The sequence below is a fragment of the Paraburkholderia sp. genome, from assembly GCF_049581445.1.
Lineage (GTDB): Bacteria > Pseudomonadota > Gammaproteobacteria > Burkholderiales > Burkholderiaceae > Paraburkholderia.
This window is the reverse complement of the sequence record NZ_JBAURZ010000225.1, coordinates 1-57,671: the sequence shown is the minus strand read 5'-3', so window position 1 is coordinate 57,671 and position 57,671 is coordinate 1. Positions and strand designations below refer to the sequence as shown.

Below are 57,671 nucleotides of genomic sequence, written 5' to 3'. Positions count from 1 at the left end.
CAGGCGGCCGGCTATGTCCGGCTCGCGTTCAAGCCACGGCACGCATCGAAACCGGCGCGCTCTGGTAATCCACCTGGTAGCGCCCAATCCGCAGATCACCCAGTTCCGCCTTCACGCGCAGATGTTCGGCGTGGACCGCATAAGCCAACAGCGACTCGTGCGAGTCGAATTCCGAATAAAGCACGACGTCGCACGCGTAATCGACATGGCTCGTGTCCACGCCGATTTCCATGTGCAGCAGTCCGGGAATCTTGCCGACCAGTCCTTCGAATGCCGCCTTGAGACGGCGAACAGACGTTGCTTTCTCGTCGGGTGTGTTGCCCTTCAGGTTCCACATCACGATGTGCTTGATCATGAGTTCACTCTGTCTCTATCGATGGGCGTGTTGCTAGGCCAGCGTCTGCCGACCCGGCTGAAGTGTGCTGCTCGCCACTGCGCAAGGGCGCGAGAACTCGCGGAAGCTACGCTCGACGGTTACCCGCGCCGTCCGCGCGGTTGAGAACAAAAGTAAAGTCGAGCGTGCTAAACGGTGTGTCGATCTGGGTGCCGTCCGGCGCGTTGCCCGTCTCATGGCGCTGCCAGTTCGCAATCAGCGATGAACGCACGCCGAAGACCGCGTCGGAGTCCAGGTATTCGTCGCCCGAACGGAACACGTGGGTGATCAGGCGTTCGTAGCCTGGTGCGTCGATCATGAAGTGCAGATGCGCCGGCCGCCACGGGTGGCGCCCGAGTGCCTTCAGCATTCGACCCACCGGGCCGTCGTGCGGAATTGGATAGGACTCCGCGGTGATCGAGCGGAAGTGGAACGTGCCGTCGGCGAGACTCTTCAGCGCGCCGCGCCCCTGGCTTTGCGTCGCGTCTTCGTACTGCACGTCGTAGAAGCCGTCCGAGTCCGCCTGCCAAACCTCGATATGTGCGTTCGGCACCGGTTCGCCAGCCAGCCCCGTGACGCGCCCTGTTACGAAACAGGGCTCGCCCTTGGCGCCGTTCGCCACGTCGTCGCCATTCTCGTACTCCGGCGCGTTCTCCACGAAGAACGGCCCGAATACCGTCGACTCGGTACAGCCGACAGGCTTACGGTTGTTGAGCGCGGTGACCAGCATCGACAGGCCAAGCGTGTCTGAAAGCAGAATGAACTCCTGCCGCTTGTCGTCGGTGATGTGCCCAACATCGGTCAGAAACTGGATGCCCGCAAACCATTCCTCCTCGGTCAGCTCGACGTCGCGGGCAAACGCGTGAAGATGCTGGACGACGCTGGTCATGATCTGCTTGAGACGCGGATTTCGGGCCTCTGCGTGGCGCGCCAGGACGATCTGGGTAATCGTGTCTTCATCAACGTTTCGCATGCTGTCTCCAATTCATGTGTGCTTTGGTACAAAATATAGTCTGCCGCCAGCCGGGGAAAAAGCTCTGCTGCGGGAAACACAATCCCGTGTTGCGGGAAACCGCAACCAGTTGCATGGGAACGGACAGGAGACGCCTTTGGACAAGTGGGTGGAGGTGCAGCTTTTCATCGAAACTGCGGAGCGCGGCAGCATTTCGAGAGCGGCTGAGGTGCTGGGTCTGTCGACGTCCGCCGCAGGCCGGCACCTGGCCAATCTCGAGCAACGGCTCGGCGCACGTCTGGTCGAGCGCAACACACGGCGTCTGTACCTGACCGAGGTTGGCGACGAGTTCTATCGACGCTGCCGCAATATCGCCTCCGAAATGCAGGAAGCTGAGGCTCAGGTGAATTCGGCCCTGCTAAGTCCGTCCGGGACACTGCGGATCACGGGATCGGTCTCGTTCTGCTCGCAGATCATCGCGCCGCTTCTGCCCGAGTTCACCGCACGGCACCCAAAGCTGGATGTCGCCATCACTGCCGCCAACCGCTACTTCGACCTGATCGAGAGTGGCATTGATCTCGCCATCCGCACCCGCGAACATGAAAGCGATTCGGGCCTGGTGATCCGTCGCCTCGCCGAAACACGGCGTATTCTGGCCGCGTCGCCCGAATATCTTGAGCGCCACGGCGTGCCGAGAACGCTAGAAGACCTGGCCGGCCACCAGTTTCTGATCTATACGCTCGCGAACAATCCGCATGAGCTGACGTTCTCGCAGGGCGCTGAAACGCATACCGTCAAGATCACCGGACTGCTCGAGTCGAACGAAGGACAGGTGATCTGTAATGCAGGTTTGAACGGCCTCGGAATCGTCATCCAGCCGGTGTACATCGTTCACGACGACGTAGTGGCTGGGCGCCTCGTACCGGTTATCGACGATTGGGATCTGCCAAGGTTGAAGGTGAACATTGCGTATCCGAACCGCAAATATGTGCCCTCCAAAGTGCGCGCGTTCATTGACTTTCTCGTCGAACACTTCGACGCCATGGAATATGAGCGCCGGTGGACGCAACGGTGGCCATAAGCGAACGCGTTGGCTCCTGTGTCGGCTTCGGAATTCCTCGCAACAGTGGCTCATGAACTGCGCAATCCCCTGGCGCCAATCCAGGTTGCCGTTCGCCTGTTTTTGATGAAGGAGTTTTCCGACCAGCAGGTCATCTGGTCACGCGGTGTGCTGGAACGCCAGGTCCCGCTGATGGCCCGGCTCGTCGATGACCTGATGGACGTCTCACGAATCGCAGAAGGCAAGCCCACGTGCAAAAAATTTATTTTGTATAGACAACTAAGACACGTGTAGGCACTTTCGGTTCTGTATATACAAGATCGTCCTGAGTCGCGTTTTTTGGACTCGTTTCGTTTCGTTGGCAATTTGAAATGCCCTCGTAATGCACTTGTCCATGCCAGCTTCGGCGGGAGAAAACCCTAGTTGTGTGGGGGATATCGATCGAATATCTTGTATGTACAAGTTGGCGGAAGCGGATCATTACCTACTTGCGACGCCTTATATGTCTATACAACTCTGAATATTGTCCAGCCACTGCGGAACGCCCGGTCTCCTGCAGTGCCTGGTATCACGACGCAAATTTCTGGAGATCTCATGAAGAAGCTCGCTCTGTGTATGGCACTCGCAATCATGGCCACCGGTGCCCACGCAAAAGACTGGTCGACGATCCGCTTCGGCGTCGATGCCAGCTATCCCCCGTTTGAATCGAAAGGCGCCGACGGCAAACTGGCCGGGTTCGATATCGACCTCGGCAATGAAATCTGCAAGCGCCTCGCTGCCAGGTGCGTGTGGGTCGAAAACGACTTCGACGGCATGATCCCTGCCCTGAAGGCCAAGAAGTTCGACGGCGTGCTGTCGTCTATGTCAATGACGCCGCAACGTGCTGAACAGATCGCCTTCTCGTCGAAACTGTTCAACACGCCGACGCGACTCGTCGCGAAGACCGGCTCGAACATCCAGCCGAGCGCGGATTCGCTCAAGGGCAAGGCGGTCGGCGTCGAACAGGGCACCATCCAGGAAACCTACGCGAAGACCTATTGGGAGCCGAAGGGCATCAAGGTTGTGCCGTATCAGAACCAGGACCAGGTCTACACCGACCTGCTGTCGGGTCGCCTGGACGCTTCGCTGCAAGACGCTGTCGAAGCTGACATCGGCTTCCTGAAGACGCCGCGTGGCACAGGCTTCGAGTTCGCCGGAAAGGACATCGACGATCCGAAGACACTCGGAAACGGCGCCGGCATTGGTCTGCGCAAAGATGATGCCGACCTGAAGGCGAAGCTCGACCACGCCATCGCCGACATCATCAAGGACGGCACCTACGAGAAGATCGAGAAAAAGTACTTCACCTTCGACGTGTACGGCGGCTAGGCACGCTTCGTCAAGTCCTCCGTAACGTGCCGGAGCGCGGAGTCATCCGTTGCGCCCGCACGGGTTCAACGGCACTGAACGCGTGGGCTGCACCATCAGGCGCTCTGCAATCAAGGATCCGAATATATGTTCCTTCACGGGTACGGCCCGCTCCTCCTCGCGGGCACCTGGGCAACGATCAAGCTGGCGGTGCTGTCGCTCGGCGCATCTTTCCTGCTGGGTCTTGGCGGTGCCGCGGCGAAACTGTCGCCGAACCGCGTACTCTCGCGCCTCGGCACGCTCTACACGACGCTGATTCGCGCGGTGCCTGATCTCGTGCTGATGCTGCTGCTGTTCTATGGCATCCAGATCCTGCTCAACAATCTGACCGACGCCATCGGTGTCGATCAGATCGACATCGACCCGTTCGTTGCGGGTGTGATCACGCTCGGCTTCATCTACGGCGCGTACTTTACCGAGACGTTCCGGGGCGCTTTTCTCGCTGTTCCCCGCGGGCAGTTGGAGGCCGGTTACGCATACGGCATGAGTTCGTGGCGTGTGTTCAGCCGGATCATGTTTCCGCAAATGATGCGCTTTGCGTTACCGGGTATCGGCAACAACTGGCAGGTGCTGGTCAAGGCGACGGCGCTTGTCTCGATCATCGGCCTCGCCGACGTCGTCAAGGCCACGCAGGATGCCGGCAAAAGTACGCTGCAATTTTTCTTTTTCACCATCACCGCCGCCGTGATCTATCTGGCCATTACGACCGTGTCGAACCTGGCATTGCTCTGGCTGGAAAAGCACTACTCGACCGGCGTTCGGAGGGTCGCATTGTGATCGACATCATCAGACAATACTGGCTGAACTTCCTGTTTACCGACGGATACCGGTACACCGGTCTCGTCATCACGTTGTGGCTGCTGGTCTTCTCGATCGGGATCGGCTTCTGCGTTGCCGTTCCGCTGGCAGTGGCCCGCTCGTCGAGCAATCGTTTCATCTCCGGACCGGTCTGGCTCTTTACGTACGTCTTCCGCGGCACGCCGCTTTATGTGCAGCTGCTGATTGTCTATACGGGAATTTACAGTCTTCAGATTGTGCACTCACACGCGCTGCTCGACTCGTTTTTCCGCAGCGCGATGAACTGCACGCTGCTCGCTTTCGCGTTGAACGAATGCGCCTATGTCACCGAGATATTTGCAGGCACGATCAAGGCGACACCCTATGGCGAAATCGAGGCCGCCCAAGCTTACGGGATGTCGAAGTTCAAGCTCTACACACGCATCATCCTGCCGTCCGCGTTGCGGCGCGCGCTGCCCAATTACAGCAACGAAGTCATCCTGATGCTGCATGCGACGACGCTCGCATTCACGGCCACCGTACCTGACATCCTGAAGATCACGCGCGACGTCAACTCCGCAACCTACGCATCTTTCCAGGCATACAGCATCGCCGCCGTGCTGTACGCCTGCATCGTCTTTACGCTGATTTGGGCATTTCGCCGGCTGGAAACACGCATGCTGGCCTTTTTGAAGCCGCAAGGGCATTGAACCTGGCTGCCCGCAGTCAAGATGGAGTGTATCGAGAATGTATAAGCTGATTGTCGACGACGTGCACAAGAAGTTCGGTGACAACGAGGTTCTGAAGGGCGTATCGCTCAAGGCGAAAGCGGGTGATGTCATCAGCATCATCGGTTCAAGCGGGTCAGGGAAAAGCACATTTTTGCGGTGCATAAATTTTCTGGAGCAGCCCTGCTCCGGCCGCATCACCCTTAACGCTGAAGAGATCAAGACTGCGCCCGACAGGAAAGGTGCGCTGCAGGTCAGCGATCCCAGGCAGTTGCAGAAAATGCGCACCAGGCTATCGATGGTGTTTCAGCACTTCAACCTCTGGGCTCACATGACCGTTCTGGAGAACGTCATCGAGGCGCCCCGCAGCGTGCTCAGTTTGAGTCGGGCTGAAGCGGAGCAGCGCGCTCGCAAGTACCTGGCCAAGGTGGGGCTCACGCCCAACATGGAGGGCAAATATCCGTCCCATCTGTCGGGCGGCCAGCAACAACGAGTGGCCATTGCACGGGCGCTAGCCATGGAGCCCGAAGTCATGCTGTTCGACGAACCCACCTCTGCGCTCGACCCGGAACTGGTCGGTGAGGTGTTGAAAGTGATGCAGTCGCTGGCTGAAGAGGGGCGCACGATGATCGTGGTCACGCACGAGATGGGATTTGCTCGCAACGTCTCGAACCATGTGGTCTTTCTGCACAAGGGAAGAATCGAAGAGGAAGGCCGTCCGCAAGACGTTCTGGTCAATCCGAAAAGCGAGCGGCTAGCGCAGTTTCTTACCGGAAACCTGAAGTGACGAACAATCTCGACCCAATGCAACAGACTGTTTGAGACTGGACCCTCGCGAGTCAACCAGCATCGCGCCCGAAGCGACACCGCCGAATTCCATGCAAATCAAAACACACTCACTGATTGCGCCGACACTGGGTACGCAACGTCACCTGACCAGTTTCCACTATGGACCGAGCGGTGGCCAGAAAATTTATATTCAGGCGTCGCTGCACGCCGACGAACTGCCTGGCATGCTCGTCGCCTGGCGCCTGCGCAGACATTTCGCCAGCCTCGAAGCCGCAGGCAAGCTGCGCGGCGAAGTGATCGTCGTGCCAGTCGCGAATCCGATCGGTCTCAACCAGCATCTGCTCGGGTCTCACCTCGGCCGGTTCGAAGGCAATACCGCGCAGAACTTCAACCGCCACTTCTACGACCTGACGGCGCTGGTGATGCATCGAGTCGAAGCACATCTGACGGGCGATATCGATGAGAACCGCGAGGCCGTCCGCACCGCGATGCGCGAAGCCCTTGACGAACAGACGCCACGAACCGAACTCGAGTCACAGCGGCTCGCGCTGCAAAAGCTCTCTTACGATGCCGATGTCGTGCTCGATCTTCATTGCGATTGGGACGCGGCGATGCACCTGTACGCCAATCCGGATATCTGGCCGGAAGTCGAGCCGCTCGCACGATACATCGGCGCCAAGGCGTCGCTGCTGACGCTGAATGCGGACGGAAATCCATTCGACGAAATTCACAGCTTCTGCTGGTCCAATCTGCGCGCGCGTTACGGTGAGCGGCATCCGCTTCCCAATGGAGCCGTTTCGGTGACCGTCGAACTGCGCGGCCAGCGGGATGTGTCGCATGAGTTCGCAGAACAGGACGCTCAGGCCATCCTCCACTACCTGGGTTATCGTGGCTTCGTCGATGCCGACGTCGCGCCTTTACCAGCGCTACCGTTTCCCCCCACACCGTTCGCGGGTGCGGCACCAGTCACAGCGCCCGTAAGTGGGGTGCTCGTATTCCGTGCTGACGTCGGCACGTGGATCGAATCTGGCCAGCCGGTCGCGGACCTCGTCGATCCGCTTACGGATCAAGTGACCACGTTGAATGCGACGACGACCGGGGTGCTGTACGCGCGTCACTCGCTGCGGTTTGCTTCGGCAGGGCTAACGGTTGCGCACATCGCAGGTGTGAAAGCGTTTAGAACGGGCTCTCTGTTACCGCTTTGAGCGTGCGTGCGAGCTTGGTCAAGTCGACGGCCGCCGGCTTAGGCGCGGGGTATCGGTCTGTCCTGCGGGATCGAGGGAGGCCTCGTGCAGGTCCGTTCCGCTGGTCTCGGGCAAGAACACGGCAGCACAGAATGCGACCGCATAGGCGCACAGAGCGCACGCGCCCATCGCCGTGGCGAGCGGCAAAGACGCGGCGAGGAGCCCCACCGTCGCCGGAACGATAGACCCGAAACCCCGGCCACCTCCGAGGCAAAAACCCTGGCCGCTGGCCCTGATGCTGGTCGGGAACAATTCGGCGAAGGTCGGAAGCATGCCGGATGCTAAAGCGGCCTGAAAAGCGCCCAGAAAAAAACTGAGCACGATGGTGACCACGGCCCCTATCGGAGTTAGCAAATAGGCGGCGACGTTGGCAGCTTGCAGGACCAGGAACGTCATGAAAGCCGGCCGTCGGCCCATGCGGTCGGACATCCACCCGTAGAAGAACGGCCCGACAAGGGAACCTGCGATGTTAAAGGCGAGATAGCCAGCGCTCGTCGCGACCGAGAGGTGCAACGCGGTGCGTAAATAGGTTGGCAGCCACGTGATCATGACATACGCGCCCCCATAGATGCCCGTCGCCATGACCGCAGCGGCCATGGTACGACGCCGGTGTGTCCGGCCGAAAATTTCCCAGAACGGTGCTGGCATCACCCCACTTTCGCGAGCCGCCTTTGCGTCGGAGTACACCCCCGACTCGGGCACGAGCCGGCGGATGAAGAAGATCAAACCGGCCGGCAAGATCCCGATAGCGAAGAACACGCGCCAGCCAATCTGCTCGGGAAACAGCGAGGCTATGACCGGCAACAGCGCGACCGAGATGGCATAGCCGAGGGCATAACCACTCTGCACAGAGGCAGCGACCCGGCCGCGCAGTGCGGGCCGGATGACTTCGCTGATTAGCACGCCACCCACGGCCGCCTCGCCGCCGTAGCCTAAGCCTTGCATGAAGCGGATGCCAAACAGCACGGGAAACGAGTTGGCGAAAGCCGCCGCGACGGTGAAGATACCAACCCACAAGATGGTGAACTGCAACACTGGGACGCGCCCGACTCTATCAGCAAGAATTCCGGCACCCCAGCCGCCGATGGCAACCCCCAGGAGTGCCGCGGTGGCCAGATAGCCCGCTTCCGGACGAGTCAGGCCGAGCGTCGCGATCAGGGCGGGAATCACCAGCGAATAGATAGTGGCGTCCATCGAATCGAGACCAAGCCCAGCGAAACAGGCCCAGTAGGTGCGCCGCTCAACAGGCGTGAGACTAGAGTACCAACCCAGACGCATTTTCCGTCCCTCTCAATGACAGTGGAATCACGCTCAATGCTTCGGCGCAGTTCGCGCGAGCCGCACGAACTGCCTGATCGGCGCGCCAGTGGACGACGTAATCAATCGTACCGGGATCACCGTGGACCTCAGCACCGGTCGTTTTTTCGAGGATTGCTGGGGCATCGGATGCCCGCAGAGGCACGTTGATCAGCGTCAGTTCGAAGGTGCTGCGCCACCAGGCGGTAGAAGGTAGTTCGACCACGCTGCATATCACAAGCGATTCGAATCACCGCCTTGATGCACGATAGCGAAGTGGTTTGCGGCTCAAAGATGGGGTTAACCAGATGCAATGACGAAACCGATCGTCTTTTTTTGTGTTTCCGCATACGAACCAGGCGGACGGGAAGTCTGCCAGGCGCCACTACCACAAGGAGTCTGCGCCATTCCTCTGCATCCGGGAGGAATGCTTTCCTACCTCTTGCTACAAGACCTATCGATAAGTAGATTAGATGACGGTGTGTACGAAGTCGCATTAAAACTGGCTGGCGTGGCGCAATGAAAGGACTCCCTGCTCCCCAGACTGGAATCTCCCAAGGACCTCGCACGACCGCCTGCCCGCCCGACCGTTATTGAACTTGACTTGGCTTATCTCGCAGCCGGAGAATTTGTATGCCCTTGCAGCCGCACCTCGCGGCGGCATGTCGGTGTCCGCGTGCCTTCAATGGAGGTTCGTATGAGCTATCACCTGGAAGGTCGTCTGCTTGAAGTTTGCAACTGTAGGGTCCTGTGCCCGTGCTGGATCGGCGAGGACCCTGACAACGGTACCTGCGACACCATTGTCGCGTGGCGAATTGACAAGGGAACGGTCGACGGCGTCGATGTCGGCGGCAATACCATCGCGGCCGTGGCCCATGTTCCGGGCAATATCCTGCAAGGCAACTGGACTGCCGCGATCTACATCGACGATCAGGCTTCAAAGGCGCAGGAAGAGGCACTGCTGAAGGTCTACACCGGCCAGGCCGGCGGACCCGTCGCCGATCTCGCCAAGCTCATCGGTCGGGTCGTATCGGTGGAGCGGGCGCCGATCCGTTTCACCGTGGTCGGCGGCAAGGGCGAACTCGAGATCGGCACGAATTACTACGCCGAACTCGAGCCCTATCTCGGCGCGACGGGTGGTCAGACCGTCCTCTCCGATACCGTGTTCTCGACGGTGCCCGGCGCTCCAGTGTTTGTCGGCAAAGCCCCGACCTATCGATCAAAGAACGCCGCCCTCGGCATTGACCTCGACATCAAGAACCACAACGCCCTTCAGAGCACATTCCTCTTCGACGCATGAACTCAACGGCAGGCCCTCGGCCGCCCAGCGCCTCGCGCCATGTTCATGTGTTCCTGCCGGTCCTGACTGCGCTGATTGCACTCGCATGGCTGGCGCTGTGGGCGTGGGCGCGCAGTCCGTACGGACGCTATATCGAACACGGCGACTGGACAGCGTCAGGACCGGCGGCGTTTCTATGCCGCGCAGTTCCCGCGGGCGATGTGGTCGTGCCCGTGGTGCTTTACGCCGTCGCGTGGATCCTCATGACAGCGGCCATGATGCTGCCGACCACCTTGCCGTTGTTCAATGCCTTTGACCGGTTGACGGCCCAGCGCCCGGATCACGGGCGCCTCCTCATGCTGCTCGGCCTGGGTTACATGACCGTGTGGGGAGCCTTCGGACTCCTGGCGCACGCGCTGCACACTGCCGTGCTGTCCCTGCTTGCCAGCACACCGACGTTGGCCTGGAATGGCTGGCTGATCGGCGTCGCAACCATTGCGGTGACCGGCCTGTTTCAGTTCAGCAAGCTCAAGTACCGGTGCCTGGAAAAGTGCCGCACGCCCTTGAGTTTCGTCATCGAGCACTGGCATGGACACGCGCAATCGTGGCACGCTTTCGCGCTTGGCGCGCAGCACGGACTGTTCTGCGTCGGGTGTTGCTGGGCGCTAATGCTATTGATGTTCGCGCTCGGTACCGGCAGCCTCGGCTGGATGCTCCTGCTCGCTGCCGTGATGGCGATCGAAAAGAACGTTCGCTGGGGCAAGCGTCTAAGCATGCCCCTTGGCGTGGCATTGCTGTTGTGGTCAGTCGTCCTGGTGGCGACCCATGCTTGAAGCGCGCGCTAGTTCGTTCCCCTTGCAGACGACCATCCTGACCACGATGGCGATGCTCGCCTTCGCGGCCAATTCACTGTTGTGCCGGCTCGCGTTGCAACAAGGGGAAATTGATCCAGCAAGCTTCGCCGGCATCCGGCTGATTTCCGGAGCGATCACGCTCGCAGTCATCGTGCGATTCAGGTCAGAACGATCCTGGCCCGGCCATCCCGACTGGCTTGCTGCGACCATGCTGTTTGCTTATGTTGCGTTTTTCTCCTTCGCGTATCTCATCTTGCCCGCAGGCACTGGCGCATTGATTCTGTTTGGAACGGTTCAACTGACCATGTTCAGCGTAGGCTTGCGCTCCGGTGAAAAATTCGGACCTGTTGCATGGCTCGGTCTCGCATTGGCCGTCGCGGGGCTTGTCTACCTGATGTCGCCGGGTGTCGCTGCGCCGCCGCTCCTCGGTGCAGTGTTGATGGCAATCGCGGGCTTGGCGTGGGGCGTGTATTCCTTGCGTGGCCGCGGAGTGGCCGACCCGCTCGCGGCCACGGCAAGCAATTTCGCGTGGGCAGCGCCGCTTGCCTTCTTGCTAAGCGTGGTCTTTATCGCTACCGGCCATGCTCACACGGACAAGGCTGGGTTCGCCCTGGCCATTGCCTCCGGCGCGCTCACGTCCGGCATCGGCTATGTCATCTGGTACGCAGCGCTGCGGAAGCTTTCCGCCATGCGGGCTGCAACTGTACAGCTGTCCGTACCGCTGATCGCTGCATTTGGCGGAGTGGCGTTACTGTCTGAAGCAATCACACCTCGTCTGACCGCTGCATCTGCAGCAATCCTTGGCGGCATCGCGTTGGTACTGACCAGCAAGTCGCGGATGCCGCGCACATAGGGTCCATTGTGAATCCGGCGCAACGTGCTCTCAATCACGCAAGGTTGACCATGCTGACTTGTGTTACGCGGCTCTGACGGGCGCTTGTGCCTTGTGGGGCAAAAATCAGCTTCCGCGACGCAATTTCCTGACAACACTTGATTGGCTTAATCCCAGGACCGTCGCAACAGATCACCGAGTTGAAAGCGACACTCGATGCGCTCAACTACGGCAATCCGAAGTATCTTCTTCTGATTACCGCATGGAACGAGGCATGGCATGGACGCGATGCGGGCGGCCGTTCTAAAACGCCCCTGCAGGCAACGCAATCCGCGCTACTTCCCTATGGCCTGCCGCGCGGCGTTGAAAAGTTTCAAGCAGGCATTCGGAGGAAGCAAGGACGCCACTGAAAACAAATTCCCCGTTTAATACCGATTGCGTTACCGCAAGGGCAGACCAAAAGCATTCCGGTTTTGTCCGCGAATTGCGGCGCTTAACGGTGACCCTATGCGCGGGCCTTCAGGTCCGCCCTACCTGGACCTGCCGAGAGGTTGCGGCGAAGCTGATTGAATACATCCGGAGGATTTCGATTCATGCCGTCCGCGGGCTGGTTGCGTTCCTGGCCACGTGGACGGCATGCCGCTTCAGACTTCAGGACGTGGTATTGCGCATCGCATGACGTAACTCCTGGTAGCTGCGCAAGCCTGCCAGACCGAGTTCCCTACCCAGCCCACTGAGCCCGAATCCGCCCCACGACACATGCGGATAGATGAGCTGGGGCGTATTCACCCATACGAGTCCGGCACGCACGGCACTCTGATAGTGTTGCGCCATTTGCTCGTCGCGCGTGACCACCGTCGCGACCAGACCATAGCGGGTGTCGTTGGCGAGCGCAATGGCTTCGTCGTCGGTCCGAAACGACTTGACGCACGCGACAGGGCCGAAAATCTCATCGGTCCACAAAACGTTGTCGGCGGGCGGCTCGGCGATCACGACCGGCGCCATGAAGAAGCCGCCGTCCGCGTCCTTCGTGTTTTGTCCATGGAACGCGACCTGCGCGCCAGCCCGAACGCCCGCTTCGACGAGCGAGCGGACACGCGTGCGCTGCGCCTCCGAAATCAGCGGCCCCATCGCGACGTCGCGCGTTCCGGGCGGCGCCACGACGAGCGCGTCCACCGCTGTTTCGAAAGCCGTCATGAACTTCCGGTACAGGCTGTCGTGCACAAGAATGCGGGCCGTGGCGGAACACATCTGCCCGGCATTCGCGAACGCGCCACCTACCGCGAGAGAAACTGCCAGATCGACGTCGGCGTCCTCGCGAACGATCAGCGCCGACTTACCGCCGAGTTCCAGTGTCAGTCGCTTCATGTCCTCAGCGGCGGCACGCATCACATGTTTACCAGCGGCCGTGCTCCCGGTGAAAGAAATTTTGTCGACGAGCGGATGCTTTGTGAGCAGCGCGCCGACTTCGGCACCGCCATTAACCACGTTGACAACGCCCTCGGGGACGCCAGCCTCGGCGAGCAGTTCGACGAGCGCCCACTCGACTGGCGACGTCAGTTCGGAGGGTTTGAGAACAGCAGTACATCCCGCAGCAAGCGCAGGCGCGAGCTTCCAGGCGGTGGTGACCATCGGGAAATTCCACGGCACGATCAGGGCAGCTACGCCAACCGGTACGTGGAATTGTTCCGCTGCCACACCATCACCTGGGAGTGCGATCGATTGCACCTGGAACGGGGTTCCCTGTGTGCAAAGATCGGCGTAGTAAGTGAAGGTCGCAACGACATCGCTCACGTCGGCCCAGGCCTCCACGGGAGGCTTTCCGCTCACCCGCATCTGCAGCACGGTCAGTTGGTCGCGCCGGGTCTCGACGAGATCAGCGACCTTGCGCAGGATCTCGCCGCGCCGGGCCGCCGTGGAGTCGCGCCAGGAGACGAACGCGTCGCTCGCGCAGCGCACCGCTTCATCGATCTGTGCGGCGCTGGCGCTTTCCTGCCACCCGATCGTCTCACCCGTCGACGCGTTGAAGATCGGCGAGCGGCTCTCAGGCACACCGGCGTGGACGGCACGTCCCGCGATGCGCGCGGCGGGCAGCACAGGCAAATCGTTGCCAACGGCCGCGAAGAACGGAGTCTCTAACATATTCATCGACTGTGGCCTCTCAACGATAGTGAACACCCGGCATCACGCAAAGCATCTCGTACGCGAGATTCGCGCCGACAAGTGCCGTCGTGCCCGCCTGGTCATAGGGCGGCGACACCTCGACGAGATCCGCGCCGACGACGTTGAGCCCTTTCATGCCGCGCACGATTTCCAAACCCTGCTGGACGGTCAGGCCACCCACTTCGGGCGTACCCGTGCCGGGCGCGAACGCCGGATCGAGTCCGTCGATATCGAAACTCAGGTACACGGGCGTGTCCCCTACGCGCTCGCGCACTTCTTCCATCAACGGGGCGAGCGAGCGGTGCCAGCACGCTTCTGCCTGCACGACCGTGAAGCCCTGCTCACGACACCAGTCGAAGTCGTCAGCGTGGTAGCCGGTACCGCGCAGACCGATCTGCGTGACCTTGTCGCATTGCAGCAGGCCGTCTTCGACCGCGCGGCGGAACGGCGTGCCGTGCGCGATCTTCTCGCCGAACATCGTGTCATTGACGTCGGCATGTGCATCCACGTGGACGACAGCAACCTTGCCGTATTTCTTGTGCAGGGCGCGCAGGATCGGCCAGGCGATCGTGTGATCGCCGCCCAGTGTGATGGGCCGGCAGCCGTTTTCGACGATACGGTCGTAAGCGGCCTCGATCAGACGGATCGAGTCCTTGAGGTCATACGGATTCGTGGCGACGTCGCCAATATCGGCAACCTGCAGAGAATCGAACGGCGCCGCGCGCGTTGCCATGTTGTAGGGGCGAAGTAGTACGGACTCCGTGCGAATCTGGCGCGGCCCGAAACGCGCCCCCGACCGGTTCGACGTGCCCAGGTCAAGCGGCACGCCGACGAAGCAGGCATCAAGCCCCTCAGTGGTGTCCGCATACGGTAGCCGCATCATCGTGGCTATCCCGCCAAAACGCGGCATATCGTTGCCGCCCAGCGGCTGATTCAATTCGTGCTTCATCGCGCCTGTCTCCTCATCGATCAAAACCATGGGCGCGATGATAGAGGAGAACATTCGGACAAACATATCGAAGACGCGGCGTTCGCATCGAGGTTTATCGATGCAAACGCGAGCCCTTCCGACGCAAGTGCGGGATTACCCGGAGAGTGCCCCGGATTGCCCGGTGGCCGCGGTCGCACGAACGGCGCCGTGCTCCTCGACGCAGCTCACCAACGCGACGAGTTCGCGCTTGGTGTTCACGCCGAGCTTCGCGAACGCGCGCTTCGCATAGGACGTGACCGTAGCGAGGCCGACATCGAGAATCTGCGCGGTTTCGGGCAATGTTTTACCAGAGATAAAGTGTTTGCAGGCCTCGTATTCGCGTTTCGACAGCCGAATGCCGCCAGCCGCGACCATCGCGTCGAAACGCGTCAGCGGAAGATCGGCCGATTTTCTCTGTGCGACCAGCCTGGCGGCGGTGGTGGATGCATGCAGTTCAAGCACCGGAAAGAGAAAATCGCTGACATCGCGGAACTGCCGCATTTCCGGGAGCGAAAAAGGCGGCCGATCAAGCGACCGTTCGAGCGCGATTGAAACCTGCTTGTAGCTCGAGCCACGCGCCAGCACGCATTCGTGCGCAATGGCGACGTCATCGTAAATGCGCTTACGGAATTCGCCGGGTGGAATCGCCTCGATATCGCGCACGACGAGCAGTGTTCCGGTTTTCCCCCGGATGCCTGCAAACAGCGGATCGTTAGCCTGAAAGCGCTCGTAATAGAGCGTCATGACCTCCGAAATCTGCGTATCCGCCGCCACGTCGATTCCACTGCTGCCGATCCATTCGCAGCGATACCCCGATGGCATTGTGTCGTCGACGCGCGAGCGCTCTACATGCGCAACGTCGATAGGAATCACGCTATTCAGGAATCTTGCTAATTGGGGTACGAAGTCAGGTGTACCGACGACCTCGATCAGGTCGCCCAGCGACTTGAACTTTACGGAAAGAGGAAGGGTGTCTCGATTGAAATGGGATGTGTTCAGTAGCATGCCGTTCTGCCGTTGGCAATTTCCGCGAGTATAGCAGTGCACCGTAGCAGTGAGCCCTGTGCCACGAGGGCGAGCAGTTGGACCGTCCTGGTGAAAGCACCAGGCTAGCGTCGCCTCAGACAATAAAACTGCGTTTGCCCCCCCCGGAACAGGGGCATACCGGCCTTTTTGGAATCGATAGTCTTGCACTCACTTTCAACCGCTGAGTGAGACAAAAATGAGCAAGCTGATTCAAGACATCGTATTGCTGGGTTCCGGCGAGGGCGAATTCACCAAACTGGAATTCGGCATGGACGAGATCGACTGGCGGGGTGCGGCTGGTCAAAGCAGCAAATACGTCGCCGGTTGGTGGGAGGGCAAGGTTGGCACCGTCGACTTCCCTGAGACGGCCGCTGACGAAGCAGTCTGGCTGACTGAAGGCCGGGTCGCACTGATCGATGTGGCCGGCAACCGCAAGGAATTCAGCGCCGGCCAAGGCTACCTGCTGCCCGCAGGATTCGCCGGTCGCTGGGAAACACTCGAGGATGCCAAGAAGTTCTACGTCGTGCTCGAACGCGCATAGGCACCCGACCGGCGCTCGCATGAGCCGGGGCGGCACGCGGCCCCGCCATAGCGCCGGGCAATCCATTTCAGAAGCATGGCCGCCATGGCTCATTCGCGCAGCGGCGGGCAAATTTCAGACGGACGCATCATGAGTGAAATCCTCGAGAGGGGAACGGCAGCGAAGGAGTCCGCAGGCGCTCGGCATGCACCGGTCGCGCTGGGTGTCAACGAAGCGCTGGCGAATACCCAACTCTTTCCCTATTGGCTCGACAATCCCGCGGCACCCTCCGCCGAACCGGAACTGGTCGGTGCAACAAACGCGGACCTGCTCGTTATTGGCGGCGGGTTCACGGGATTGTGGGCTGCGTTGCAGGCCAAAGAGCAGATGCCGGAACTGGACGTCGTGGTGATCGAAGCACACCTGGTCGCTCACGGCGCCTCGGGACGTGCGGGCGGCATCATCTCGACCTCGGTGATGCACGGCCTGCCGAACGCGGTACGCGTGTTCCCGAACGATATCGACCAGCTCGAACTGTTCGGCCAGATCAACCTCGATGGTTTCGAAGAGACGCTGCGGCGCTACGACATCGACGCGGAAATCGAATGGAATGGCGAAATGACAGTTGCCGTGGATCCGGGTCATCTGGACCATCTGCGCGCCGACTATGAACTGCACAAGAGCCACGGGCACAACGTGCAGTTGCTCAACCGCGAGGAGACACGCGAGCAGCTCAATTCGCCGCTCTTCGCTGGCGCATTGTGGTCGCGCAATCGCAGTGGCATCGTCCATCCCGCGAAGCTTGCCTGGGGCCTCAAACGTGCGGCACTTTCGCTCGGTGTACGCCTGTATGAACACACGCCGCTCGAGACCATCAAGGACGAAGGGAAGACCGTCTACGTGAGCACGCCCAAGGGCTCAGTGCGCGCGCCACGCGTGCTATTGGGCAGCGGCACGGCGAAGGTGGGCGTGCCTGATATCAACCGCCGCGTGATGCAGGTCCGCGACCATGTGCTGGCCACCGAACCGCTCACGGACGAGCAGCTTGCGCGCATTGGCTGGAACAATCGCCAGGGCGTCTATGACACGCGTACGCAGCTCAATTATTTCCGCCTGACCCGTAACAACAACATCATCTTTGGCGGCCTCGTGAGCTATCACTTCGATGGCAATCCAGATCCGCAGCAGGACCGTAATCGCGAAACGTACCACCGCCTCGCGCAAGCGTTCTACACGACCTTCCCGCAGCTGTCTGACGTGAGGTTCTCGCACGCGTGGGGCGGCCCGATCGATTACTGTTCGCGCGGCTCGGTGTTCGCGAAGCGCTACTTCGGCAACAAGGCGGTGTTCGTGGCCGGGTACACGGGCTTTGGCGTCGCAGCGAGCCGGTTCGGTGCCTTCATGGGACTGAATATCCTGTTCGATCGAAACAGTCCCGAGCGCCGGCTCGATATTGCCAACCAGAGTCCCACTTATATCGTCCCCGAGCCATTCCGGTGGCTCGGCGCAAAGATCACATTCCATGCGTTCGACGGTGCCGACGCGGAAGGCGGCTGGAAACGCGCGTGGATTAGCGGCCTCAAGGCGATGGGCTTTCCGATGTAAGTCAATTGGCTTGATCGGACATGCATCACACGTCGAGAACACGCGCGTAGCCGAAGCAATCAGCGCATTCCAGCGGCGCGATCAGGCGGTCAACATTTCGATGAAAGTGAAATCGCCCCAAGAACTTGAGGAAGGACTCGTCAACAACAAGCTGGATCTCGCCGTCGGCTATTTCTGGCACCGCGTACCCGGGCTCGTCTACAAACAGCTTTTCACTGAAAGACAGGTGATCTATTGCGGCCGTGGACATCCGCTATTCCACGAGCCTGCTCTGGTCACGACCGCGAATCTGAAGAGCAGCAACTGGGTATGGCGCAGCTATCCGGTACCGGAAGAGCAGTCGAGGTTAACAGAACGCCGCATCACGGCGCTCGCAGACCAGAAATTCAATGCAGTGCCGCAGGGACATGCAGGCACGAAGTTCAGCAGGAGACGGAGACAATGAATAACAGTAGCTTTGCGCAAGTCAAGACAGTCAGCTTCGAGCGTATTCCCGACAAGTCGCGACACGCGAGATCCAGCAATCTTTTAATCCCGCTGCCTGGCGGGCTCAACACGGTTTCTACGCCGGTGACCGGCGGCCTTCTGGCACCGGTCGGTCTCTCGTAACGCCATTTACCCAACGGGTGACAGCATCTAACGGACGCAATCCGCGATGCTGCACCCGGCCACTACTTTTAGGGAAAACCAACATGCGTACCTGTCATCTTCGAAGTGCGGCCGCAGCGGCCGTCGCAGTCCTGTTCGCAGGCGTCGCCGCCACGTCGAGCCAGCCGGTCCAGGCCGCCGACGACGTGCTGAACGTCTACAACTGGTCCGACTACATTGCAAAGGACACGGTCCCGAATTTCCAGAAGGAAACCGGCACGCGCGTCAAATACGACAACTACGACAGCGACGATACGCTGCAAGCGAAACTGCTCGCGGGCAGCTCGGGCTACGACATCGTCGTGCCGTCGTCGAACTACATGGCCAAGCAGATTCAGGCGGGCGTGTATCAGAAGCTCGACAAGTCACAGATACCGAATCTGAAGAACCTCGACCCGACGCTCATGAAGATGATCGCGGACTCCGATCCGGGCAACCAGTACGGCGTGCCCTGGGCCTACGGTATCGACGGCATCGCCTATAACGAGCAGGCAGTCAAGAAGGCCCTCGGCGATAACGCGCCGGTTGATAGCTGGGCTCTCGTATTCGATCCGCAATACCTGTCGAAACTGAAGGGCTGCGGCGTCTCGTTCCTCGATCAACCCGCCGACGTATTTGCGGCCACGCTGCAATACCTCCACAAAGATCCGAACAGCACGAACGCCGGCGACTATCAGGCCGCGTTCGAAGTGCTGAAGAAGGTCCGCCCGTACATCACGCAGTTCAACTCGTCGGGCTATATCAACGACCTCGCGAACAACGACATATGCGTGGCCGTGGCGTACTCGGGCGACGTCGGTATCGCGCGCCGCCGTGCCCAGGAAGCCAAACAGCCGTACACCATCAAATTCTCGAACGTGAAGGAAGGCGGCGTGCTGTGGTTCGACATGATGGCCGTGCCGAAGGACGCACCGCATCCGGAAGCTGCGATGAAGTGGATCAATTACATCGAGGATCCGAAGGTCAACGCGCAGATCACGAATGAAGTGTTCTACCCGACGGCTAACGAGGCAGCACATCAGTACGTGACCCCCGCGGTGGCCCAGGACGTGAGCGTCTATCCGTCCGAAGATGTCCTCAAACGAATGACGCTGCTGAAATCGCTGCCCATCGACATCCTGCGTCTCGAGAACCGCCTGTGGTCGCAGCTCAAGACCGGACGCTGATTTTCTAAAAAACGCTCCCCGAAGGACATCATGAAATCGACGCATCCCGCTCACGCAAAAGAAGCCGCGCGCTCGCCGGCCACGCAATCTGGGGACGACTTCGTCCGCATCGAAAACGTCGTCAAGAAATTCGGCGACAGCACTGCGGTCGACAACGTCAGTCTGACGATCGCAAAGAACGAACTGTTTGCCCTGCTCGGTAGTTCAGGTTGCGGCAAATCCACCCTTCTGCGCATGCTCGCCGGTCTGGAGACTGCCACTTCAGGCCGGATCTTCGTCGATGGCGAAGACCTCGCTTCGCTACCGCCGTACCGTCGGCCTGTGAACATGATGTTCCAGTCGTACGCGCTCTTTCCGCACATGACGGTCGAGAGCAACGTCGCGTTTGGCCTCAAGCAGGAGGGCGTGCCGAAGAACGAGATCAAGGAACGCGTTGCCGATGCACTCCATCTCGTGCAGATGAGCAAGTACGCCCAGCGCAAACCACATCAGCTTTCGGGTGGTCAGCAGCAGCGGGTAGCGCTCGCCCGTTCGCTCGTCAAGCGCCCCAAGCTTCTGCTGCTCGACGAGCCCATGTCTGCGCTCGACAAGAAGATCCGCCAGAAGACGCAACTTGAACTCTGCAACATCATCGACAAGGTCGATGTCACCTGTGTGATGGTCACTCACGACCAGGAAGAAGCGATGACCATGGCGAGCCGGCTGGCCGTCATGAGCGAAGGACGCATCGTGCAGATCGGCACGCCCAGCGAGGTCTACGAGTATCCGAACAGTCGCTTCTCGGCGGAGTTCATCGGTTCGACCAATCTGTTCGAGGGTACCGTGGTGGCGGACGAACCCGATCACATCTTCGTTGAAAGTGACGACCTCGAATCGCCCATCTACGTGAGCCACGGCGTTACCGGGCCGCTCGGCATGCCGGTAGGTATCTCGGTGCGCCCTGAGCGGATCCACGTCTCGCGCGAAAAGCCCACGGTGCCACACAACTGGGCGCGCGGCATGGTCTCCGATGTCGCCTACATGGGCAGTTACTCGCTCTTTCACGTGCGCCTTCCCGGTGGCAAGGTTGTCGTGTCGCATCTCTCGAGCCACGAACTGCTCGGCGAGAATGCGCCGGCGTGGAACGACGACGTCTACATCTCCTGGTCATCCGCCAGCGGTGTGGTCATCCCGCAATAAAGAGGACAAGTACATGAGCACTTCCCTGCCCTCCGCTCACGCGCCGACCGCCGCCGGCGGCGCGCCACGCGCCACGTTGGCTCGCGCGCTCTCCCGCTTCGTGCCCTCGGGACGCTCCACCGTCATCGGCGTTCCGTTCTTGTGGCTCACGATATTCTTCGCGCTGCCGTTCGTGCTCGTGCTCAAGATCAGCTTCGCCGATCTGAAGATGGGCATCCCGCCTTACACGAGCCTCGTCGAAATGAAGGACGGCGTCGTCCACTTCGCGCTGCAACTCGGCCATTACGCGTTCCTGCTGCAGGACGATCTGTACATTGCCACGTATATCAGCTCGTTGAAGATGGCCGCTGTGTCGACCTTCTTCTGCCTGCTGATCGGGTATCCGATTGCGTATTACATCGCCCGCTCGGAACCGTCCCGACGCAACATGCTCATGATGGGCGTGATGTTGCCGTTCTGGACCTCGTTCCTGATCCGCGTGTACGCGTGGATCGGCATCCTCAAGGACGACGGCTTGCTGAATCACACGCTGATGTCGATCGGCCTGATCCATTCGCCGCTGCGCCTTTATCACAGCGACGCGGGCGTCTATATCGGCATGGTCTATTCGTATTTGCCGTTCATGGTGATGCCGCTGTATGCGCACCTCGTCAAGATGGACCTCACGTTGCTCGAAGCCGCATACGACCTCGGTTGCAAACCGTGGACGGCATTCACGCGCATTACGTTGCCGCTATCGAAAAACGGCATTATCGCCGGCAGCTTGCTGGTGTTCATTCCGGCCGTCGGCGAATATGTGATTCCTGAACTGCTGGGCGGCGCCGACACGCTGATGATCGGCCGCGTGATGTGGGATGAGTTTTTCAACAACATGGACTGGCCGATGGCTTCCGCCGTCACCGTCGCAATGGTTTTGCTGCTGCTCGTGCCGATGGCCGTGTTCCAGTACTACCAGGTCAAGGATCTGGAGGCAAGCAAATGATCAAGCCAAACAAGACGCTTTCCACTAGCGTGCTGACTTTCGGATTTCTGTTTCTCTACCTCCCGATCATCAGTCTCGTTGTGTATTCGTTCAACGAGTCCAAGCTCGTCACCGTCTGGTCGGGCTTCTCGCTGAAGTGGTACGCCGCGCTCCTGCAGGACGACGAGCTGCTCACGGCCGCATGGCTGTCGCTGAAGATCGGCCTGATGACGGCATTCGCGTCAGTGGCAATTGGCACGTGGGCCGGCTATGTGCTTGCGCGCATGGGCCGATTCAGGGGGTTCACGCTGTACACCGGCATGCTTAACGCACCGCTCGTGATTCCCGAAGTCATCCAGGGCATCTCGCTCCTGCTGCTGTTCGTTGCTCTAGAGCAGTTTCTCGGCTGGCCGAAGGGCCGCGGCGTGCTGACGATGTGGATCGGCCATGTGATGCTGTGCGTCTCGTACGTAGCGATCATTGTGCAGTCGCGTGTGAAGGAGATGAACAAATCGCTCGAAGAAGCCGCGCTCGATCTCGGCGCCACGCCTCTCAAGGTCTTCTTCGTGATCACGCTGCCGCTCATCTCGCAAGCGCTCGTTTCGGGCTGGCTGCTCTCGTTCACGCTATCCATAGACGACCTCGTGCTTTCCGCGTTCCTTTCGGGCCCCGGCTCAACCACGCTGCCCCTCGTCGTGTTTTCGCGTGTACGCCTCGGTCTCAATCCTGAGATGAACGCCCTGGCGACGCTCTTCATCTGCGCGGTGACAATCGGCGTGATCGCGGCCAACCAGATCATGATGGCCCGCGAACGCAAGCGCGCGCGCGACATGCAGATAGCCCTCACGCTGCCAGATCCAGCCGACACTCCCGCACGCGCTGTCGCGCCAGGTGCAGTTCGCAGGCCGGTCGGGCGCAGCGCTGCCACCTGAACATGGCACGCGGCCGTGCCTATGTCTTTGCAATATCGACAAAGCGAGGCACGGCACAGCACCGGCTATCGATAGCCGGTGCTATTCAAGTTCGCACCACTGACTAGCGTGTTCACGAATGTGCTGTCAGGCCTTCATACCTTTTCCGCTTTCCTGCCGCGCCGCTGCACGACAGACACGAAAGGGCCAGCATCCATCGACGTGGATGCTGATTCGATCAGGAAGTCGCAAAATGCTGTCGCCACATGCGGCAAGCGCCTGTCTGACACGTGGACCACATGCCACGCACGCTCTATCGGTGTGTCTGGCACAGGCAACAGCGCAAGAAGACCGGCCTGAAATTCCAGTGCGCAGGCATGCAACGACAAAAAAGCGACGCCGAGCCCTGCTTCGACAAGTTGCTTGATCGCCTCGTTGCTGGAAAGCTCTGATGCGGCGTGCAGCTTCAGTCCCTGTTCCTTGAAAAGAGCCTCGACTGCGACGCGGGTGCCTGCACCTCGCTCCCTGACGAGCAGATTGGCCGAGCAAAGGTCGACTAGCTGCACCTGTTTTGCACTCGCCAGCGGATGCGACGGCGCGGCAACGAATGCCATCGGATGCCTCGCGAATGCCGTGGCATGTGTGCGCAATTCGCGCGGTTGACGCCCCATGATCGCCAGATCGATTTCATTGGTTGCCAGCATACGAACGATATCGTCCCGATTGCCGATGCGGAATTGCAGTTTCACGGCCGGCCTCGCCTTCGTGAACTGCACGAGAAGCGGCGGCACGAGATATTCCGCAGTGGTAATGGCGCCGATCCGCAACGTTCCGCCCAGTTCCCCACGGAGCGCCGCGACCTCCTCGCCCGCCTCATTCCACAGGCTGAGGATTTCGTTCGCATACCGCACCATCACCTCGCCAGCGGCGGTCAGTTTCACTTCGCGGCCAGCCCTGCGCAGCAGCGGCGTACCGGCAGCCTCCCCCAACTGCGAAATCTGCAACGATACCGCCGGCTGCGTCAGATGCAATTCCACCGCCGCGCCCGAGACGCTTCCCACTCGCGCAACGGTCTGCAGCGTTTTCAACTGACGAAAGGTGGTGGTTTTTAACATTAGCAAAACCTTATGGGTTGACCGCAATTACTCAATGGTCGAAATAATACGAGGACCTTATATTTCTATCCAGCAGGTCGTCAAGAACAAGTTTGCTGCATCCCTCGATGCACAGGTACAACCTGCATTCGCGCCACAAGGAGACTCGCAATGGCAATCGACGCAATCGTTGCAAACATGGACCATGTGTGGTCAGCGTTTGAAGACACGCAAAACGCCGAAGACAGAAGCAAGCAGGGCGACGCGCTTAAACGCCTGCTTCAGCGCATTCAGGACGAAGGCTATCCGTTGCTCCTGATGAGCGATCTGAAGGCGGAGAATCTGAACAGCGCCATTAACACCGCGCTCGGTCAGGACGGCATCACCTGGTTTTCGGCGATTCTTTCGTCGCAATCGCGTACAGACCGATTTGCTGTTGCGCTTCACACACTCGAGACATTGCCCCACCGCGTCATGGCGCTTGGCAGCAGCGAGAGCGAACTGGAGGAAGCGCGGACGTTCGGCATTGTCCATTGCGTTCCGCTCAGTGAAGCGCTACATCACACAGCCGCGTAGATATCGAGAGCACCAGCAGGCGTTCCAGGGAGAAACAGCATGGCCAACCATCGCAATCGACACACCGTTGAAACGCCTCATCGCATTGTTATTGTGGGAGGCGGCGCGGCCGGACTCGAACTTGCCACGCGACTCGGCAATGGCGTCGGCAAGGACTGCCTCGCCGACGTGGTTTTGGTCGACCGGAATTCAGCTCACTTCTGGAAACCGCTGTTGCATGAAGTTGCAGCGGGCCAGATCGACGCATCGAGTCATCAGATCGAATACGCAGCGCATGCCAAATGGAATCACTATCGCTTCGAGCGTGGTGGATTGCAGAGCATCGATCGCGCGCGACGCGAGATCATCGTCGACGAAACAAATGATACGGATGGCAATACCCTGCTTCACCGTCGGTCGATTTCCTACGATACGCTGGTGCTGGCGCTCGGCAGTGTCACGAACTTTTTTTCCGTCCCGGGTGCTGAGGACTACGCACTGACACTCGAGACGGTAGAACAGGCCGAGTCCTTCCGCAGACGGCTTCTGTCCAGCCTTCTGCGTGCCGGACATGCACAGCAGGCGTCTCCGCAATCCGGCAACGCGCCAGTGTGTGTGACCGTGATTGGCGCCGGTGCGACCGGAGTTGAACTGGCGGCTTCGCTGCGCAGCCTGGCCGAGATGCTGCGCGACTACCACCTGCCTTCGCTCGATCCGCTGACCGACATTCGCATCCGTTTGCTGGAAGGCGCGAATCGCGTGCTACCCGCGTTACCGCAGCAGATTTCGTCGCGCGCTCACGATGTCCTGACGAGCCTTGGCGTCGAGGTGCTGACCGAAACGCGGGTCCGTTCGGTTCGCACCGACGCGGTTGTCGTCGGCGATGATCGCGCGTTGAGCAGTGACCTCACGATATGGGCTGCCGGCGTCGAAGGACCTCCGGTGTTGAAAACGCTGGGGGATCTGAGGTTGAACCGCCTTGGACAGGTGGCCGTCGATCGCATGTTGCAGGTCGACCCGTCATCCGGAATCTTCGCAATGGGCGATTGTGCCGCGTGCCCCGCACGGGAAGATGACACCCTCGTTCCACCACGGGCTCAAGCTGCCTGGCAACAGGCGGTGTATCTTAACGACGCCATCACCAGCCGCCTGAAGCAGCGACCCATTCCGCTCTTTGCGTATCGGGACCAGGGTACGCTCATATCATTCGGACGTGCGGGGGCAGCGGGTGCACTGATGAGTGAACTGTTGCGCCGTCCATTGATCATCGACGGATGGCTCGCCGCGTCGTGCTACAAGCATCTGTACCGTCGACATATCATGGGGCTCACGGGTATCAGGCGCACGGCGATGTATTGGGCGAGCCAATGGCTGCGCGAACGGGTGCGACCTACGGTCAAGCTGAACTAGCAGGTGGCGGTTTGCTGCCTTCCCACCTGGACCAGCCGGCCATTCTCTGGGTTTAGTTGATGCCTCATTGGGTGATCCTGGTCAGTTCAATACCCAGACCTGCGCGTACGGGTTTGCTGTGGGCTGTTCAAGTGCGTTTGTGGATATTGCGGCGCCCAACCTGCAGCCCGCGTTCTCCGGACGGATGATGAGCTCAGGGCCAAAATCGAGCGCCCTTTTCCCTCACTGAAAACTCGCCAGAGATTGCCTGCCGGTCTCTATTGCGGCAACTTCCAAAGCAAAAAAGAATTCCTCTCGAATCGAACGTGCAAACCGCAAGGTAATCTTTGAGCGCGAACAGCGAATCCGATCGTTCAAAACTGGCCATGGCGCGTAATCAGGCGCCGTTTCCGACCACCGTCTATCGGATCGCTGTTGCTATTCGCGCCGTATGGATTCCATCGCATGTCGATTCGGGTCCGTCACGCAACCGACTCGCTAATCGAATCGTTTTGCACTGCTATCAACTGTTGAAGCAGTTCCAGGCGTGACCGGTCCGCCTTGGCCGCGCTAGCCTCCTTGACATGCCCGAATCCGCGGATCGTTTCCGGCAGTGCCGCGATACGTGCGGCGACAGCGTAAGTTGTCGCATTCAAATGCTGCAGCAAGCCCTCGATGTCGTGTTCGTATTGCTCTATCAAACGACGCTCCATGCGCCTCTCCGCGCCATTCCTGAACGGATCGAGCACACCGCCCCTCAAAAATCGAAGCTTCGCCATCCACTTGAACGCGGTCATGGTCCACGAGCCGACCTCACCCTTCACAATGTGCCCGGCAGAATCCTTTTTCGCGAAGGGCCACACTCCGAGATGATAGCTCAGCGTGTATTCGCCTTCGAATTCGCTATCTAGTGCCGCTCGAAAGTCCGGATGACTATAGAGGCGCGCAACTTCCCATTCGTCTTTGACCGCCAGCAGTTTGTGATAGCTGCGCGCCACGGCCCGGCTCAACGTATCTCCCATCTGCGTGCGCTCCTCAGCGGCTCGTACCCGCCCCACCAACTGCATGTAGCGCTGAGCCGTTTGGGAGCCGCTGTGCTCCAGGAGGTTTTGGCTTCGAAAACGGACGATGTCGTCAAGCTTCTTTTCTACTCGAGGAACGATTTTGATGACATGCTCGGAACCACCGTTTAGCGCTGCCACGTACTGCTCGACGGCCTGCAAGTCCTCCCCTGCCCGGCGGCCCCACGTGAATGCGTCCTTATTCATCGCGACCGCCACACCATTGAGTTCGATTGCTCGAGTCAGTGCCGTCAACGACACCGGCACCAGTCCACGCTGCCAAGCCGCTCCCAGGAGAAACATGTTTGCCGCGATCGCGTCCCCCATTAGCGCCTTGGCAAGCCGTTGCCCTTCAACTAGCATGACGCCGTCGCCAAGTCGATTTTGCACTCGATCCACCAGCGCCGAAGCGTCGATGTGCCAGTCGGGATTACGAGCGAAATCTGCCGTCGGAATCAGATCCGTGCAGACAACGCCTCGACTGGAACCTGCCGTCAATGTCGACATCGCGTCGTCGCCGGCCGCAACGACCAGATCGCAGCCGATCAGCGTGTCGGCTTCGCCAGCTGCAATGCGCGTGGCGTGCAACATGTCGGGATGCGGCGCGATGCGCACGTGCGAATTCACTGCACCATACTTTTGGCTCACGCCCGTGATGTCCAGATTTGAGCTGTAATAGCCTTGCAAGTGTGCAGCCATGGCAAGCGTTTGTCCGATCGTCACCACGCCGGTTCCACCAATCCCGACAACGAGGACGCTGCACGGCCGCGTCAACCGAGAAATATCGGGCTCTGGAAGCGGTCGATTCCACTGCGGCGCGCGCCCGCTATCGGCACGTGGATCGCGTTTGCGCAATTTCCCGCCATGCACAGTAACGAAGCTTGGGCAAAAGCCTTCGATACACGAGTAGTCCTTGTTGCAGCTGCTTTGATTGATCCGGCGCTTCCGCCCGAGTTCGGTTTCAAGCGGTTCGATCGACATGCAATTCGATGCCTGTCCGCAATCGCCACATCCTTCGCAGACGGCCGGGTTGATAAAGACGCGCTTGTCCGGATCCTCCAGCTTTCCGCGTTTGCGAAGACGGCGTCGCTCAGTTGCGCACGCCTGGTCGTAAAGGAGCACCGAAACGCCAGGATAGCTACTGAATTCTCGCTGCACCGCATCCATTTCACCACGATGGTAAACGGGCGTACCGGGCGGCAATGACACACCTTCGTAATTGGCCGGCTCATCGGTCACCACCGCCATCCTTTTTACGCCCTCCGCAGCCAACCCATGAAGTATCTGCGACGGCGATTGACCGGTCTCGACCGGCTGTCCACCCGTCATCGACACGAAGCCGTTGTAGAGAATCTTGTAGGTGATCGGCACGTTAGCGGCAATTGCCTGTCTCACCGCGAGGAAGCCGGAGTGTGCAAACGTTCCGTCACCGATGTTGGCGAACACATGGCGTTCCTCGGTAAAGGCCTGCTGGCCAAGCCACATGACGCCCTCGCCTCCCATATGCGAGACGGTGGTGGTACGGTCGGGATCGTTCCACATGGCAATCGTATGGCAACCGATGCCGGCCAACGCTCTGCTTCCGTCCGGAAGCCTGGTGGACCGGTTGTGCGGACAACCGGAACAAAAACCAGGCGCGCGTACCGGCCCAGACTTCGCGTTCGACATTTGTGCGGCACTGGTTTGGCATGCCGGAACATCCAGACCCAGAATTTCGGCGAGCACACCGGCAACGCGCAGAGGCGCCAGTTCACCGGCGTTAGGAAAAACGGTTGCACCGTGTGCTGGGTCGAACACGCTTGCGCCAACATGTTTGCCGATGACTTGCGGCACGTCCGACACACCATAGAGCGCCGAGCGGAGCTGGTCCTCGAGGATCGGCCGCTTTTCCTCGATTACGACGATCTTCTCAAGCCCTCTCGCAAATTCCCGTACGATTGCCGGATCGAGCGGCCAGACCAGACCGATCTTGAGCATGCGAATACCCAGTTTCGACGCGCGTTCTTCGGTCAGTCCTAGTATGCTCAGCGCCTGCATCACGTCTTGCCACGCCTTCCCCGCGGATACGATACCGATGCGGGCCACCGCTGGGTCGAGGACGATTCGATTCAGATTGTTGGCACGTGCGTAGGCCAACACCGCGGGCAACTTGTGATGGTACAAGCGGTCTTCCTGCGCTAAAGCACCATCGGTGCGGCGAACGTTGTAACCTTTTCCGAACGCGTCGACCGGGTCGCTGGGTGTTTCCGGCACACTGATGCGCGGCGAGTCTTCTGCGACATAGACCGACCCGCCACCTTCCACGACATCCGTGACGACTTTCATCCCGACCCAGCAGCCACTGAATCGCGACATCGCTATGCCGTGCAATCCGTAATCCAGAAGCTCCTGAGTATTGGACGGAAAGAGAATCGGTATCCCCACGGCGACGAAAATCTGGTCGGAGAAATTCGCGACCGTCGACGATCTGGCGCCATGATCGTCACCTGCCAGACACACGACGCCGCCATCGCGCGACGTACCCGCAAGATTCGCATGGCGAAGCACGTCTCCGGAACGATCGACGCCGGGACCTTTGCCATACCAAAAGCCAAAGACACCGTCGACCTTGGCGCCGGGAAACGTGCCTACGTACTGCGCACCCCAAATCGCGGTTGCCGCAAGGTCTTCGTTCAGCCCCGGACGAAACTGAATGTTGTATTGCTTCAACAGCTTTTCCGCCGACCACATCTCCATGTCATAGCGCCCCAGCGGCGACCCGCGATAGCCGGAGACATAACCGCCGGTATTCCGGCCCGCGGCCATGTCGCGAAGACGCTGCTGGATAGGCAATCGCACCAGCGCCTGCATACCGGTCATGTACACCCATCCTTCCGTGGCAGTGTATTTCTCTTCGAGTGTCGTTTCGGCGCGAGTCAGCACGTCGTTCATGTGTAGTCCAGAAATGGTGGCCTTGGAGACCAATTGGATAGATGCTTGCCGGATGGATGCACGAATGGCATTCGAAGTGTCGACCATCCAGCGAGCACGGGGCCTTCGGTAGGCGAACGAGTGCAAACGCCGAGGCCATATGTTGGTTCGAACGCCCACCGGCACTCATTGCTTGATCGTCGTTGAGCGCTCTCTCCGACTAGCCCCGAATCAGTTCCCCATCCTTGAACAGGATGGAAGCTTGTTCAAGCCTGCGCCACTTCTTGCAAACACCTTCGGACGCCATAGCATCGAGTTCGCGTTCGAGGATGCGCCTTAGCATTGCGATGCCAGCGTCGGAGGATCCCAGGCATTCGTTCACTCGATCCGCGATGACGCCTTGACCGACCAGGGCGACGTAATCCTGCGCGCTTGTGAGGCGAATCAGTGGGTCAGTGGGATACTGTCCTGCAAATAGCTCGCGATGAAGATCGGACGAATTGAAATCCTCGCACTCGCGGAAATAGCTGATCAATCTCTCATCGACTTCCGCAGTTGTCGAAGGAACCGCAAACAATGCGATGCGCATGGTTCTCTCGTCGTCAATCGGCACCATCCAATGAGATGTTTCGATCCACGGGTCTTCGCGATCGGCAGACGGGATCAGTACATGGTTGCCGTAAGGGAACGTCCAGTCGCTGACGCGCACCTGGGAACCCACGCGAACCGCCGTTTGACATATGCCGGCCTCGGTCTCCCTATAGCTGACCTCAGGCACCGCTTGCGTAATCGCCTCGCCGAACGCACCGACCTTGCCCATTTGATGCGCGAAGCTCACGTGAACCGCGTCGAGGGAGTTCTCGACGTGCTGCAGCCAGTTGCACGGCCAGATTTCTTTCCGCTGAAACAGCAGCATTCCGTCGTGCTCGAAAACGTCCTTGCGAGGCAAATCGAATTCCGGTGGCTCGCCGTCTCCGATGTATGTGAAGATCAGACCGCTATACTCGCGCACCGGATAAGCGGCGATCCGGATGTTTGGCTCGCGACAGCTCTTTTCGGCGGGACGCCCGACACACTTTCCGTCGCTGTCATATTTCCATCCGTGGTACATGCATCGGATTTCCTCGCCCTCGACCCATCCTGTGTGCAGCATGGTCAACCGGTGCGCGCACCGCCCTGCGACAAGATACGCGTCGCCGCTCTCCCCACGATAGAGCGTCAGGTCCTCGCCGAGCAATCGGACGGCTTTGGCCTTTCCGACTTCGACGTCTCGCGATACCGCGATCGGATGCCAGAACCGCCGCAACAACTGCCCCATGGGCGTGCCCGCGGCAGTTTCAGTTAAACGCCTCATTCGTGCGGTCTTTTGCTGAAAAACGATTGTGTGTACTTGCGTCATGATCGATCAACCTACCTTTACGTGCAAAGGGTCCAGTCCGCCGATTTCGATCTCGAGTTCGTCGCCGGTATCAAGAAAGCGGTTTCGCGCAGCACCGACACCGGACGGCGTGCCAGTCGCAATGACGTCTCCGGGCATCAAGGTCATGTAAGAAGAAAGCGTCGCGATGATCTGCTCAGTCGAAAAGATCATCTCGGTCATATCGCCCTTTTGCGCGACCTCGCCGTTCAGGCGTGTGGTCACAGTCAGCGTCCGCCGTCGCAGACTGTCGATGACCCCTGGCCCGCAGGTGATTGTCGGGCCGAGTGCGGAGGCGCCGTCGAGCCCCTTTGCCGCTGTCCAGTCGGGCCAGTAGTCCGCGCCCGCCGACAGTTTCACCAGGTCGCGTGCGGATCCGTCGTTGAAAGCGCAAACGCCTGCGATATAGTGCAAAGCGTCGCTAGCAGACACCGCTTTGCAGGTCCGGCCGATCACTACTGCAATTTCACCCTCGTAGTCGAGCCTGGACGTGACGGTCTTGTTTGGATTCAGGTTGCATCCATGCGCCACGAAATTCGATGGGGCCTTGTAGAAAATCAGTGGCCGTTCTGGCGGCTTTGCACTGGACTCTGCGCCGTGCGCGCGATAGTTGATGGCGACGGCAAAAGCGCGGGCGGCCGGATCGATAGGCGGCAACATCACCGCTTCGTCAAGCGAAACCCTCCTCACTGGATCACGAGTTGCGAGTTCGGACGCAATCGCAGCGGCTAGCTGATCACCCTCGCATATCACGTCGATTTCATTCGCGTCCAGTCGCCCGATGACGATCTGGTTACCTAACTGGAATCGCCCAAGCCTGAAGTTTCCGTCTGCCATGAATTCGGCTCCAATATCCTGAAGTTGATTTCGGAATTCTGGCTTTGACGCACGGTGCAGTCGACGGATTACACCGCTCGATTGTCTTCTTTGTTACGATTCGTCGCTCTGTCAGGACGACTCTTCTATACATCGCGACGCGCACCTGGAGAGATGATCGTCATAACAGGTCCCTCGTTACGTGAACGGCTGGCCAGCCTGAGTATCAGTGACGGGTGACAGACTCCATCACAGGCCGGGCTTCGAGTTCCGTTCGCGCTTCGAGCGTATTCTCGCCAGCGTGGCGACACAACGTCTTGATCCGGGCGATCACTTGCGGCGGCCCGCTCGCGAATGTCATCGCCATGGAGATCGCCTCGCCAAGCACGCTTCCCGGCTCAGAAAGACGGTTGACGACGCCCAGCCCATGCAGGCGTTCGGCCGTGACACTCGCATCCGCCGGCCCTGGTTCCGTCATCACTTGCCGTGAAATGAATTCGGTTACGAGCGCGCTGATTCTGTCGGCGGGCGCAAGGCCGACGTTTTCATCCGCCAGCGAGAAAGACGCATTGCGAGCGGCGACCAGCATGTCGCACGCGAGCGCAAGCGACAAACCCGCGCCGAACACTGAACCTTCGACGGCGGCAATCACCGGTTTGCTACAACCGCGAATCGAGCAGTTCAGGTCGTGTAGGCAGTCGATTCCCGCGCGACGCTCCAGCAACGGCGTCCCAGGTCGTTGCGCATGCCGGTCCAGATCGCCGTCAATGCAGAAGGCATTGCCAAGGCCAGTCAGAACAATCGCACCTACACTGGGATCGGCCTGCGCTTCAGCCAGCGCGGCCAGAAGGGTCGCGCACGACTCACAAGTATGCGCATTGCGCGCGGCCGGGTTGTTGAGGTATAGAACCTGCACCGCTCCATCGCGATGCTTAAGAATCGCTTCGTTCATGGGCCGATCACTTCCGGCTTGCAGGCGTAAATCACGTTCAAATCCATTGGCCGGTTGCCTGGTTAAACTAACCCGGTGTGGACGTCGCACTACTGGTCGAACGGTCGCTGCATCGTGAGCTTGCTGGTCACCGAGGTCACACCCGCGACGCCCCTGGCAACCTCGGTGACGGTATTGATCTGCGACGCCTCCGGAACCGTGCCGCTGATCATCACTGCGCCCCCTTTCGCGGTGATACCGATATCGCCCGCGTCGATCTCCTTGTGCAGCGCCAGCGCCGCGTACACCTTGCGTCGCAGCGCCCGGTTCGCCTGCCGCATGGCTTTGGCCGTCATGCCGCCAGAAGCTGTCATCGTAGAGCCAGCCGATGCGCTTTCCTGCGACCACGCGCAGATCGATACCATCGCAATCGCAACGCCGAGTCCAACCCTGAGCACACTCATTATTTTCATCGTTGTTCTCCGTTTCGGTTGCGATTCTTCAGAAGTTGTGACGCAGGCCGATCATCGCGGCCGTGGTCGACACACCCGGCGCAACAGGCTCGCCATACGTGATCGTCTGGTTCATCGTCCCACGGTTCGCAACGTACCCGACCTGCGCGTAGGCCGTCGTGCGCTTCGACAGGCTGTATTCCGCGCCTACCGCGTATTCAATCGAATGGTTCGCTGAATCGTTGCGGTCCTTCAGATAGTAGAGGCCGGACGTGATCCGGAAGAACGGGCTGAACTGATAACCGAGACCGCCCGAGATCATTTCGTAATCCGCATGGATCAGGTTAGACGGATTCTTGCCTATCCCGTACGACGCTGACACCGATACGCCTCGGAAGATGTACTTCGCGCCAAAATAGTAGAGCCGGTTGTTGTCGAGGCCGGTCGGCGTGGCCGCCGCGAGGTTCGTGTCGTGCGCGTTGTAGTAGACCGCCGCGAGATTAAGGCCGTAGTTCGAATACCTGAGCACCGCCGACTCGCGCGTGCCGCCCTGAATCTGACCCGCCACGCCGCCCGGCGCATACTCGAGCGCGGCCCACGTGCCGTAGAACTTCGGCGTCTGATAGACGAGCGCATTGCTGTCGTACAACGCGCCGATCGGCACGTTCGTGTTCGTCCCGGCCCAGCCGGCGGCCTGGTTCAGTCCGAGCCAGGCAGTGAGGGTGCTGCCGAAGAACTGCGACCCGCGGACGTCGGTATCGGCCATCGCATAGGTCATCGGCGTGAACTGGCGCCCGACGTCAAATGTGCCGAACGGTCCGGAGAGGCCGATCGTCGTCTGCTGGTTGAACACCGCGGTACCGCCCGTCGTGTCGGCCAGTCCAAGCTTGCCGGTGCCGCTGTTGAACACCCCCTGCAGCTTGAAGTTGACCTTGTAGCCGCCACCGATGTCCTCGGTCCCCCTGATACCCCATAAACTCGAATAGATGCCCCCATCCTTGTAGCCGAACACGTGCCCGTTGTTGTGAGCGGTCGGCGCGAACGACGACGCCGACGTGCTCTGATAGATGAGGCCCGCATCGATCGCGCCGTACAACGTGACCGACGACTGCGCATGCACTGCGCCGGCGAATACCGAGAGTACCGCTACACCGCTCCACTTCAGTTTCATTAAAGTCTCCTCTGCCATTTTATGTTCATAAACTTATAATTTAGTATGTACTACGAAGTATTTTAGTTACACCATCGTTCTATCGAAATCTCGCACGTAATTAGCTTCAGGTAAGACGCGTGGCGTAATCGGCCTGATCGTTGAACGGAATAGCACGCGTGAGACCACTCTCCGCTCGACTATCCTTTCGAGCCTCGGAAGCCAGCTCCTACGCAGCGGCTTGTCGTCGGCGTTGCTCGGGAAAAGCCGACGCCAGAGAAAAAAGTGCGTTGCGTCGGTTTAACGGCTAACCTTCCTTCGCATTGCTCCCGCCTACTCGGAAATGCGTTTGCGGTCCGCGTTGTAATGTCGCGCTCCGTTCACGAAAGCCACGACGGAGATAACGGAAAATAGCGGAATGACTTGCAGCGCACCTTGGAGCGTAAGCTTGTCGGCAAGAACACCTGTCAGAAACGGCCCCGGCGAGGATCCGAGGAGGTTGAGCGACAGCGTCAGAACCGCAATGACCGTTGCATAAACCGACGGAGGCGTCAAGGTTGTGACGATTGCGGCCGTAGGGGCGATGGCTCCGGCAGACAGGAACAGCCCCAAGCCAATCATCGCAAGTTGAAGAGTGCCCACGTGCAACTGGAACGCAACCGGGAATATCACGCACATTCCGGCACTGGTAATGATCGCAACAGTCCATCGTTTGTTTGGGGCGTCTTTGCTCACCACATCGGAAATCACACCACAGAAAAGGCGGCCAACGGCGTTACAGATGACAAGCGAAGCAGCCAGGCCAGCGCTTTTTCCGACGCCAAGTCCATAGTATCGGTTCAGAAATGCCGGGAGCCAGACAATCATCGACGCATCGACGAACGCCTGTACCCCACAGCCGAGATAGGCGTAGAGAATCGAGCGAGACGAGAGAATACTGAAGACGTCCTTTCGAAAGCTCCCCCGTGCCGGGCGTGTCAGTTGGAAGCCATCGACACCGCTTCTCATCTTCTCAATCTTTTTGTCTGAGCAGATGCACCGAAAGATCACGAGCACCAATAGACCGAATGCAGCCATGATCGCGAACGACCAGCGCCAGCCAAATCGCTCGGCGATAAATCCACCCAGAGCAACACCGGAAACGGTGCCGACCGGCACGCCTGACGAGTACGCCCCGACCAGGGTCGCTCGAACCTGTTTAGGGAACAACCCCATGATCAACGCCACTCCGGCGGCCGTGTATGCAGCCTCGCCAACCCCCACGAAAAACCGTGCTACAAGCATTTCGCCGTAGCTGGACGAAACAGCACAGGCAATCGTTGCAATACTCCACACGCTCACCATCGCCGTGATACCGCGAACGCGTCCAAATCTATCCGTGAGAGCAGACAGCGGGACTACCAGGATGCCGACCATGAGCGGAACGACGCCACTGAGCGAACCGAGTTGCGAGTCTGACATCACCCACATCCGCTTAAGTAGCGGAAATACCGCGTTCAGCACCTGCCTCGACATGTAGTCGGAGAGCATCATGCAATAGATAAGCGCAAACACCGTGAGAGCGTAGCGACGAGAAATCGGAAACGGTTTGGATGCCTCTTCAATCGCGGTGGAAGTCGGGGCGCTAGCTGATATGTCCAAGAGTGTCTCCCTAGTTTATGGGTCTGCTGCGCACTGAAATATGGATTGCGTTCGGCCGGTTGATCCGTTCGTTCTTTCGACCGCAAATGCACTCATACCAACACCGCCCCGTGGCCGGTTTGCTGCAAAACGGAACACGAACCATTGCAATATGAATCAACACCGGGTTCCGCTCTATCCATCGCCAAGTCGAAAAGCAACATACGGTACATTCCATCAATTTGCGGGTACCGCGCCGCCGCCCCTTCTGATGCCGCGCTGCAGCAGTTGTCACATTAGGGAAACCACGTCTTTTCGAGCAGCACCTGCTGAAATGAATCGTAGCGTATGATTCATTTCACTCAACCGACCTGAGACTCGGTGCGCATGACATCGCTCGAAGATCCGACGCATACGCAACGAGGTGCAGCTTCCATGAATAACTCGCTTGTGCGGCTGGCGATCACGCAGTCAGAACTGTTCAACGGTTGGCCAGATGAGGCCATCTCGCGCCTGATCCAGAGCGCCGACGCGCTAGTGGTCGAGCCCGGCACATGCGTGATTCGCAGTGGCGACACGGCCAGTTACTTGCACCTCGTCGTTTCGGGCTCCATGAACCTGTCGCTGGATATGCCTTCGGGGCGAAGTTTCACGGCAGGCCTGCATTTCGCTGGCGATTTTCACGGCTTGGGGCCTGCGATTGCGCAAAAACCTCACATCTATACCGCGATCTGCAAGGAGAGAACCGTTCTCGTTCGAATCCCTGCAGACCTGCTGCGCAATATGGTTGCTGCCAATGGGCGCTTTTCGTTCTCATTGTTCGCCGCTCTAGACGGGCGATACATCAAGGCATTGCATATGCATGCCAGCGCAGCGGCCAACTCCACCCAGGCAAGGATCGCAGGCCTGCTGCAGTCCATCGAAGCGCGCAGTGGACGTGGACGCTCCAACCCCGACATTAATCTTTCCCAAGACGAGATTGCAACGATGCTTGGCACCCGCCGGCAGGTTGTGAATCGTGTGCTCCACGACATGGCGACGGCGGGCGCCATACACGTTCACTACGGCCGTATCTCGATCGTGGATCACGAGAAGCTCTCCCAGATGGCATTGGAGGTCCAGTAAGCTACTTCGCAGCCTCTGCGTTCACAGATCCAGCGTGAGTTCAGAGGTCTTCGAGCGCGAGCAGCAGATGATCATCTTGTCGGCCGCCTCTCGCTCGAGATCCGACAGGACCAGGTCGCGGTGATCCGGAACACCGCTCAGCACGCGGGTCACACATGCGCCGCAGATGCCACTCATGCAGGAGTACGAGACTTCGACCCCTGCTTGCAGCACCGCGTCGAGAATCGATGTCCCGGGAAGCACCGGAATTATTTTGCCGGCTTTAGCCAGGCGAACGGTGAAAGCATCGTCTGCTCTGGCCGGGGCCGCGACCGGGGCAACCGCTGGCGCGGCAAAGTACTCCCGATGCACGCGGGCTGGCTCACAATGCGCCGTGGCGACTCCGAACGCCTCCAACATGCCCACGGGGCCGCAGCAATAGAAGTCGGCATCTGGTGGGCTTGATTCGACAATCGGGCGCAGTTCAATCCGCTTGTCGCTTGCACCTGTATCGAAATGCAAGTGCACCGTGCCTCCTGCGGCTGCAGCTAGTGATTCGATGTGCTCGACGAACGCGGCGCTTTCGCGAGCGCGCGCTGCATAGTGCAACGTCCACGGGGCTCCGATCTGCGAGAGGCGCTGAAGCATGCTCCAGATGGGCGTGATTCCGATGCCGCCGCCGATCAGGACCGAATACTGTGCGTCTTCCCTCAACGGGAAGTTATTGCGAGGTTCGGACACTGTCAGGACCTGGCCGACCCGCAGCAGATCATGGAGGTAACTCGATCCCCCTCTACCCGACTGCTCGCGATTCACCGCGATCAGGTATCGGTGGCACTCGCCGGGCGCATTGACCAACGAGTAGCTGCGCACGAGGCCATTCGGAAGGTGAACGTCCAGGTGCGAACCTGCTGCTGCGGCAGGCCATGCAGCGCCATCTGCTGGCCGCAAATCGAAGCCATGAATGCCAGTGGCGAGCCATTCGATAGCGTGGAGTTTGGCTTGAAGTGTATTCATGGATTCATTCTCGGTGGCAACGGGCGCTCCGCTCATGGCAAATGCGGTGAAACGAATGTGGCTCCCTACCGTCGCGCTGGCAGAACTGTGCCCGCAACTTCGCCGAAGCCGATCGATCGGTATCCCGGCGCGTCTGAACGCGCCCTCATCACCACCGTGTCGCCATCCAGCAGGTATGTGCGGCGCTCCCCGTTGCCCAAGACAATCTCGCGACGTCCTCCTTCGTTCATTTCCAGCAAGCAGCCGGATTCCGTCAACGCGGGTCCAGACAGCGTGCCGGTTCCGATCAGGTCCCCCGCTTCGAGGTTGCATCCATTCGATGCATGGTGGGTGGCGAGTTGACCGATCGTCCAGTAGGCATCAGCCAGATTGCTGTGAGACAGCACCTCCGGCGCGAGCCCCTGTGCTGCCGCCTTCGATGTGAGGAGGCTCACTTCCAGCTCAACATTGATCTGACCGCGTTCGCGATTGAGTGCGGAGTCGAGGTAAGCCAGCGGAGCAGGCGTTTCGTGAGCGCGAAACCACGTCTGGCGAAAAGGCTCCAGTGCTTCCAGGGTGACAACCCAGGGCGACACGGTCGTCGCAAAGTTCTTCGAGAGGAACGGGCCTAGAGGCTGGAACTCCCACACCATCATGTCGCGCGCCGTCCAGTCGTTCAGAAGTGTCAGGCCGAAGATGTGCTTGTCGACTTCATCGATTGGGATTGCGGTACCCATATCGGATTTCCCGCCGATGTAGAGGCCGAGTTCGAGTTCAAAGTCCAGGTTCTTGCACGGCCCGAACGAAGGTTGCTCCGAGGAAGCGGCTTTCGTTTGCCCATGGGGTCGGGTAACGGCATGTCCACTCACACGGATCGACGATGCACGGCCGTGGTAAGCAATGGGCAGCCACTGAAAGTTAGGCAGCAGCGGATTGTCCGGTCGCACGATGCGTGCTGCTTTGGTCGCATGATGCAGGGAAGCCAGGCAATCGGTGAAATCGCCGATCTTCGCCGGCACGATGAATTCGGCGGAGTCTTGCCGCACCATACATTCCTGCAGCATCGCACGATCTACGTAATCCGCCCGCAAGATCCGGGACAGTTGAAGGCGAAGTGCGGACCAGTGCGCGGGTGACAGCGCCATCAATGCGTTGAGGCTTTCGTTTGCGCACGTTACAGCCGCTTCGCGGGCCAGCCCCTCGAATGCCGGCAATGCGGCGATGACGTCAAGGACTAAGTCCCCGATCCCGACACCGACGCAATAACGCTCCCGGCTCCCCTTGCGGCGGAACGCGCAGAATGGCAAGTTCTGGATCGGGAAATCCGTGCTGGCGCTGTTGGCCGATTCGACCCAGGACTGCAGGTCCGGGTCGTGGGTTTCGTTCAGTGTGTTCATATCGTGTTTTGTAACTTGAAGCGGTTGGCAGGCAGGACACTAGACCTTCGAAGAACAAGCGGATCGCGCCTGGATTCGTTCCTCGCGAAGTATCTCGTTATGGAATCTGGCCGCGTCTTCGCCTGCCTGGATGACTTCAGCCGTCCCACGCAAATCCCGATAGGGGATACCCGTGCCGTTGCCTTGCGGGCCGAGTCCATAGGGGTGCGCACCGCCAGCAAACTGCTTCAATCCATCGAGTAGCAGACGGCGCATCCTGGCGATCACCAGATCGCTAGCACCAAGGTTCTCGCGCGTCCGATCAATCACGGGGACGCTCTCGGCAACCGCCAGATCTTCTGCGATCAGGTTGTTGAAGCCGGACCAGTTGTTCAGATTCATGGCGTCGCGCTGTTGTCCGAATCGCGCGTCGTTCCGATCGAGCAGCGGGGAAATGAAGTCATCCGCATCGGGCATGTACATGGACAGCAGGCCTTGCTGGGCGTATTTGTCGCGCCACCACTTCTGGTCATGCGTGAAATCCCACTCCATGCGCCAGAAGGCTGTTCGCCGGTTGTTGATCGGAATGATCATGAGTAAGCGGCCTTCCTCAGTATCGCGCGTCGCACCATTGAGCACCGTGAACGGCGCGACGTACTCCGTGACGCGAAGGTAACTCGTGTCGTCGGGACGGGGGCGCTGGGAATAGGCCTGGAAGCCGTAGGGCGTAGGAACAACTTTCAGTTCAGGCGCCGTAATCCCCTGAATGGCCACTGCGCTCGCAGGTCCTTGGGTTCCCCCGGCCAGGTTGGCGTGGAGAATTCCTATGTGCGCGGAGTCCAGCAGTGTCTCGAGGTTCTGGGTCCAGTTCGATTCCGTGTACCCTACCCGTGCGCGACGGTGCGTGGCCGGGGCATGGAAAAAGTCATAGTCGGGGAATGCCGGAGGCTCGCCGGGACCAAGGTAGACCCAGCAAACGCCACCTGCTTCACGAACTGGATAGGCCTTGAGCTTCACGTTTTTGCAGAAGTCCGCTTTCGACTCTGTGGGCGTGGCGACGCAATGCCCAGCAACGTCAAACTTCCAGCCGTGGAAGATGCAAGTCAGTGCGTTGTCACCGTTCCTTGCCAGGTGAAGCGAAGCACCGCGATGCGGGCATTGCTCGTCGAAGAACCCGAGACGGCCATCAGCCGCGCGAAAGCTGACGTACCTTTCGCCGAACAGTTCGATCTTGTGCGGCGCACCGTTGGTCTCCAGCGTCTCCGCTCGCAGGTAAGGGACCCAGTAGCACTTGCCCATTTCATGCAGCGGCCAACCTGGCTCGACATTCATGTAGCGTTGATTGTCTTCATGTGAAAGCATATCTGTCTCCTGGCATGTGGCGTTCTATTCGGCGGTCGCGCCGCTGCGACCGATAACCTGATCCCAGATCGGCTTTCCCGCCTTGATGAAGTCGGCGTCAATTCCTGCTGGAAGCGCTGCGAGTATTCGCATAGTGATCTCACGTATTCAGTGCTGGAGATCAAATGCTAAGTCCGCCCATACCTGCCGGAAAACATCCAAACCGACCAGACTGTCCGCTTTGTTGCTTTCGACTCAAGGCGCCTGCCCGTTGGTATCGATAGATTCAATGGCGCGAGAAAACGAAAAAAGGGCGATCGATCGCCCCTTTTTCTTCAGCTCCCTGGCATTCCCAGGTCAGTTGCTACTGATACAGTGGTCGCCGGATCGAAAGCTTGTTCGTCACCGACGTTACACCCGCGACGCCCTTCGCGACCTCCGCGACGGTGTTGATCTGCGACGCCTCATCGACCGTTCCGTTGAGCAGCACCGCGCCGCCTTTCGCGGTGATGCTGATGTCGCCCGCGTCGATCTCCTTGTGCTTCGCGAGCGCCGCGTACACCTTGCGCCTCAGCGCCCGGTTCGCCTGCCGCGCCTCTTTGGCCGTCATGCCGCCAGAAGCTGTCGCCGCCGTGCCAGCCGATGCTCCCGCCGACGCGCCGTCCTGCGACCACGCGCCAATCGACGCCGCGGCGATCGCAACGCCGAATGCCGCCCTGAGTCCGTCCATCACTTTCATCGTTGTTCTCCGTTTCGATTGCTATTCATCAGAAGCTGTGACGCAGGCCGATCATCGCGGCCGTGGTCGACACACCCGGCGCGACGGGCTCGCCGTACGTGATCGTCTGGTTCATCGTCCCGCGGTTCGCGACGTACCCAACCTGTGCATAGACCGTCGTGCGGGCCGACAGGTTGTATTCCGCGCCCACCGCGTATTCACTCGAATGGTTCGCCGAATTGTTGCGGTCCTTCAGGTAGTAGAAGCCAGACGTGATCCGGAAGAACGGGTTGAACTGATAACCGAGACCACCTGAAATCATTTCGTAATCCGCATGGATCAGGTTAGACGGATTCTTGCCTATCCCGTATGACGCTGACACCGATACGCCTCGGAAGATGTACTTCGCGCCAAAATAGTAGAGCCGGTTGTTGTCGAGGCCGGTCGGCGTGGCCGCCGCGAGGTTCGTGTCGTGCGCGTTGTAGTAGACGGCGGCCAGGTTGAGGCCGTAATTCGAATACCTGAGCACCGCCGATTCGCGCGTGCCGCCCTGAATCTGGCCCGCCACGCCGCCCGGCGCGTACTCGAGCCCGAGCGACGTGCCGTAGAACTTCGGCGACTGGTAGACGAGCGCGTTGCTGTCGTACAGCGCGCCGATCGGCACGTTCGAGTTTGTCCCGGGCCAGCCAGCGGCCTGGTTCAGTCCGAGCCAGGCAGTCAGGACGCTGCCGAAGTATTGTGCTGCGCGGACGTCGGTATCGGCCATCGCGTAGATCATCGGCGTGAACTGGCGCCCGGCGTCGAACGAGCCGAACGGTCCGGAAATACCGACCGTTGTCTGCTGGTTGAACACCGCGGTACCGCCCGTCGTGTCGGCCAGCCCGAGCTTGCCATTGCCGCTGTTGAACACCCCCTGCAGCTTGAAGTTGACCTTGTAGCCGCCACCGATGTCCTCGGTCCCCTTGATGCCCCAGAAACTCGAATAGATGCCCGCATCCTTGTAGGCGAACACGTGCCCGTTGTTGTGGGCGGTCGGCGCGAACGACGACGCCGACGTGCTCTGATAGATGAGGCCCGCATCGATCACGCCGTACAACGTGACCGACGACTGCGCATGAGCCGCGCCGGCGAATATCGCGAGTACCGCTACACCGCTCCATTTCAGTTTCATTGACGTCTCCTGTGCCTTATATGATTGCCGGGTGCGCCGGTCTGATGTTTGCCGATTTCCGCACGAACCGGGATCATCGATCTCGGCTGACACGGCCACCGCCTTTACTTTCTCTGAGGATACCGAATTATAGCTGCCGGATCCTCCGCCTTAAATGCAATCAAAACGATTGCCAGTCTGCCTGTTCCGCGTGAACATAAAGGGCGGAATCTCGACGTCTCGCCGGGAGCGATGGGTGATCGGAGCACTCACGCCCACCGGCGATTCAGCTTTCTAGGCAACCCACGAGGGTTGCCCGAGTACGCCGTTTTTCCGGTTCGGGAGATAGCCAATCTTCATGAGCGTTTCATCGGTGGAGTCGTACCACTCCCCGATCCGGTAGATTCGACGAGCTTCTTCAGCGGACGCCACCTCGCGATACAAACTGCGCGACATATCCACCAGACGCTCGACCTGCTGCACCGACGTCATCCTCTCGCCCTTGCGGCCCCATAGCGTGTCCTCGATACCGCAACGCACATGACATCCCATCGCAATGGCCATCGTCGTCAGCGGATGCACGTAGCGCATAAAGGATTCGACGGTAAAGACCGCGTTATCCGGCAGCCGATTGATCATCTCCAGCAAGTTGCGGGGATTCGGTCCCTCGGATCCGCCACCAAGCTGGACCCAGTTCACCAGTAGCGGCCCCTTGTAGATGCCACGACGGATCAGCCGCTCAATCGACTCCAGTTTGGCGATCTGCCCGACCATGAAGTGCGGCTGGATGCGGGCGGCCTGAAGTCGCTTGAGGTGCTCCTCCACGAACAGCGGACCGGCCTCGTACGACATGTTGCGATAGGCTTCAAAGAGAGCGGGCTCAGCAAGGGAAGTGCCCTCGAATTCTTCCTTGGGATGAAGTTCGGTGATGTTCATCGTGGCACTGTTGACAACGATCGTCACCTGGTCCGGCTTAGGATCGAGACCGGCCAACATGTGTCGCGTGTCGTCCGACAGCCATTTGGCGGCCTGCCCCGAGTCTTCCGGCGCGAACGAAATGGAACCGCCGACCTGCAGGATCATCCTGGGCACGGCATCGCGCAACCGGGCCAGCAACTCATTGAACATCGAGAGCCGTTTGCTGCCCTTGCCGTCGGCCTCTCGCACGTGCACGTGCAATACGGTGGCGCCGGCGTTGTAGCAATCCACTGCCTTCTGGACCTGCTCGTCCATGCTGACAGGAATGTCGTCCGAATCACCGGGCAGAAACTGCGGGCCGTAGGGAGCGACCTGAATGACCACCGGCTCCTGATTTTCGGGCAGCAGCGAATCATCGAGAAATTGCACGATTGTCTCCTTGGTGGAAATGAAAACGGTTGAATTGGCAACGTAGGCTGCGAACGCCGCCGTGATGTTGCGCCGGGTGGATCGACCGGAAATTGCGAGTGCCTTCGTCTTCTCGCGACATCCGTCGTGATCGGCGCCCGAGAGCGTCGAGTCAACGCAGTGATCGGATCAATTCTTTCGCCATCGGCCACTCGCCAAACCCCGCCGCCGGGTTCAAATGACCCACGTCTCCGAGATCGACCAGGCGGCTTCCCCAATTCGCGGCCATCTCGACGACACGATCGAAACTCGCCAACGGATCATTGCGGCTCGCGGCGACGATGCTGGGGAATGGCAGCGTGTTACGCGGAATCGGTAGCCAGCCGTTCTGCTCCAGAACATCCCTCGATGTGTGCCCGTGCGGCAGCGGCGTCTCGAGGTCCGGTGGCGTGGCAAGCAACGCGCCATGGATCTCGCGTCGATGCGTTTGCGCCCAATGCACGGTAATCATGACGCCGGCACTGTGCGCCACCAGAATGACGGGGCCGTCGACGCCAGCCAATGTAGCGTCGAGCGCGGCGACGCGCGCCGCGCAGCTCAGCTTGTCGCGCTCAAGCGGCTCCACCGAGATGGCGTTGCCCAGCATTGCTTCCAGCAGCGTTTGCCAATGTTCAGCCACGTGGTCACGCAGCCCGGGTACGATGACGATTGTCGGTTCCATCTGGCAGGTTCTCAGTCTTCTTGCCGATCGGCACAAATCAGTACGGCTTGGTGCCGGTGATTCCGGCACGATCCATCTTTCGATAGCACGGCGGATAATCCATCACCGCGTAGTGCTGCGTCGCGCTGTTATCCCAGATCGCGACACTGTTGGGCTTCCAGCGCCAACGCACCTGATATTCCGGGATGTACGCCTGACTGATCAGATAGCGCAGCAATTCCCCACCACCAGGATTCGCGTCCTGCCCATAGCGGACATGTTCCGCCGTGTGGAAATTGGTGAAGTGCGTGGCGAAGACATTCACGTACAACACCTTCTCCCCGGTTTCCGGATGCGTTCGCACGACCGGATGCTCTGCGTCCGGGTATTGCGCCTTGAGCGCCAGACGCTTTTCCATCGGCATCGACGCACCGAAGGTGGCTTCGATACTGTGGCGGGCCCGCAAATTGGCAATCTTTTCCTTGATGTCGTCGGGCAAATTCTCATAAGCCAGTACCATGTTTGCCCACATCGTATCTCCGCCAACCGGAGGACATTCAACACACCGCAATACCGCACCGAATGGCGGTGCTTCCCGCCAGGTGGCATCGGAGTGCCATGCATTTTCGTAGCGGTCCGGTCGTTGATCCGGGGTCTTGTAGATACGGACCAGACCCGGATGCTCCGGATCGCTGCCCGCAACCGGATGATCCTCGAGCTCGCCGAATCGTCGGGCAAACGCCACGTGCGCCGCAGGACTGAAATCCTGATCCCTCAGAAACACAACACGATATTTGAGCAATGCCGCGCGAATCTCGGCGAACAGCTCCTCGTCGTGGAGAGCATCCGCCAGCTGCACACCCGTCAGTTCGGCGCCCAGCGCGTAGGTCAGTTGTTCGATATGCATCACGGTATGCCTCCCATCATTTACTTTTCGAGCTCGGCGCTGATTGTTGCGACCTCAAGGAACCAGCACCGTCGCGCCGGTCGTCTTTCTCGACTCGAGCATGCGATGCGCGTCTGCAGCATCCGCGAGCGCAAAAGTCTGCTTCGGCTCGCTCTTGATCTTGCCATCGAGCACCAGACCGAACAGCTCCTGCGCCATCGATAGCATGTGCGACCGCGGCTTCGCGTAGTGCACCATCGCGGGACGCGTGAACCAGATCGAACCTTTGAGCGCAAGCGTCAGCGCATCGATCTGCACGGGGCCGGAACTCGTGCCGTTGCTGACGAGCGTGCCGCGCACCTGCAGACTGTCTAACGACGCCTGCAGCGTGTCCTTGCCGATGGAATCGAAGACGACCGGCACGCCCTTTCCGTCCGTGAGCTCGCGCACGCGTTCCGCGATGTTCTCGCGCGACGTGACGATCGTATGCGTGCAGCCATTAGCCTTGGCGATTTCCGCCTTTTCGTCGCTGCTGACGGTACCGATCATCGTCACCCCGAGCGCGCGCGCCCACTGGCAGGCGATCAGGCCGACGCCGCCGGCAGCCGCGTGATACAGAATCGTCTCGTCACCCTTCAACGGATAAACCTGACGGAAAAGATATTGAGCCGTCAGGCCCTTCATGATGAGGGTCGACGCCGTGCGATCCGAAATGCCGTCGGGCAGCGGAATCAGCACCTCAGCGGGCATCACGCGAACGTCGGAATAGGCGCCTTGCGGGCCCCCCAGATAGCCAACGCGATCTCCGACCTTGATATCGGTCACGCCCGGCCCGACCGCCTCGACGACACCGACAGCGTCCGAACCCAGGCCGCCCGGCAGTTGCATCGGGTAATAGCCGGTGCGGTGGTAGATGTCGATGAAGTTGACTGCGATATAGCTATGTCGGACCCGCACCTGTCCCTGCCCCGGCTCGCCGACCGCTACGTCTTCGAGCTTGAGTACTTCCGGACCGCCAATGTTGTAAAGGCGAATTGCGTGTGGCATGTGAACCTCTCCATGAATCATCTGTTGTCGATGCAGGGCATCGTATGTCGCCGCCACGCCGGCCCCTTATCGAGGTCATCTACAGACGCACGAGCGGCGCGACGAGCCGTTGTTAGCTACTATATGGGCAGCCCGAAAATTGAATTTTAGTTTTCATGCCGTTTTCTTCATTTTTAGCGCCAGTTCGTATAAACCCCGAGGCCGCATCTCATGGCAACTCTGCAGCGCAATCCAGCGACAGGAAATGAACCCAAGGCCCGGGCGGCTGCACTGACGCACTACATCCAGGTAGCGCTTCGACACGGACTGCCCGCGCACGACCTGATGCGAAAGTTCGGGCTAGATCCGGCCATGCTGCTGAACCGGGAGCAGCGCATTCCGTTCACGGCAGTTTGCAGCCTGCTCGAGGCATCTGCAGCCGAATCCGGTTGTATGTCCTTCGGTCTGCAGATGGCCCGGGCGCGAACGGCCTTCGACTTCGGGGTCATCGGCCTCCTGCTGGCGCACAAGCGCACGCTGCGGGAAGTGCTCCTCGCGATGCTGAAATACCGTCACCTGTTGAACGATGCACTCGGGCTCTACGTTGAAACGACCGGATCGAAGGTCTTGATCGGCGAAGAGATTCCGTGCGTTACCGGTGAATGGCCCCGACAAACGATGGAACTTGCGATCGGCGTGTTGACGCGTACTTGCGCGGCGATACTCGGCCCGAACTGGAGGCCGGTCAGTGTCAATTTCACGCATTCTGCACCGCCGGATCTTCGAGATCACCGGCGCTACTTCGGTTGCCCTGTGAATTTCGAAAGCGGCTTCAACGGGTTGATCTGTCTCGACAGCGACCTGGATCAGCCGAATCCGATGGCCGATCCGGAACTCGTGCGATATGCGGAAGGACTGGCGAAATCAGTCGACGTGGAAGGCTCGCCGACCATCGATGCAGAGGTTCGCAACGCGATTTACCTGCTGCTGCCCGTCGCGCAGGCGGATATCGAAAACGTCGCAAATCAATTGCACACGAGCGTCCGTTCGCTGCAACGCCACCTCGGAAATGCGGACACGACATTCTCGAATCTGGTCGATGAAGTGCGTCACGACCTGGCGATTCGCTATATGAGCAACGAACGATATTCGATTGGGAGAGTTGCCGAGCTGCTCGGATACACCAGACACGCGTGCTTCACCCAATGGTTCACGCGACGATTCGGCATGGCTCCAAAATTGTGGCGAAACGCGCACCGCACATGAGATGGAAGGACATTCCGCGGTTGTCCGATCCCTGCTCCCTGGATCTTCGACGCACGCGACACGTCGATCACCCGATTAACCCCCGTCGTCTCCCCGCTTCAACGGACGGCCCGGCGGTGGCCCGCTGCTACGCGGCCATTTTGCGAAGCAATTTTTTGTCGATCTTGCCGACGCTCGTCTTCGGAATTTCCTCGACAAAGACGATGCGGTTTTCCTCGGGCACTGCGTAGCGACTGATGCGGTTCGTCTCCACATGCGCCATCAGGTGCTCGCGGACGACGCACGCCTTCAGTCCCCCTCCCGCGCGGTCCACGACCAGCGCCATTGGGCGTTCGCCCCATTTTGCGTCCGGCACGCCGATCACCGCGCACTCGACAACGCCCGGCACCAGCGAGATCAAGCGCTCCACTTCGAGCGACGACACCCACTCGCCCCCCGTTTTGATCACGTCCTTGATGCGGTCGACGATCTGCACGAATCCGTCCGGATGCATCACTGCGATGTCCTGCGTGTGAAGATAACCGCCCGCCCACAATTCCTCAGACGCTTGTGCCTTGTTGTTGTAGCCGAGCGTCAGGAATGGCGCACGCAGAACGATTTCTCCCGGACTCTCGCCATCGCGCGGCACGTCGTTCATGTTTTCGTCGACGACGCGAAAGTCGACCATCGCAACCGGGCGCCCGGTCGAGCATCGCATCTGTATTTCCTTCTGATTATTGGCCGCAGTGTCGGCCCAGTTGCTCGACGCGAACCCGGGCGACAACTGTGCAAGCGCGACGATCGGCCCGGTTTCCGACATGCCGTAGCCGGTGAACACGTCGATGCCACGCGCCATCGCCGCGTCGCAAAGCGCGGGCGAGAGCGCCGATCCGCCGATGATCAGCTTCCACCCAGACAGCGTGTTTTCCCCATTCGGCGCGGCCTGCAACAGCATCTGGAGGATCGTCGGCACGCAGTGAGAAAACGTGACCTTCTCCGTCTCGCGCAACTGCAGCAATGTCTCCGGCACATAGCGACCGGGCAGAACGGTCTTGAGCCCGAGCATGATCGCGATATACGGCATCCCCCACGCGAGAACGTGAAACATCGGCGTGATCGGCATGTAGACGTCTTCCCGATGCAGCCGCTGCCCGTCGCGCGGCGCGCACAGGCTCATCGCGGTCGACATCGCATGCAAAACGATGTTGCGGTGGCTATAGCTGACCCCTTTCGGATCGCCTGTCGTTCCCGTCGTATAGAAAACTGCGGCCTTCGTGTTCTCGTCGAACTCGCCGAACGTGAACTCCGGCGATGCCTGCTCCAGCAATGCCTCGTACTCGCCGGCAACCGGCAGGTCAGTCTTCGGCATGGGCTGACCGTCCGCCAGAACGATCACGCGGCGCACGAACCGCAGATCCTCCCAGATCTGCGTGAGGGTTTCGACAAATTCTGCATGAACCAGAACGACTTCGGCCTGGGAATCGTTCAGCGTGTAGAGAATCTGTTGCGGCGACAACCGGACGTTCACCGTGAAGAGCGTTGCCCCCATCATCGGAATGGCGAAATAGCTTTCGAGATAGCGATGGCTATCCCAATCCATCACTGCGACGGTTGATCCGTGCCGAACGTCGAGTGACGTCAGCGCCGACGCGAGCCTGCAGATCCGACGATCGAAATCGCGGAAGCGGTAGCGCAATTCGCCTCGATACGTGATTTCCTGGTCGCCATGGACGCTTCGCGCGTTGAGCAGCAACTGCTTGATCAAAAGTGGATAGATATAAGCCGACGGCGTCGCGGCTACCAGATTCTCTTGCATAGGTATCTCCATCCCGCACGGGAAGCAATTTTGTTAGTAATACTGGATAACGCGAGCCGGTTTCAACCCGTCGGGCAAGGGGCGTCGACACACATCACGAACTGCCCGTCATGCTCCTGAACGGGAAATTTCTTCGGACACAGGCCCGAGACCTCCCGATCGAGGCCATCCCGCAGATCGAAGCGCATCCCGTGCGCCGGACAGCGCAGGACGTGTCCTTCCAGTTGACCGCTGGCCAACGAAGCGCCGTTGTGCGGGCACGAGTTGTCGACGGCGAAGACCTTGCCGTCGATATTGAAGACGACAATGCTCCTTCCATCGACAAACACGAGCCTGCGCTGCCCCGGATTCAATTCTCCGACAGGTGCGATTGGGATACGACGTGACATGACTGACGACCTCCAGCAGAATTTCGAACGCAACCGCGATGTTTCCGCGATCGCCGGCGCTACTGTCCCGGCGTGGCTTTGTGCTGGTCGCCCAATCGTTCCACACACTCGAGCGCAAACGCCCGGAACCAGGTCAGGCTGTCCGGATTCGCCATCGTGTCCGGGTTTGTGACGGTCTCGACCGGATGCCCAAGCAGCAGCTTCTTGATCGGCAGCTCCATCTTTTTTCCAGACAGCGTGCGTGGAATGGCGGCCACCTGAAGCACTTCATTCGGCACATGCCGTGCGGACAGCGCCGCCTTGATTCGGTCCCGAATCGTGGCGGTCAACTCCGCGCTCAATTCCGCGCCCGGGCGCAGCACCACGAACAACGGCATGTACGACTCGCGCCCCAGGTATTCGAGGTCGACGACCAGACTATCCAGCACCTCGGCAAGGTCTTCCACCGCACGATAAAGCTCGCTCGTCCCCATACGGATGCCGTAGCGGTTGATGGTGGCATCGGAACGGCCGTAAATGACTGCGCCTCCTCGCGGCGTGATGCGAACCCAGTCGCCGTGCCGCCAGATTCCCGGGTAGGTATCGAAGTAGCTGTCGCGGTAGCGTTGATCACCTGCGTCGTTCCAGAAATAGAGCGGCATCGACGGCATAGGCGCGGTACAGACCAGTTCGCCGACCTGGTCGATCAGTGCCTTGCCTGACTCATCGAACGCCTCTACGCGGGCACCCAGGCAGCGGCATTGCATTTCGCCGAGATAGACGGGCAGCGTCGGCACACCGGAGACAAAGCAACCGGCAAAGTCCGTGCCGCCGGACAACGCGTTGATCCACACATCACCAACGTAATCGAGAATCCAGCGATAACCTTCCAGCGCCAACGGAGAGCCTGTCGATCCCACCGCCCGCAGGTGCGAAAGATCCGCCACCTTGCGCGGCTCTACACCGGCCTTGAGGCAGCTCTGGAAATACGCGGCGCCGGCACCGAAAAAGTTGATTTGCGCTTCGCCGACGAAACGCCACAACGCGTTCATGTCAGGAAAGCCGGGATTGCCGTCGTACAGGCAAGCCGTTGCGCCTGCAAGCAGCCCGCCAACCTGCAGATTCCACATGATCCATCCCGTGCTCGCGTTCCAATGGAATCGGTCGCCCGGGCGCAGATTCAGATGCAGCGTCGTGAGCTTGACATGCTCAAGCACGATTCCGCCATGTGAATGAACGATCGGTTTGGGCAAGCCTGTCGTGCCTGACGAATAGACGATCCAGAGCGGATGATCGAACGGAACCTCGTCGACCTCAAGCGGCGCATTGCCATCGATTGCGTCAGCCCAATCTATTCCGTGCTCAAAGACGCCGGCGCTCGCGTGCGGATCGAGATTGGGCACCAGGACAACGTGCTCCACGCTCGGCAGCTCGCTGAGCAACGCATGCAGCAGTTCACGGCGATCGTAGGATTTGCCGCCGTAACGATAGCCGTCGACCGCGATCATGACCTTGGGCTCGATCTGGCGAAAGCGATCCAGCACGGCAAGCTGCCCCATGTCAGGCGCACAGGCCGACCAGATCGCACCGACGCTCACCACGGCGAGGAAAGCCACGATCGTGTCCGGCGTGTTGGGCATGAAGGCCGAGATACGGTCGCCTCGCTTCACCCCTAGGCGCCGCAACGAAGCCGCGAGTGCAGCGACTTGCCGCTTCACCTCCGTCCAGCTGAGCTCGCATTGCTCGCCTGCCTCATTGCGAAACACGATGGCGGGCGTGGTCAGGTCAGCGTGACGGAACACCTGCTCGACGTAATTCATCCGCACGCCGGGGAACCATTTCGCTCCCGGCATGGCAGCGTCGACCAACGCATCACCACGTGGCTCGGCGGAGATGATTTCCGCCCAATCCCATACGGCCGACCAGAACGCGTCTATATGGTCGACCGACCAGCGCCACAATTCGTCATAGTCGCCAAACGACAATTTGCGTCCGGACGATAGCCATTGCATGAATTCCGTGACGCGTGCCGAAACAACGGTTTCGGCTGACGGCACCCAGGCCGGCATGTCCTGCGCCGTCGAATGCCGTTCAGGTGACTGAAGAAGAGGACTGGAGTGGTTCATCGCGAGTCTAAAGAGAGAAGCCAAATTTCGACGACATGACGCATGGCCAGGAGGTTCAAGCCGATACCGGTGTCGGCGACACGTCGGACGCTGCCGCATCCACGTGAACCCCGAGAACTCGAGCCATGTCGGATTCATAGGTACGCCGGGCACGCAGGAAACAGATCGCCGCAACGATGCCGAACGCCGGCATGATCGCGAGCGCCGTTTGCAGGCCCCACATATCGGAAAACCACCCACCCAGAACCGGACCGACGGCGAGACCGAAGAGGTTCTGGAACAGCGACAGAACCGAAGCGCCGGTCGCGCGGGCGCCGGGATGAACGACGTCATAGATCACGCCCGCGGACGGCGCCAGCGTGCAGGTCATCAGGAATCCGCCTAATGCGACGAGCAGGAATTGATGCGGCGACGAAGCAGCCACCGTGAAAGCCGTCAGGAAGACGACGAACGTCACCACGGCAAGTAATGCAACCATGACGAACTTCCTGGTATGCCCTCGGGCACCCAGGCGATCGGCCACATATCCCCAGATGACTCCGCCAAGCGCACCGCAAAGGACGACGAGGGCCGCTTCCCGCGCTGCCCGATCCGGGGCAACCGCATGGAACCGCATGAAATAGCTCGGCAGCCAGGACCAGATCGTCGATATCACGATCAGCTGAAATGCCGCGCCCAGGCACGTCCACCAGATCGTCGCCGAGCCGAGCAACGTTCCCACGACCTGACGGACGGTGGCCAACGCCGACGAGCGCGCTTGCCCCGCGCGGGGCGTCAGCTCAACGGTTTTGTAATCCGGCACCAGCAGATACAGGACGGCCAGCACGAGGCCGGGCACCCCGACCACGCCAAACGCCGCACGCCATCCCCAGTACTTGGCGACTTCGGCGCCCACTAGCACCCCAAGCACCGATCCAATCGACGCCGCCGCCAGCAAGCCCCCCTGGAGCGTCGAGCGCAAGCGTCGAGGAAACAAAGTGGCGAGCATCGCCCCGCCGACTGAACCGTAACCCGTTTCACCCACGCCGACCATCGCACGCGCGGCGAACATCGCTCCGTAGCTACTCGCGAACATGCACGAGATGGACGCCAGACTCCAGAGCGAGGCCATGACGAAAATGCTTTTGACCCGACTGAACCGGTCGGCCAGGAGCGCCACCGGCAGCCCACCCAGCGCAACGACGATGGAAATGATCGACACGAGCGCACCGAGCTGTTTGTCGGACAGACTCCAGGCGAGCTTCAGGTGGGGGAACAGCGAAACGACGACCTGGCGATCGATGTAATCGAACAGCATCAACGCAAACGTCATGGCGAACGCAAACCAGGCGCGTGGGCGACTGACGAGATAGTCGTCGCGATCAGCAGTCTGGTGTTCGGGGGGATACAGGTTCATTGATGTCTCCGGCATGAGGGCATTTGGACCCGGCCCCGGCCTCCTGCTTTACGCTGCGCGCAACGGTACGCTTCTTACGCCGGGCGCACGATTCGGCGCCATCCCGAGCTTACTCAAGGTCTCGTCGGTGCTCTTCCAGAATGTACCCGTCTGGTAGATGCGATGAGCATCTTCGCCGGTGGCGATCTCGCGGTTCAGTTCACGAGCGATGCGCACCATCTTCTCGATCTGCTGGACCGACGTCGCGCGCTTGCCATCGGGACCATTCAACGTGTCCTCGATACCGACACGCACATGCAATCCTAGAGCGATGGCCATCGTGGTCATTGGCACGACATTTCGATTGAGCGATTCAAGCGTCAGCACCGCACCGTCCGGCGTACGGCGAACGAACTCGAGCATGTCGGCCGGGTGCAGACCCGCCGCGCCGCCCCCAATCGCCACATAGTTCAGAATGAGTGGCCCCTTGTAGACCCCCGAACGAATCATACGTTCGACGGTTTCCAGGCTTGTCATGGTGCCCAGCATGAAATGCGGCTGAATGCCGTTGGCGACCAGACGCCTGATGTGCTCTTCGTGCCACGACGGATTGGAGGGGACGACCATGTCGCGATACGCCGCCTGCATGGCCGGATCGGCCAACGAGGTGCCGGCGTAGTCTTCCTCTCGCATCAGCTCCATCAGGTTCATCTGCGTGGTGTTGATCGCGACCGTCACCTGATCCGGCTTCGGGTTCAGCTCGGAAAGCATGTGGCGCGTGTCGTCGCTGAGCCACTTGGCCGCCTGCCCGTCGTCTTCAGGAGCGAACGAGATCGAGCCGCCGACTTGCAGCACCATTTTCGGCACGGCTTCGCGCAGACGCGCCAGCATCTCGTTGAACATCGACAGACGCTTGCTGCCCTTCCCGTCGGCCTCCCGCACATGGACGTGCAGCACGGTCGCGCCGGCGTTATAGCAGTCCACGGCTTTCTGGACCTGCTGGTCCATCGTCAACGGAATATCGTCCGAATCGCCGGGAACCCATTGTGGTCCGTACGGCGCAACCTGAATGACCAACTTTTCCTGGTGTTCCGGCAGCAGGGAGTCGTCTAGGAATTGCATGTCTGTTGCTCCTGTTGGATAGTAAAGCGATCACAAGGTGCTGAGATCGCGTCATGCCTCATTGCCATCATTTGGCAGAACCCGTTTCGAGAGCGTTCGCTCTGTGCTGGACGCTCAACATGAGCGATCGCCTTGGCATCAACTATATGGCAGCGCGGAAAACGGATTTTAGTTTTAGCGCCATTTTTTTCATATTTGGCGCCAGCTCGTGTAAACCCCGGGGCAGCCAGATTGATGTGCGCCAAACAAAAATGCCGTTCAGTTGTTTAACTGAACGGCATCTGGCTTTGTTCGCAGTCTTCCGGGCTAAGCGTATCGATAAACTCCCCAACCGGTTTTCCGGCCAAGGCGACCAGCCGCCACCAGTTCGCGTAGCAACGGGCACGCGCGGTATTTCGAGTCCCCGAAATCACTCAGGAACACGTTCATCACCGAAAGACACACATCGAGTCCGATCAGGTCCGCGAGCGCGAGCGGACCGATAGGGTGACTGGCGCCTAATTTCATTCCGGCGTCGATTTCCTCGGCGGTGGCGACGCCTTCGGCCAGTACGAAGAACGCCTCATTGATCATCGGCACGAGAATACGGTTAACCACAAAACCAGGGGAATTCGTGACCCCGATCGGCGACTTGTCGAGTCGAACGGTCAGTTCGCGCACCGCCTCCGCGGTGGCTGCGCTCGTTTGCAGGCCCCGGATAATTTCGACAAGCGGCATCAGCGGAACAGGATTGAAAAAATGCATGCCGATGAAACGCGACGGTTCAGCAATCGCCGCGCCGAGTGCCGTAATCGAGATTGACGAAGTGTTCGACGCGATGATGGCATCTCGGCGTGCAACCGACTCAATCTGTTTAAGAATACTGACCTTAACATCGAGGTTTTCGGTTGCGGCTTCGACCACGATATCGACGGCTGCGAGACGGCGATAGTCCATCGATGTCTCGATTCGCGCAAGCGCTACGTCGCGCGCCGCAGGAGCGAGTTTCTCTTTCTCGACGAGACGCCCGAGACTTGCCGTCAACGTCGAGATCCCTTTCGCGAGCGCTGCATCCGTAACGTCGATCATCACCACGTCGAGGCCCGCAACGGCGGCGACCTGTGCGATGCCGTTACCCATCGCCCCCGCACCGATCACGCCCAGTTTTTCGATTGTCATAGATTTCTTCCCTGCGCGAAAAGCGCGACGTCTCGCATTCAGCGAAGGTTTTCGAAGATGGCGGCAATGCCTTGACCGCCGCCGATGCACATCGTGACGAGCGCATAGCGTCCGCCGATACGCTGCAACTCATGAAGCGCCTTGACGGTTATCACGGCACCCGTCGCGCCGATTGGATGGCCAAGCGAGATACCCGAGCCGTTGGGATTCACCTTTGCCGGGTCGAACCCGAGTTCCTGCGTCACCGCGCACGCCTGGGCCGCGAACGCCTCGTTCGCCTCGATGACATCGAGATCCTCGACGGAAAGACCGGCACGCTGGAGCGCAAGCCGAGTCGCCGGCACCGGGCCGATGCCCATGTACTGCGGATCGACGCCCGCATGGGCATAGGCGAGAAGACGCGCCATTGGCTGAATGCCGCGCCGCTCAGCCGCATCGCGAGACATGAGCAGAACGGCTGAAGCAGCGTCGTTGATGCCTGACGCGTTACCTGCCGTCACCGTCCCGTTCTCCTTTGCAAAGACGGGCTTGAGCTTCACGAAATCGTCGAGCGTTGCGTCATTGCGTACATGTTCGTCCGTGTCGAACACCACCTCGCGGCCCTTGACCGTGCGCACCATCGGCACAATCTGGCTCTTGAAACGGCCTTCCTGGATGGCTCGCTCCGCACGGCGATGCGATTGAACCGCGAGTTCGTCTTGTTGCGCGCGTGAGATGCTGAACTTGCGGGCGACGTTCTCGGCGGTCATGCCCATTGGCACGGTATGGAACGGATCGTTCAGCGCGCCCAATATCGTGTCGATGAGGCGCGTGTCACCCATGCGCGCGCCAAAGCGCGTGTCGGTTGAGATGTACGGCGCGCGGCTCATGTTCTCCGCGCCGCCGCCGATCGCGACTTCGGCGTCGCCGAGCAGAATGGTCTGCGCAGCGGAGACGATTGCCTGCAACCCGGAACCGCACAGGCGGTTGACATTAAAAGCGGGGGTTGAATCGGGAATGCCAGCGTTGATCGCCGCGACGCGCGACAAGTACAGATCCTTCGGCTCCGTCGCAATCACATTGCCGAACACAACGTGGCCAACCTCCTTGGCTTCCACGCCGGTTCGAGCCAGCACTTCGCGCACGACGGCGGCGCCCAGTTCGGTGGGCGCAAAGTCCTTCAGACTGCCGCCGAATTTGCCGATTGCGGTACGCACACCGCCAACCACCACCACTTCCCTAGTCATAGACTCGTCTCCTCGATCGAAAAGTTTGGGAACCCGCGCGGCCGTGCCGGTCACGGATTCACATATTCGGATAGTTTGGCCCACCACCGCCCTCAGGCGTGACCCACACGATGTTCTGCGTCGGATCCTTGATGTCACACGTCTTGCAGTGCACGCAGTTCTGCGCGTTGATCACCAGACGCTCGCTGCCATCGTCGTTCTTCACGAACTCATAGACAGCCGCCGGGCAGTAACGTGATTCCGGTCCCGCATAGGTGTTCAGGTTCACGTTCACCGGCACCGTCGGATCTTTCAGCGTCAGGTGAGCCGGCTGGTTCTCTTCGTGATTGGTGTTCGAGATGAACACGGAAGAGAGCCGGTCGAACGTCAGCTTGCCGTCCGGTTTCGGGTACACGATCGGCTTGCACTGCGACGCGGGTTTCAGCATCTCGTGATCCGAATGCTGGTGATGCAGCGTCCACGGCACATTGCCGCCCA

52 protein-coding genes and 1 pseudogene are annotated in these 57,671 nt (G+C 59.9%); 22 read left to right on the top strand and 31 right to left on the bottom strand.

What is annotated here, in order from left to right; all coding sequences use genetic code 11:
- Positions 1 to 28 precede the first annotated feature (28 nt).
- Both WCA85_RS19515 and WCA85_RS19510 read right to left on the bottom strand, forming a co-directional pair.
- The gene (locus WCA85_RS19515) at positions 29 to 355 is read right to left on the bottom strand and encodes a Dabb family protein (protein WP_424066519.1); all 327 of its coding nucleotides are present in this window, start codon (positions 353 to 355) and stop codon (positions 29 to 31) included.
- A 106-nt stretch (positions 356 to 461) separates the two neighbouring features.
- Positions 462 to 1,346 carry an intradiol ring-cleavage dioxygenase gene (locus WCA85_RS19510; protein WP_424066518.1) on the bottom strand — a complete coding sequence of 295 codons (885 nt, stop codon included), beginning with the start codon at positions 1,344 to 1,346 and terminating at the stop codon, positions 462 to 464.
- Between the two features lie 136 nt (positions 1,347 to 1,482).
- On the opposite strand from WCA85_RS19510, the gene WCA85_RS19505 reads away from it, so the two are divergent.
- The 7 genes from WCA85_RS19505 to WCA85_RS19475 all read left to right on the top strand — a co-directional run bounded on the left by WCA85_RS19505 (position 1,483) and on the right by WCA85_RS19475 (position 7,291).
- On the top strand, positions 1,483 to 2,406 hold the full coding sequence (locus tag WCA85_RS19505; RefSeq protein ID WP_424066517.1) for a LysR family transcriptional regulator: 924 nt from the start codon (positions 1,483 to 1,485) through the stop codon (positions 2,404 to 2,406).
- Positions 2,407 to 2,424: 18 nt separating this feature from the next.
- Positions 2,425 to 2,679, top strand: a complete 255-nt coding sequence (locus WCA85_RS19500) for a histidine kinase dimerization/phospho-acceptor domain-containing protein (protein ID WP_424066516.1) — start codon at positions 2,425 to 2,427, stop codon at positions 2,677 to 2,679.
- Positions 2,680 to 2,979: 300 nt separating this feature from the next.
- The gene (locus WCA85_RS19495) at positions 2,980 to 3,753 is read left to right on the top strand and encodes an ABC transporter substrate-binding protein (RefSeq protein ID WP_424066515.1); all 774 of its coding nucleotides are present in this window, start codon (positions 2,980 to 2,982) and stop codon (positions 3,751 to 3,753) included.
- A gap of 126 nt (positions 3,754 to 3,879) precedes the next feature.
- Positions 3,880 to 4,569, top strand: a complete 690-nt coding sequence (locus tag WCA85_RS19490; RefSeq protein WP_424066514.1) for an ABC transporter permease — start codon at positions 3,880 to 3,882, stop codon at positions 4,567 to 4,569.
- A complete protein-coding gene (locus WCA85_RS19485; protein WP_424066513.1) occupies positions 4,566 to 5,279 on the top strand; it encodes an ABC transporter permease in 714 nt (237 codons plus the stop codon). The genes WCA85_RS19490 and WCA85_RS19485 overlap by 4 nt, the downstream gene beginning before the upstream one ends.
- Before the next feature lie 37 nt (positions 5,280 to 5,316).
- Complete coding sequence (locus WCA85_RS19480) at positions 5,317 to 6,084, top strand: ABC transporter ATP-binding protein (protein WP_424066512.1); 768 nt, start codon at positions 5,317 to 5,319, stop codon at positions 6,082 to 6,084.
- A 91-nt stretch (positions 6,085 to 6,175) separates the two neighbouring features.
- Entirely contained in the window at positions 6,176 to 7,291 is a 1,116-nt protein-coding gene (locus tag WCA85_RS19475; protein ID WP_424066511.1) for a succinylglutamate desuccinylase/aspartoacylase family protein, read from the top strand.
- A gap of 18 nt (positions 7,292 to 7,309) precedes the next feature.
- Here the strand turns inward: WCA85_RS19475 and WCA85_RS19470 are convergent, their stop codons facing one another.
- Positions 7,310 to 8,608: an MFS transporter gene (locus WCA85_RS19470; RefSeq protein ID WP_424066510.1), complete on the bottom strand. Its 1,299-nt coding sequence runs from the start codon at positions 8,606 to 8,608 to the stop codon at positions 7,310 to 7,312.
- Between the two features lie 715 nt (positions 8,609 to 9,323).
- On the opposite strand from WCA85_RS19470, the gene WCA85_RS19465 reads away from it, so the two are divergent.
- The 3 genes from WCA85_RS19465 to WCA85_RS19455 are packed head-to-tail and all read left to right on the top strand — an operon-like array spanning position 9,324 to position 11,612.
- Complete coding sequence (locus WCA85_RS19465) at positions 9,324 to 9,926, top strand: DUF1326 domain-containing protein (RefSeq protein ID WP_424066509.1); 603 nt, start codon at positions 9,324 to 9,326, stop codon at positions 9,924 to 9,926.
- The gene (locus tag WCA85_RS19460; RefSeq protein WP_424066508.1) at positions 9,923 to 10,738 is read left to right on the top strand and encodes a DUF2182 domain-containing protein; all 816 of its coding nucleotides are present in this window, start codon (positions 9,923 to 9,925) and stop codon (positions 10,736 to 10,738) included. The genes WCA85_RS19465 and WCA85_RS19460 overlap by 4 nt, the downstream gene beginning before the upstream one ends.
- Complete coding sequence (locus WCA85_RS19455; RefSeq protein WP_424066507.1) at positions 10,731 to 11,612, top strand: DMT family transporter; 882 nt, start codon at positions 10,731 to 10,733, stop codon at positions 11,610 to 11,612. Before WCA85_RS19460 ends, WCA85_RS19455 begins: the two co-directional genes overlap by 8 nt.
- Before the next feature lie 630 nt (positions 11,613 to 12,242).
- On the opposite strand, the gene WCA85_RS19450 is transcribed toward WCA85_RS19455, so the two are convergent.
- The 3 genes from WCA85_RS19450 to WCA85_RS19440 all read right to left on the bottom strand — a co-directional run bounded on the left by WCA85_RS19450 (position 12,243) and on the right by WCA85_RS19440 (position 15,729).
- Complete coding sequence (locus tag WCA85_RS19450) at positions 12,243 to 13,733, bottom strand: aldehyde dehydrogenase family protein (protein WP_424066528.1); 1,491 nt, start codon at positions 13,731 to 13,733, stop codon at positions 12,243 to 12,245.
- 19 nt (positions 13,734 to 13,752) lie between these two features.
- Entirely contained in the window at positions 13,753 to 14,703 is a 951-nt protein-coding gene (gene speB, locus WCA85_RS19445) for an agmatinase (protein WP_424066506.1), read from the bottom strand.
- A gap of 135 nt (positions 14,704 to 14,838) precedes the next feature.
- On the bottom strand, positions 14,839 to 15,729 hold the full coding sequence (locus WCA85_RS19440; protein WP_424066505.1) for a helix-turn-helix transcriptional regulator: 891 nt from the start codon (positions 15,727 to 15,729) through the stop codon (positions 14,839 to 14,841).
- A 217-nt stretch (positions 15,730 to 15,946) separates the two neighbouring features.
- On the opposite strand from WCA85_RS19440, the gene WCA85_RS19435 reads away from it, so the two are divergent.
- The 8 genes and pseudogenes from WCA85_RS19435 to WCA85_RS19400 all read left to right on the top strand — a co-directional run bounded on the left by WCA85_RS19435 (position 15,947) and on the right by WCA85_RS19400 (position 22,761).
- Positions 15,947 to 16,291 carry a cupin domain-containing protein gene (locus tag WCA85_RS19435; RefSeq protein WP_424066504.1) on the top strand — a complete coding sequence of 115 codons (345 nt, stop codon included), beginning with the start codon at positions 15,947 to 15,949 and terminating at the stop codon, positions 16,289 to 16,291.
- Between the two features lie 129 nt (positions 16,292 to 16,420).
- Positions 16,421 to 17,875: an NAD(P)/FAD-dependent oxidoreductase gene (locus WCA85_RS19430; protein WP_424066503.1), complete on the top strand. Its 1,455-nt coding sequence runs from the start codon at positions 16,421 to 16,423 to the stop codon at positions 17,873 to 17,875.
- Position 17,876: 1 nt separating this feature from the next.
- Positions 17,877 to 18,254 (top strand): annotated as a pseudogene (locus WCA85_RS19425) (substrate-binding domain-containing protein); the annotation flags it as partial.
- Between the two features lie 62 nt (positions 18,255 to 18,316).
- On the top strand, positions 18,317 to 18,484 hold the full coding sequence (locus WCA85_RS19420; RefSeq protein ID WP_424066502.1) for a hypothetical protein: 168 nt from the start codon (positions 18,317 to 18,319) through the stop codon (positions 18,482 to 18,484).
- Positions 18,485 to 18,567: 83 nt separating this feature from the next.
- Positions 18,568 to 19,689 (top strand): polyamine ABC transporter substrate-binding protein, encoded by a 1,122-nt coding sequence (locus tag WCA85_RS19415; RefSeq protein ID WP_424066501.1) that lies wholly within the window; start codon positions 18,568 to 18,570, stop codon positions 19,687 to 19,689.
- Between the two features lie 30 nt (positions 19,690 to 19,719).
- Positions 19,720 to 20,868: an ABC transporter ATP-binding protein gene (locus tag WCA85_RS19410; RefSeq protein ID WP_424066500.1), complete on the top strand. Its 1,149-nt coding sequence runs from the start codon at positions 19,720 to 19,722 to the stop codon at positions 20,866 to 20,868.
- 13 nt (positions 20,869 to 20,881) lie between these two features.
- Positions 20,882 to 21,850 carry an ABC transporter permease subunit gene (locus tag WCA85_RS19405; RefSeq protein WP_424066499.1) on the top strand — a complete coding sequence of 323 codons (969 nt, stop codon included), beginning with the start codon at positions 20,882 to 20,884 and terminating at the stop codon, positions 21,848 to 21,850.
- The gene (locus WCA85_RS19400) at positions 21,847 to 22,761 is read left to right on the top strand and encodes an ABC transporter permease subunit (protein ID WP_424066498.1); all 915 of its coding nucleotides are present in this window, start codon (positions 21,847 to 21,849) and stop codon (positions 22,759 to 22,761) included. The genes WCA85_RS19405 and WCA85_RS19400 overlap by 4 nt, the downstream gene beginning before the upstream one ends.
- Positions 22,762 to 22,895: 134 nt before the next feature.
- Here the strand turns inward: WCA85_RS19400 and WCA85_RS19395 are convergent, their stop codons facing one another.
- Positions 22,896 to 23,855 (bottom strand): LysR family transcriptional regulator, encoded by a 960-nt coding sequence (locus WCA85_RS19395; RefSeq protein WP_424066497.1) that lies wholly within the window; start codon positions 23,853 to 23,855, stop codon positions 22,896 to 22,898.
- 150 nt (positions 23,856 to 24,005) lie between these two features.
- Between WCA85_RS19395 and WCA85_RS19390 the strand changes: the two genes are divergently transcribed.
- Positions 24,006 to 24,410: a hypothetical protein gene (locus WCA85_RS19390; RefSeq protein ID WP_424066496.1), complete on the top strand. Its 405-nt coding sequence runs from the start codon at positions 24,006 to 24,008 to the stop codon at positions 24,408 to 24,410.
- A gap of 39 nt (positions 24,411 to 24,449) precedes the next feature.
- Entirely contained in the window at positions 24,450 to 25,799 is a 1,350-nt protein-coding gene (locus tag WCA85_RS19385) for an NAD(P)/FAD-dependent oxidoreductase (RefSeq protein WP_424066495.1), read from the top strand.
- A gap of 461 nt (positions 25,800 to 26,260) precedes the next feature.
- On the opposite strand, the gene WCA85_RS19380 is transcribed toward WCA85_RS19385, so the two are convergent.
- The 7 genes from WCA85_RS19380 to WCA85_RS19350 form a co-directional block, all read right to left on the bottom strand.
- Positions 26,261 to 29,770: an indolepyruvate ferredoxin oxidoreductase family protein gene (locus tag WCA85_RS19380; RefSeq protein ID WP_424066494.1), complete on the bottom strand. Its 3,510-nt coding sequence runs from the start codon at positions 29,768 to 29,770 to the stop codon at positions 26,261 to 26,263.
- Between the two features lie 199 nt (positions 29,771 to 29,969).
- Complete coding sequence (locus WCA85_RS19375) at positions 29,970 to 31,148, bottom strand: Rieske 2Fe-2S domain-containing protein (protein WP_424066493.1); 1,179 nt, start codon at positions 31,146 to 31,148, stop codon at positions 29,970 to 29,972.
- Positions 31,149 to 31,154: 6 nt separating this feature from the next.
- Positions 31,155 to 32,003 carry a fumarylacetoacetate hydrolase family protein gene (locus tag WCA85_RS19370; RefSeq protein WP_424066492.1) on the bottom strand — a complete coding sequence of 283 codons (849 nt, stop codon included), beginning with the start codon at positions 32,001 to 32,003 and terminating at the stop codon, positions 31,155 to 31,157.
- 205 nt (positions 32,004 to 32,208) lie between these two features.
- Positions 32,209 to 32,934 carry an enoyl-CoA hydratase-related protein gene (locus WCA85_RS19365; protein WP_424066491.1) on the bottom strand — a complete coding sequence of 242 codons (726 nt, stop codon included), beginning with the start codon at positions 32,932 to 32,934 and terminating at the stop codon, positions 32,209 to 32,211.
- 89 nt (positions 32,935 to 33,023) lie between these two features.
- Entirely contained in the window at positions 33,024 to 33,386 is a 363-nt protein-coding gene (locus tag WCA85_RS19360) for a BON domain-containing protein (protein WP_424066490.1), read from the bottom strand.
- Between the two features lie 28 nt (positions 33,387 to 33,414).
- Positions 33,415 to 34,536, bottom strand: a complete 1,122-nt coding sequence (locus tag WCA85_RS19355; RefSeq protein WP_424066489.1) for a porin — start codon at positions 34,534 to 34,536, stop codon at positions 33,415 to 33,417.
- Positions 34,537 to 34,848: 312 nt separating this feature from the next.
- On the bottom strand, positions 34,849 to 36,156 hold the full coding sequence (locus WCA85_RS19350; protein WP_424066488.1) for an MFS transporter: 1,308 nt from the start codon (positions 36,154 to 36,156) through the stop codon (positions 34,849 to 34,851).
- A gap of 366 nt (positions 36,157 to 36,522) precedes the next feature.
- Between WCA85_RS19350 and WCA85_RS19345 the strand changes: the two genes are divergently transcribed.
- Positions 36,523 to 37,260, top strand: coding sequence for a Crp/Fnr family transcriptional regulator (locus WCA85_RS19345; RefSeq protein ID WP_424066487.1), 738 nt, complete (start codon positions 36,523 to 36,525; stop codon positions 37,258 to 37,260).
- Between the two features lie 21 nt (positions 37,261 to 37,281).
- Here the strand turns inward: WCA85_RS19345 and WCA85_RS19340 are convergent, their stop codons facing one another.
- The 9 genes from WCA85_RS19340 to WCA85_RS19300 all read right to left on the bottom strand — a co-directional run bounded on the left by WCA85_RS19340 (position 37,282) and on the right by WCA85_RS19300 (position 46,779).
- Positions 37,282 to 38,256 (bottom strand): PDR/VanB family oxidoreductase, encoded by a 975-nt coding sequence (locus WCA85_RS19340; protein WP_424066486.1) that lies wholly within the window; start codon positions 38,254 to 38,256, stop codon positions 37,282 to 37,284.
- A gap of 65 nt (positions 38,257 to 38,321) precedes the next feature.
- Positions 38,322 to 39,632, bottom strand: coding sequence for a fumarylacetoacetase (gene fahA, locus WCA85_RS19335; RefSeq protein ID WP_424066485.1), 1,311 nt, complete (start codon positions 39,630 to 39,632; stop codon positions 38,322 to 38,324).
- Between the two features lie 39 nt (positions 39,633 to 39,671).
- Entirely contained in the window at positions 39,672 to 40,973 is a 1,302-nt protein-coding gene (locus tag WCA85_RS19330; RefSeq protein ID WP_424066484.1) for a Rieske 2Fe-2S domain-containing protein, read from the bottom strand.
- A gap of 343 nt (positions 40,974 to 41,316) precedes the next feature.
- Entirely contained in the window at positions 41,317 to 41,691 is a 375-nt protein-coding gene (locus WCA85_RS19325) for a BON domain-containing protein (RefSeq protein WP_424066483.1), read from the bottom strand.
- Positions 41,692 to 41,719: 28 nt separating this feature from the next.
- Positions 41,720 to 42,841: a porin gene (locus WCA85_RS19320; protein ID WP_424066482.1), complete on the bottom strand. Its 1,122-nt coding sequence runs from the start codon at positions 42,839 to 42,841 to the stop codon at positions 41,720 to 41,722.
- Between the two features lie 273 nt (positions 42,842 to 43,114).
- The gene (locus WCA85_RS19315) at positions 43,115 to 44,167 is read right to left on the bottom strand and encodes a 3-keto-5-aminohexanoate cleavage protein (RefSeq protein WP_424066481.1); all 1,053 of its coding nucleotides are present in this window, start codon (positions 44,165 to 44,167) and stop codon (positions 43,115 to 43,117) included.
- 151 nt (positions 44,168 to 44,318) lie between these two features.
- The gene (locus tag WCA85_RS19310; protein WP_424066480.1) at positions 44,319 to 44,867 is read right to left on the bottom strand and encodes an RBBP9/YdeN family alpha/beta hydrolase; all 549 of its coding nucleotides are present in this window, start codon (positions 44,865 to 44,867) and stop codon (positions 44,319 to 44,321) included.
- A 37-nt stretch (positions 44,868 to 44,904) separates the two neighbouring features.
- Entirely contained in the window at positions 44,905 to 45,753 is an 849-nt protein-coding gene (locus tag WCA85_RS19305; RefSeq protein ID WP_424066527.1) for a TauD/TfdA dioxygenase family protein, read from the bottom strand.
- A gap of 54 nt (positions 45,754 to 45,807) precedes the next feature.
- Positions 45,808 to 46,779 (bottom strand): quinone oxidoreductase family protein, encoded by a 972-nt coding sequence (locus tag WCA85_RS19300; protein ID WP_424066479.1) that lies wholly within the window; start codon positions 46,777 to 46,779, stop codon positions 45,808 to 45,810.
- Between the two features lie 210 nt (positions 46,780 to 46,989).
- Between WCA85_RS19300 and WCA85_RS19295 the strand changes: the two genes are divergently transcribed.
- Entirely contained in the window at positions 46,990 to 48,024 is a 1,035-nt protein-coding gene (locus tag WCA85_RS19295) for an AraC family transcriptional regulator (RefSeq protein ID WP_424066478.1), read from the top strand.
- Between the two features lie 127 nt (positions 48,025 to 48,151).
- Here WCA85_RS19295 and WCA85_RS19290 read toward each other — a convergent pair whose 3' ends face one another.
- The 8 genes from WCA85_RS19290 to WCA85_RS19255 form a co-directional block, all read right to left on the bottom strand.
- Positions 48,152 to 49,819, bottom strand: coding sequence for a fatty acid--CoA ligase (locus WCA85_RS19290; RefSeq protein WP_424066477.1), 1,668 nt, complete (start codon positions 49,817 to 49,819; stop codon positions 48,152 to 48,154).
- Positions 49,820 to 49,881: 62 nt separating this feature from the next.
- Positions 49,882 to 50,208, bottom strand: a complete 327-nt coding sequence (locus WCA85_RS19285) for a Rieske (2Fe-2S) protein (protein WP_424066476.1) — start codon at positions 50,206 to 50,208, stop codon at positions 49,882 to 49,884.
- 59 nt (positions 50,209 to 50,267) lie between these two features.
- Positions 50,268 to 52,256, bottom strand: coding sequence for an acetoacetate--CoA ligase (locus tag WCA85_RS19280; protein ID WP_424066475.1), 1,989 nt, complete (start codon positions 52,254 to 52,256; stop codon positions 50,268 to 50,270).
- Between the two features lie 112 nt (positions 52,257 to 52,368).
- Positions 52,369 to 53,709 (bottom strand): MFS transporter, encoded by a 1,341-nt coding sequence (locus tag WCA85_RS19275; RefSeq protein WP_424066474.1) that lies wholly within the window; start codon positions 53,707 to 53,709, stop codon positions 52,369 to 52,371.
- Between the two features lie 48 nt (positions 53,710 to 53,757).
- Positions 53,758 to 54,810: a 3-keto-5-aminohexanoate cleavage protein gene (locus tag WCA85_RS19270; RefSeq protein WP_424066473.1), complete on the bottom strand. Its 1,053-nt coding sequence runs from the start codon at positions 54,808 to 54,810 to the stop codon at positions 53,758 to 53,760.
- 306 nt (positions 54,811 to 55,116) lie between these two features.
- Entirely contained in the window at positions 55,117 to 55,968 is an 852-nt protein-coding gene (locus tag WCA85_RS19265; RefSeq protein WP_424066472.1) for a 3-hydroxybutyryl-CoA dehydrogenase, read from the bottom strand.
- Between the two features lie 38 nt (positions 55,969 to 56,006).
- Complete coding sequence (gene bktB, locus WCA85_RS19260) at positions 56,007 to 57,194, bottom strand: beta-ketothiolase BktB (RefSeq protein ID WP_424066471.1); 1,188 nt, start codon at positions 57,192 to 57,194, stop codon at positions 56,007 to 56,009.
- A 58-nt stretch (positions 57,195 to 57,252) separates the two neighbouring features.
- On the bottom strand, positions 57,253 to 57,671 hold a 419-nt coding region (locus WCA85_RS19255; RefSeq protein WP_424066470.1), incomplete at its 5' end, for a 4Fe-4S dicluster domain-containing protein.

Excerpts from the sequence above, each read along its gene's own strand:
- WCA85_RS19320 (WP_424066482.1), bottom strand. The coding sequence starts at position 42,841 with ATGAAACTGAAATGGAGCGGTGTAGCGGTACTCGCGATATTCGCCGGC.
- WCA85_RS19265 (WP_424066472.1), bottom strand. The coding sequence starts at position 55,968 with ATGACAATCGAAAAACTGGGCGTGATCGGTGCGGGGGCGATGGGTAAC.
- WCA85_RS19460 (WP_424066508.1), top strand. The coding sequence starts at position 9,923 with ATGAACTCAACGGCAGGCCCTCGGCCGCCCAGCGCCTCGCGCCATGTT.
- WCA85_RS19275 (WP_424066474.1), bottom strand. The coding sequence starts at position 53,709 with ATGAACCTGTATCCCCCCGAACACCAGACTGCTGATCGCGACGACTAT.
- speB (WP_424066506.1), bottom strand. The coding sequence starts at position 14,703 with ATGAAGCACGAATTGAATCAGCCGCTGGGCGGCAACGATATGCCGCGT.
- WCA85_RS19340 (WP_424066486.1), bottom strand. The coding sequence starts at position 38,256 with ATGAATACACTTCAAGCCAAACTCCACGCTATCGAATGGCTCGCCACT.
- WCA85_RS19410 (WP_424066500.1), top strand. The coding sequence starts at position 19,720 with ATGAAATCGACGCATCCCGCTCACGCAAAAGAAGCCGCGCGCTCGCCG.
- WCA85_RS19285 (WP_424066476.1), bottom strand. The coding sequence starts at position 50,208 with ATGTCACGTCGTATCCCAATCGCACCTGTCGGAGAATTGAATCCGGGG.
- WCA85_RS19345 (WP_424066487.1), top strand. The coding sequence starts at position 36,523 with ATGACATCGCTCGAAGATCCGACGCATACGCAACGAGGTGCAGCTTCC.
- fahA (WP_424066485.1), bottom strand. The coding sequence starts at position 39,632 with ATGAACACACTGAACGAAACCCACGACCCGGACCTGCAGTCCTGGGTC.
- WCA85_RS19330 (WP_424066484.1), bottom strand. The coding sequence starts at position 40,973 with ATGCTTTCACATGAAGACAATCAACGCTACATGAATGTCGAGCCAGGT.
- WCA85_RS19455 (WP_424066507.1), top strand. The coding sequence starts at position 10,731 with ATGCTTGAAGCGCGCGCTAGTTCGTTCCCCTTGCAGACGACCATCCTG.
- WCA85_RS19420 (WP_424066502.1), top strand. The coding sequence starts at position 18,317 with ATGAATAACAGTAGCTTTGCGCAAGTCAAGACAGTCAGCTTCGAGCGT.
- WCA85_RS19430 (WP_424066503.1), top strand. The coding sequence starts at position 16,421 with ATGAGTGAAATCCTCGAGAGGGGAACGGCAGCGAAGGAGTCCGCAGGC.
- WCA85_RS19415 (WP_424066501.1), top strand. The coding sequence starts at position 18,568 with ATGCGTACCTGTCATCTTCGAAGTGCGGCCGCAGCGGCCGTCGCAGTC.
- WCA85_RS19475 (WP_424066511.1), top strand. The coding sequence starts at position 6,176 with ATGCAAATCAAAACACACTCACTGATTGCGCCGACACTGGGTACGCAA.
- WCA85_RS19375 (WP_424066493.1), bottom strand. The coding sequence starts at position 31,148 with ATGACGCAAGTACACACAATCGTTTTTCAGCAAAAGACCGCACGAATG.
- WCA85_RS19515 (WP_424066519.1), bottom strand. The coding sequence starts at position 355 with ATGATCAAGCACATCGTGATGTGGAACCTGAAGGGCAACACACCCGAC.
- WCA85_RS19360 (WP_424066490.1), bottom strand. The coding sequence starts at position 33,386 with ATGAAAATAATGAGTGTGCTCAGGGTTGGACTCGGCGTTGCGATTGCG.
- WCA85_RS19290 (WP_424066477.1), bottom strand. The coding sequence starts at position 49,819 with ATGCAAGAGAATCTGGTAGCCGCGACGCCGTCGGCTTATATCTATCCA.
- bktB (WP_424066471.1), bottom strand. The coding sequence starts at position 57,194 with ATGACTAGGGAAGTGGTGGTGGTTGGCGGTGTGCGTACCGCAATCGGC.
- WCA85_RS19355 (WP_424066489.1), bottom strand. The coding sequence starts at position 34,536 with ATGAAACTGAAGTGGAGCGGTGTAGCGGTACTCTCGGTATTCGCCGGC.
- WCA85_RS19365 (WP_424066491.1), bottom strand. The coding sequence starts at position 32,934 with ATGAACGAAGCGATTCTTAAGCATCGCGATGGAGCGGTGCAGGTTCTA.
- WCA85_RS19510 (WP_424066518.1), bottom strand. The coding sequence starts at position 1,346 with ATGCGAAACGTTGATGAAGACACGATTACCCAGATCGTCCTGGCGCGC.
- WCA85_RS19270 (WP_424066473.1), bottom strand. The coding sequence starts at position 54,810 with ATGCAATTCCTAGACGACTCCCTGCTGCCGGAACACCAGGAAAAGTTG.
- WCA85_RS19490 (WP_424066514.1), top strand. The coding sequence starts at position 3,880 with ATGTTCCTTCACGGGTACGGCCCGCTCCTCCTCGCGGGCACCTGGGCA.
- WCA85_RS19440 (WP_424066505.1), bottom strand. The coding sequence starts at position 15,729 with ATGCTACTGAACACATCCCATTTCAATCGAGACACCCTTCCTCTTTCC.
- WCA85_RS19370 (WP_424066492.1), bottom strand. The coding sequence starts at position 32,003 with ATGGCAGACGGAAACTTCAGGCTTGGGCGATTCCAGTTAGGTAACCAG.
- WCA85_RS19295 (WP_424066478.1), top strand. The coding sequence starts at position 46,990 with ATGGCAACTCTGCAGCGCAATCCAGCGACAGGAAATGAACCCAAGGCC.
- WCA85_RS19465 (WP_424066509.1), top strand. The coding sequence starts at position 9,324 with ATGAGCTATCACCTGGAAGGTCGTCTGCTTGAAGTTTGCAACTGTAGG.
- WCA85_RS19385 (WP_424066495.1), top strand. The coding sequence starts at position 24,450 with ATGGCCAACCATCGCAATCGACACACCGTTGAAACGCCTCATCGCATT.
- WCA85_RS19435 (WP_424066504.1), top strand. The coding sequence starts at position 15,947 with ATGAGCAAGCTGATTCAAGACATCGTATTGCTGGGTTCCGGCGAGGGC.
- WCA85_RS19395 (WP_424066497.1), bottom strand. The coding sequence starts at position 23,855 with ATGTTAAAAACCACCACCTTTCGTCAGTTGAAAACGCTGCAGACCGTT.
- WCA85_RS19405 (WP_424066499.1), top strand. The coding sequence starts at position 20,882 with ATGAGCACTTCCCTGCCCTCCGCTCACGCGCCGACCGCCGCCGGCGGC.
- WCA85_RS19280 (WP_424066475.1), bottom strand. The coding sequence starts at position 52,256 with ATGCCGGCCTGGGTGCCGTCAGCCGAAACCGTTGTTTCGGCACGCGTC.
- WCA85_RS19310 (WP_424066480.1), bottom strand. The coding sequence starts at position 44,867 with ATGGAACCGACAATCGTCATCGTACCCGGGCTGCGTGACCACGTGGCT.
- WCA85_RS19380 (WP_424066494.1), bottom strand. The coding sequence starts at position 29,770 with ATGAACGACGTGCTGACTCGCGCCGAAACGACACTCGAAGAGAAATAC.
- WCA85_RS19400 (WP_424066498.1), top strand. The coding sequence starts at position 21,847 with ATGATCAAGCCAAACAAGACGCTTTCCACTAGCGTGCTGACTTTCGGA.
- WCA85_RS19495 (WP_424066515.1), top strand. The coding sequence starts at position 2,980 with ATGAAGAAGCTCGCTCTGTGTATGGCACTCGCAATCATGGCCACCGGT.
- WCA85_RS19325 (WP_424066483.1), bottom strand. The coding sequence starts at position 41,691 with ATGAAAGTGATGGACGGACTCAGGGCGGCATTCGGCGTTGCGATCGCC.
- WCA85_RS19470 (WP_424066510.1), bottom strand. The coding sequence starts at position 8,608 with ATGCGTCTGGGTTGGTACTCTAGTCTCACGCCTGTTGAGCGGCGCACC.
- WCA85_RS19480 (WP_424066512.1), top strand. The coding sequence starts at position 5,317 with ATGTATAAGCTGATTGTCGACGACGTGCACAAGAAGTTCGGTGACAAC.
- WCA85_RS19390 (WP_424066496.1), top strand. The coding sequence starts at position 24,006 with ATGGCAATCGACGCAATCGTTGCAAACATGGACCATGTGTGGTCAGCG.
- WCA85_RS19305 (WP_424066527.1), bottom strand. The coding sequence starts at position 45,753 with ATGCATATCGAACAACTGACCTACGCGCTGGGCGCCGAACTGACGGGT.
- WCA85_RS19450 (WP_424066528.1), bottom strand. The coding sequence starts at position 13,733 with ATGTTAGAGACTCCGTTCTTCGCGGCCGTTGGCAACGATTTGCCTGTG.
- WCA85_RS19300 (WP_424066479.1), bottom strand. The coding sequence starts at position 46,779 with ATGCCACACGCAATTCGCCTTTACAACATTGGCGGTCCGGAAGTACTC.